Origin of the sequence: Furfurilactobacillus milii, from assembly GCF_009864005.1 — a bacterium.
Taxonomy (GTDB): Bacteria; Bacillota; Bacilli; order Lactobacillales; family Lactobacillaceae; genus Furfurilactobacillus; species Furfurilactobacillus rossiae_B.
Window position 1 is genome coordinate 355,093 of the sequence record NZ_WEZQ01000005.1, and the last position, 57,671, is coordinate 412,763.

General features: G+C 43.5%; 59 protein-coding genes, 1 tRNA gene and 1 other annotated feature (2 of these 61 only partly in view). Of the genes, 7 read left to right on the forward strand and 53 right to left on the reverse strand.

Translation table 11 applies throughout. The features are described 5' to 3' along the window. The 4 genes from plsX to GB993_RS04485 form a co-directional block, all read right to left on the reverse strand. Positions 1-42: the 5' portion of a phosphate acyltransferase PlsX gene (gene plsX / locus GB993_RS04470; RefSeq protein WP_161003255.1), read on the reverse strand. The gene continues 987 nt to the left of window position 1, outside the view; 42 of the gene's 1,029 nt are visible here — the first part of the coding sequence; it begins with the start codon at positions 40-42; its stop codon lies off the left edge, out of view. Positions 43-144: 102 nt separating this feature from the next. Continuing rightward, positions 145-2,190 carry an ATP-dependent DNA helicase RecG gene (gene recG / locus GB993_RS04475; RefSeq protein WP_161003256.1) on the reverse strand — a complete coding sequence of 682 codons (2,046 nt, stop codon included), beginning with the start codon at positions 2,188-2,190 and terminating at the stop codon, positions 145-147. Between the two features lie 239 nt (positions 2,191-2,429). Then, positions 2,430-4,112: a DAK2 domain-containing protein gene (locus tag GB993_RS04480; RefSeq protein ID WP_161003391.1), complete on the reverse strand. Its 1,683-nt coding sequence runs from the start codon at positions 4,110-4,112 to the stop codon at positions 2,430-2,432. Positions 4,113-4,166: 54 nt separating this feature from the next. Next, positions 4,167-4,529 (reverse strand): Asp23/Gls24 family envelope stress response protein, encoded by a 363-nt coding sequence (locus GB993_RS04485; protein WP_161003257.1) that lies wholly within the window; start codon positions 4,527-4,529, stop codon positions 4,167-4,169. Between the two features lie 246 nt (positions 4,530-4,775). Between GB993_RS04485 and rpmB the strand changes: the two genes are divergently transcribed. Then, positions 4,776-4,961: a 50S ribosomal protein L28 gene (rpmB, locus tag GB993_RS04490; protein WP_017261785.1), complete on the forward strand. Its 186-nt coding sequence runs from the start codon at positions 4,776-4,778 to the stop codon at positions 4,959-4,961. A 231-nt stretch (positions 4,962-5,192) separates the two neighbouring features. Here rpmB and GB993_RS04495 read toward each other — a convergent pair whose 3' ends face one another. From GB993_RS04495 to priA, 8 genes are read right to left on the reverse strand one after another with little or no spacing between them, the layout of a single operon-like run. Next, complete coding sequence (locus tag GB993_RS04495) at positions 5,193-5,909, reverse strand: thiamine diphosphokinase (RefSeq protein ID WP_161003258.1); 717 nt, start codon at positions 5,907-5,909, stop codon at positions 5,193-5,195. Positions 5,910-5,929: 20 nt separating this feature from the next. Further along, positions 5,930-6,583, reverse strand: coding sequence for a ribulose-phosphate 3-epimerase (gene rpe / locus GB993_RS04500; protein WP_017261783.1), 654 nt, complete (start codon positions 6,581-6,583; stop codon positions 5,930-5,932). Between the two features lie 19 nt (positions 6,584-6,602). After that, positions 6,603-7,502 (reverse strand): ribosome small subunit-dependent GTPase A, encoded by a 900-nt coding sequence (gene rsgA / locus GB993_RS04505; protein WP_161003259.1) that lies wholly within the window; start codon positions 7,500-7,502, stop codon positions 6,603-6,605. 9 nt (positions 7,503-7,511) lie between these two features. After that, complete coding sequence (gene pknB, locus GB993_RS04510) at positions 7,512-9,479, reverse strand: Stk1 family PASTA domain-containing Ser/Thr kinase (RefSeq protein ID WP_161003260.1); 1,968 nt, start codon at positions 9,477-9,479, stop codon at positions 7,512-7,514. Beyond that, complete coding sequence (locus GB993_RS04515; protein ID WP_017261780.1) at positions 9,476-10,222, reverse strand: Stp1/IreP family PP2C-type Ser/Thr phosphatase; 747 nt, start codon at positions 10,220-10,222, stop codon at positions 9,476-9,478. The genes pknB and GB993_RS04515 overlap by 4 nt, the downstream gene beginning before the upstream one ends. A gap of 11 nt (positions 10,223-10,233) precedes the next feature. Beyond that, positions 10,234-11,631, reverse strand: a complete 1,398-nt coding sequence (rsmB, locus tag GB993_RS04520; RefSeq protein ID WP_161003261.1) for a 16S rRNA (cytosine(967)-C(5))-methyltransferase RsmB — start codon at positions 11,629-11,631, stop codon at positions 10,234-10,236. Next, the gene (fmt, locus tag GB993_RS04525; RefSeq protein ID WP_161003262.1) at positions 11,631-12,596 is read right to left on the reverse strand and encodes a methionyl-tRNA formyltransferase; all 966 of its coding nucleotides are present in this window, start codon (positions 12,594-12,596) and stop codon (positions 11,631-11,633) included. Before fmt ends, rsmB begins: the two co-directional genes overlap by 1 nt. A gap of 60 nt (positions 12,597-12,656) precedes the next feature. Next, positions 12,657-15,083: a primosomal protein N' gene (priA, locus tag GB993_RS04530; protein ID WP_161003263.1), complete on the reverse strand. Its 2,427-nt coding sequence runs from the start codon at positions 15,081-15,083 to the stop codon at positions 12,657-12,659. A 403-nt stretch (positions 15,084-15,486) separates the two neighbouring features. Here priA and GB993_RS04535 point away from each other — a divergent pair, with 403 nt between their 5' ends. After that, on the forward strand, positions 15,487-18,198 hold the full coding sequence (locus GB993_RS04535; protein WP_161003264.1) for a glycoside hydrolase family 65 protein: 2,712 nt from the start codon (positions 15,487-15,489) through the stop codon (positions 18,196-18,198). A gap of 56 nt (positions 18,199-18,254) precedes the next feature. Further along, positions 18,255-18,929 carry a beta-phosphoglucomutase gene (gene pgmB / locus GB993_RS04540; protein ID WP_017261775.1) on the forward strand — a complete coding sequence of 225 codons (675 nt, stop codon included), beginning with the start codon at positions 18,255-18,257 and terminating at the stop codon, positions 18,927-18,929. 108 nt (positions 18,930-19,037) lie between these two features. On the opposite strand, the gene GB993_RS04545 is transcribed toward pgmB, so the two are convergent. The 4 genes from GB993_RS04545 to gmk form a co-directional block, all read right to left on the reverse strand. After that, complete coding sequence (locus GB993_RS04545) at positions 19,038-19,547, reverse strand: YbhB/YbcL family Raf kinase inhibitor-like protein (protein WP_161003265.1); 510 nt, start codon at positions 19,545-19,547, stop codon at positions 19,038-19,040. Between the two features lie 38 nt (positions 19,548-19,585). Next, positions 19,586-20,371 (reverse strand): Cof-type HAD-IIB family hydrolase, encoded by a 786-nt coding sequence (locus tag GB993_RS04550; protein ID WP_161003266.1) that lies wholly within the window; start codon positions 20,369-20,371, stop codon positions 19,586-19,588. Positions 20,372-20,704: 333 nt separating this feature from the next. Beyond that, on the reverse strand, positions 20,705-20,947 hold the full coding sequence (gene rpoZ / locus GB993_RS04555) for a DNA-directed RNA polymerase subunit omega (RefSeq protein ID WP_017261772.1): 243 nt from the start codon (positions 20,945-20,947) through the stop codon (positions 20,705-20,707). Positions 20,948-20,950: 3 nt separating this feature from the next. Beyond that, positions 20,951-21,598 carry a guanylate kinase gene (gmk, locus tag GB993_RS04560; protein ID WP_017261771.1) on the reverse strand — a complete coding sequence of 216 codons (648 nt, stop codon included), beginning with the start codon at positions 21,596-21,598 and terminating at the stop codon, positions 20,951-20,953. Between the two features lie 326 nt (positions 21,599-21,924). Between gmk and GB993_RS04565 the strand changes: the two genes are divergently transcribed. After that, positions 21,925-22,329 (forward strand): hypothetical protein, encoded by a 405-nt coding sequence (locus GB993_RS04565; RefSeq protein WP_161001423.1) that lies wholly within the window; start codon positions 21,925-21,927, stop codon positions 22,327-22,329. A gap of 163 nt (positions 22,330-22,492) precedes the next feature. Here GB993_RS04565 and recN read toward each other — a convergent pair whose 3' ends face one another. From recN to GB993_RS04645, 17 genes are all read right to left on the reverse strand, one after another. After that, positions 22,493-24,199 carry a DNA repair protein RecN gene (recN, locus tag GB993_RS04570; RefSeq protein ID WP_161003267.1) on the reverse strand — a complete coding sequence of 569 codons (1,707 nt, stop codon included), beginning with the start codon at positions 24,197-24,199 and terminating at the stop codon, positions 22,493-22,495. 57 nt (positions 24,200-24,256) lie between these two features. Then, a complete protein-coding gene (locus GB993_RS04575; RefSeq protein WP_161003268.1) occupies positions 24,257-24,712 on the reverse strand; it encodes an arginine repressor in 456 nt (151 codons plus the stop codon). 14 nt (positions 24,713-24,726) lie between these two features. Then, a complete protein-coding gene (locus GB993_RS04580) occupies positions 24,727-25,545 on the reverse strand; it encodes a TlyA family RNA methyltransferase (RefSeq protein ID WP_161003269.1) in 819 nt (272 codons plus the stop codon). Between the two features lie 14 nt (positions 25,546-25,559). Then, a complete protein-coding gene (locus GB993_RS04585) occupies positions 25,560-26,444 on the reverse strand; it encodes a polyprenyl synthetase family protein (protein ID WP_161003270.1) in 885 nt (294 codons plus the stop codon). Next, entirely contained in the window at positions 26,437-26,691 is a 255-nt protein-coding gene (locus GB993_RS04590; protein WP_161003271.1) for an exodeoxyribonuclease VII small subunit, read from the reverse strand. Before GB993_RS04590 ends, GB993_RS04585 begins: the two co-directional genes overlap by 8 nt. A 1-nt stretch (position 26,692) precedes the next feature. Beyond that, positions 26,693-28,039, reverse strand: coding sequence for an exodeoxyribonuclease VII large subunit (gene xseA / locus GB993_RS04595; protein ID WP_161001429.1), 1,347 nt, complete (start codon positions 28,037-28,039; stop codon positions 26,693-26,695). After that, positions 28,040-28,906, reverse strand: a complete 867-nt coding sequence (gene folD / locus GB993_RS04600) for a bifunctional methylenetetrahydrofolate dehydrogenase/methenyltetrahydrofolate cyclohydrolase FolD (RefSeq protein ID WP_161003272.1) — start codon at positions 28,904-28,906, stop codon at positions 28,040-28,042. A gap of 186 nt (positions 28,907-29,092) precedes the next feature. After that, positions 29,093-29,524, reverse strand: coding sequence for a transcription antitermination factor NusB (nusB, locus tag GB993_RS04605; RefSeq protein ID WP_017261762.1), 432 nt, complete (start codon positions 29,522-29,524; stop codon positions 29,093-29,095). Further along, positions 29,524-29,991, reverse strand: coding sequence for an Asp23/Gls24 family envelope stress response protein (locus tag GB993_RS04610; RefSeq protein WP_017261761.1), 468 nt, complete (start codon positions 29,989-29,991; stop codon positions 29,524-29,526). Before GB993_RS04610 ends, nusB begins: the two co-directional genes overlap by 1 nt. Before the next feature lie 18 nt (positions 29,992-30,009). Next, positions 30,010-30,570, reverse strand: a complete 561-nt coding sequence (gene efp, locus GB993_RS04615; protein ID WP_017261760.1) for an elongation factor P — start codon at positions 30,568-30,570, stop codon at positions 30,010-30,012. A gap of 124 nt (positions 30,571-30,694) precedes the next feature. Continuing rightward, positions 30,695-31,768 carry a M24 family metallopeptidase gene (locus tag GB993_RS04620; protein WP_161003273.1) on the reverse strand — a complete coding sequence of 358 codons (1,074 nt, stop codon included), beginning with the start codon at positions 31,766-31,768 and terminating at the stop codon, positions 30,695-30,697. An 81-nt stretch (positions 31,769-31,849) separates the two neighbouring features. Beyond that, entirely contained in the window at positions 31,850-32,146 is a 297-nt protein-coding gene (gene rpmA / locus GB993_RS04625) for a 50S ribosomal protein L27 (RefSeq protein ID WP_017261758.1), read from the reverse strand. Between the two features lie 15 nt (positions 32,147-32,161). After that, positions 32,162-32,491, reverse strand: a complete 330-nt coding sequence (locus GB993_RS04630) for a ribosomal-processing cysteine protease Prp (RefSeq protein WP_161003274.1) — start codon at positions 32,489-32,491, stop codon at positions 32,162-32,164. A 27-nt stretch (positions 32,492-32,518) separates the two neighbouring features. Next, entirely contained in the window at positions 32,519-32,860 is a 342-nt protein-coding gene (gene rplU, locus GB993_RS04635) for a 50S ribosomal protein L21 (protein WP_017261756.1), read from the reverse strand. A 16-nt stretch (positions 32,861-32,876) separates the two neighbouring features. After that, positions 32,877-32,962: a sequence feature (ribosomal protein L21 leader region), on the reverse strand. Positions 32,963-33,135: 173 nt separating this feature from the next. Beyond that, a complete protein-coding gene (locus GB993_RS13130) occupies positions 33,136-33,264 on the reverse strand; it encodes a hypothetical protein (protein ID WP_017261755.1) in 129 nt (42 codons plus the stop codon). Positions 33,265-33,388: 124 nt separating this feature from the next. Beyond that, on the reverse strand, positions 33,389-33,898 hold the full coding sequence (locus tag GB993_RS04640) for an LptM family lipoprotein (RefSeq protein ID WP_161003275.1): 510 nt from the start codon (positions 33,896-33,898) through the stop codon (positions 33,389-33,391). Positions 33,899-34,210: 312 nt separating this feature from the next. Further along, positions 34,211-34,284 (reverse strand) — tRNA-Arg (locus tag GB993_RS04645). 464 nt (positions 34,285-34,748) lie between these two features. On the opposite strand from GB993_RS04645, the gene GB993_RS04650 reads away from it, so the two are divergent. Then, on the forward strand, positions 34,749-35,426 hold the full coding sequence (locus GB993_RS04650) for a TetR/AcrR family transcriptional regulator (RefSeq protein WP_404825467.1): 678 nt from the start codon (positions 34,749-34,751) through the stop codon (positions 35,424-35,426). A 95-nt stretch (positions 35,427-35,521) separates the two neighbouring features. Here GB993_RS04650 and GB993_RS04655 read toward each other — a convergent pair whose 3' ends face one another. From GB993_RS04655 to GB993_RS04685, 7 genes are all read right to left on the reverse strand, one after another. Further along, positions 35,522-36,061 carry a dUTPase gene (locus tag GB993_RS04655; protein WP_161001359.1) on the reverse strand — a complete coding sequence of 180 codons (540 nt, stop codon included), beginning with the start codon at positions 36,059-36,061 and terminating at the stop codon, positions 35,522-35,524. Between the two features lie 22 nt (positions 36,062-36,083). Then, positions 36,084-37,211, reverse strand: a complete 1,128-nt coding sequence (locus GB993_RS04660; RefSeq protein WP_161003276.1) for a hypothetical protein — start codon at positions 37,209-37,211, stop codon at positions 36,084-36,086. Beyond that, positions 37,201-38,193: an exonuclease SbcC gene (locus GB993_RS04665; RefSeq protein ID WP_161003277.1), complete on the reverse strand. Its 993-nt coding sequence runs from the start codon at positions 38,191-38,193 to the stop codon at positions 37,201-37,203. Before GB993_RS04665 ends, GB993_RS04660 begins: the two co-directional genes overlap by 11 nt. A 480-nt stretch (positions 38,194-38,673) precedes the next feature. Beyond that, on the reverse strand, positions 38,674-40,014 hold the full coding sequence (gene glnA / locus GB993_RS04670) for a type I glutamate--ammonia ligase (protein ID WP_161001362.1): 1,341 nt from the start codon (positions 40,012-40,014) through the stop codon (positions 38,674-38,676). Positions 40,015-40,074: 60 nt separating this feature from the next. Further along, on the reverse strand, positions 40,075-40,449 hold the full coding sequence (locus GB993_RS04675; RefSeq protein ID WP_161003278.1) for a MerR family transcriptional regulator: 375 nt from the start codon (positions 40,447-40,449) through the stop codon (positions 40,075-40,077). Positions 40,450-40,600: 151 nt separating this feature from the next. Further along, the gene (gene miaA, locus GB993_RS04680) at positions 40,601-41,524 is read right to left on the reverse strand and encodes a tRNA (adenosine(37)-N6)-dimethylallyltransferase MiaA (RefSeq protein WP_161001364.1); all 924 of its coding nucleotides are present in this window, start codon (positions 41,522-41,524) and stop codon (positions 40,601-40,603) included. Next, positions 41,521-42,297: a glycerophosphodiester phosphodiesterase family protein gene (locus GB993_RS04685; protein ID WP_161003279.1), complete on the reverse strand. Its 777-nt coding sequence runs from the start codon at positions 42,295-42,297 to the stop codon at positions 41,521-41,523. Before GB993_RS04685 ends, miaA begins: the two co-directional genes overlap by 4 nt. Positions 42,298-42,402: 105 nt before the next feature. Here GB993_RS04685 and GB993_RS04690 point away from each other — a divergent pair, with 105 nt between their 5' ends. Next, a complete protein-coding gene (locus tag GB993_RS04690; RefSeq protein WP_017261745.1) occupies positions 42,403-42,579 on the forward strand; it encodes a DUF3042 family protein in 177 nt (58 codons plus the stop codon). A 107-nt stretch (positions 42,580-42,686) separates the two neighbouring features. Here the strand turns inward: GB993_RS04690 and GB993_RS04695 are convergent, their stop codons facing one another. The 6 genes from GB993_RS04695 to GB993_RS04720 form a co-directional block, all read right to left on the reverse strand. Continuing rightward, positions 42,687-43,100: a rhodanese-like domain-containing protein gene (locus GB993_RS04695; protein WP_225439093.1), complete on the reverse strand. Its 414-nt coding sequence runs from the start codon at positions 43,098-43,100 to the stop codon at positions 42,687-42,689. A gap of 61 nt (positions 43,101-43,161) precedes the next feature. Further along, positions 43,162-43,404 (reverse strand): YqgQ family protein, encoded by a 243-nt coding sequence (locus GB993_RS04700; protein WP_161003280.1) that lies wholly within the window; start codon positions 43,402-43,404, stop codon positions 43,162-43,164. Positions 43,405-43,443: 39 nt separating this feature from the next. Further along, positions 43,444-44,139, reverse strand: a complete 696-nt coding sequence (locus GB993_RS04705; RefSeq protein WP_161003281.1) for a rhomboid family intramembrane serine protease — start codon at positions 44,137-44,139, stop codon at positions 43,444-43,446. Next, positions 44,139-44,693, reverse strand: coding sequence for a 5-formyltetrahydrofolate cyclo-ligase (locus tag GB993_RS04710; RefSeq protein ID WP_161003282.1), 555 nt, complete (start codon positions 44,691-44,693; stop codon positions 44,139-44,141). The genes GB993_RS04705 and GB993_RS04710 overlap by 1 nt, the downstream gene beginning before the upstream one ends. Positions 44,694-44,782: 89 nt before the next feature. Next, positions 44,783-44,932 carry a 50S ribosomal protein L33 gene (rpmG, locus tag GB993_RS04715; RefSeq protein WP_081495844.1) on the reverse strand — a complete coding sequence of 50 codons (150 nt, stop codon included), beginning with the start codon at positions 44,930-44,932 and terminating at the stop codon, positions 44,783-44,785. Positions 44,933-45,030: 98 nt separating this feature from the next. Beyond that, the gene (locus tag GB993_RS04720) at positions 45,031-47,106 is read right to left on the reverse strand and encodes a peptidoglycan D,D-transpeptidase FtsI family protein (protein ID WP_162854040.1); all 2,076 of its coding nucleotides are present in this window, start codon (positions 47,104-47,106) and stop codon (positions 45,031-45,033) included. Positions 47,107-47,276: 170 nt separating this feature from the next. On the opposite strand from GB993_RS04720, the gene GB993_RS04725 reads away from it, so the two are divergent. Continuing rightward, complete coding sequence (locus tag GB993_RS04725) at positions 47,277-49,916, forward strand: YfhO family protein (protein WP_161003283.1); 2,640 nt, start codon at positions 47,277-47,279, stop codon at positions 49,914-49,916. A gap of 150 nt (positions 49,917-50,066) precedes the next feature. Here GB993_RS04725 and GB993_RS04730 read toward each other — a convergent pair whose 3' ends face one another. The 7 genes from GB993_RS04730 to pheS form a co-directional block, all read right to left on the reverse strand. Beyond that, a complete protein-coding gene (locus tag GB993_RS04730; RefSeq protein ID WP_161001370.1) occupies positions 50,067-50,384 on the reverse strand; it encodes a HesB/YadR/YfhF family protein in 318 nt (105 codons plus the stop codon). Between the two features lie 114 nt (positions 50,385-50,498). Next, entirely contained in the window at positions 50,499-51,500 is a 1,002-nt protein-coding gene (locus tag GB993_RS04735; protein WP_161003284.1) for a lipid II:glycine glycyltransferase FemX, read from the reverse strand. 227 nt (positions 51,501-51,727) lie between these two features. Beyond that, entirely contained in the window at positions 51,728-52,213 is a 486-nt protein-coding gene (greA, locus tag GB993_RS04740; protein ID WP_017261736.1) for a transcription elongation factor GreA, read from the reverse strand. A gap of 185 nt (positions 52,214-52,398) precedes the next feature. After that, the gene (gene udk, locus GB993_RS04745; RefSeq protein ID WP_161001372.1) at positions 52,399-53,076 is read right to left on the reverse strand and encodes a uridine kinase; all 678 of its coding nucleotides are present in this window, start codon (positions 53,074-53,076) and stop codon (positions 52,399-52,401) included. A 20-nt stretch (positions 53,077-53,096) separates the two neighbouring features. Continuing rightward, a complete protein-coding gene (mltG, locus tag GB993_RS04750) occupies positions 53,097-54,215 on the reverse strand; it encodes an endolytic transglycosylase MltG (protein ID WP_161001373.1) in 1,119 nt (372 codons plus the stop codon). Positions 54,216-54,459: 244 nt separating this feature from the next. Then, the gene (pheT, locus tag GB993_RS04755) at positions 54,460-56,871 is read right to left on the reverse strand and encodes a phenylalanine--tRNA ligase subunit beta (RefSeq protein ID WP_161003285.1); all 2,412 of its coding nucleotides are present in this window, start codon (positions 56,869-56,871) and stop codon (positions 54,460-54,462) included. Positions 56,872-56,880: 9 nt separating this feature from the next. Next, a protein-coding gene (gene pheS / locus GB993_RS04760; RefSeq protein WP_017261732.1) for a phenylalanine--tRNA ligase subunit alpha crosses the window boundary here: on the reverse strand, positions 56,881-57,671 show its 3' portion. Its footprint extends 256 nt past the window's final position; only the last 791 of its 1,047 coding nucleotides appear in the window; its start codon lies off the right edge, out of view — the gene reads right to left on this strand; the stop codon is at positions 56,881-56,883.

The following is a 57,671-nucleotide window of genomic DNA, read 5'->3' on the forward strand; positions in this document are numbered from 1 at the left end:
TGGGGCATTATCGCCGCCCATTGCATCTACAGCAACTTTCACAGTTCTACCTTCGCTTTCTAAACCCGTTTTTATAAAAAGAAATTACTCACATCATTCAAGTCATGCGATTAAGCACTCAACCGCAACTTTTTAGGCATAACGCTAATCAAGCGTTGAATGTCGTTTTAATTCGCTTTGTTCGTAACCGGCCAATTCACGATTATCTGGTTGAGTCTGCCAATTAGGCTGATCCACCAAAGCAATCGCTTCCTGTTGAGCAATCTGCAAAATTTTAATCTGCGCAACGGGATCGCCGACTCGGAAATCTGGTACCCCAGACTGTTTCGTACCCAACAAATCTCCAGAACCACGTAATTCTAAATCTTTTTGAGCCAAAAGAAAACCGTCGTTTGTATCCGTCATGACTTGCATTCGAGCAATGCCGTCCTGGGTCTTAGGGTCTGCAACAAGAATACACGTTGACGCAACTGACCCCCGACCGACTCGACCACGTAATTGATGTAGTTGTGCCAAGCCGAAGCGATCCGCATCAAAAATGAGCATTACCGTAGCATTCGGCACGTCCACGCCGACTTCAATTACAGTTGTTGATACCAGCACGTCGTAATCATCAGCCTTAAAGGCATTCATGACAGCTTCTTTGTCCTCGTTTTTCAACCGGCCATGTAACAAACCAACTCGATAATCCGGCGCAAAGTTTTCACTTAAATGGTCATAAATCGCCTCAGCATTCTTGACGTCCAGTGCTTCCGACTCTTCAATTAGCGGTGTGACGACATACGCCTGTTGACCAGCGGCTAATTGGGTGCGGATAAAATCCATCGCAGCTTCAACCTGATTGCTGTGAATCCAACGGGTAGTAATCGGTTTTCTGCCTGCCGGTAGTTCGTCAATAATGGAAACATCCATTTCGCCATAAGCGGTAATTTGCAAGGTTCGGGGGATCGGTGTCGCCGTCATTGCCAATATATCTGGATGTTGCCCTTTTTGACGCAGGGCCTGTCGTTGGTTAACACCAAACCGGTGTTGCTCGTCAATAATTGCCAAACCAAGTTGGTGATAAACCACATCGTCTGAAATTAAGGCGTGCGTGCCAATAATTAAGTTTACTTCACCACTAGCAATATGTTTCAATGCCTCGCGACGAGCCTTTGCCTTTGTTGATCCCGTCAGCAAAACGATATTGATCGGCAAATCCTTAAAAATATTGGCCAAATTACGTGCATGTTGCTCAGCCAATATTTCAGTTGGCGCCATGAGCGCGGCCTGATATCCCGCAGTAATGGCTGCGTACATAACAATGGCCGCCACGATTGTTTTACCGGAACCAACATCTCCCTGGAGTAATCGGTTCATGTGAAGTGGTCGTTTTAGATCCGCACAGATTTCGTTAACCACTTTCTTTTGCGCATTGGTGAGTTCAAACGGCAACGTCTTGATAAAATCTTTTAACGCTTCATTATCGTATTCAATACTGATACCAGATGCCTGGTGATCTTTTACCCGCATCATTTGCAAACGTAATTCAAACAAGAAAAACTCTTCAAACACGGCCGTTCGCCGTGCCGCTTTGGCCGCCTCTGGATCCTTCGGAAAATGAAGGTCATGAATCATTGTTCGACGATCTAAAAGGCGATATTTTTCAATCAATTTTGCGGGTAAAACCGTATAGATTACGTCCTGATAGGCCTCATACGCCTGTTTCACCAGTTGAGCAATCGTACTCTGACGAATATGCTTGTTTGTCGAATAAATGGCGCCAAACGCTGCCTTATCGCTACTGGTGATTAATTTCATCCCGGACAGGCTCTTTCGAGTAGCATCCCACGTACCGTAAACGGCCGTTTCTTGACCGATTGCCAGTTGTTTGTCCAACCACGGTTGGTTGAAAAAAGTAACACCGACGACGTCATGACCGATAAGTAAGCGAAAGTTTAAGCGACTCTTTTTTCTGCCAAATCTGACGACTGTCGGTTCGTTTGCTACAGTGCCTTTCAGAGTGATTTTTTCACCCTCAGTCACTTTGGACAAATCCTTAGCAGCCATATCATCATAACGAAATGGGAAGTATTCCAATAAGTCAGCAATCGTTTGAATACCTAACGTTTTTAGCGCAGCGGCACGTTGTTCACCGACGCCGCTTAATTGTGTCACTGGATCTTCGATTGACTTTAACGGCGCAGACATTTTGAAACCTCCCTTCCAATTAGGCAGTGTGATTTAATCTGAAGTAAATGCATTACTCTTATCGTATCAAAGACGGGCAAAAAACGACAGATAAGCAATAGAAAAAGAACAATTTACGACCTAACACGAGTAAAAACGTCATCCAAAACAATAGGCAAAACTAAGTTAAAAAGCTATTACTAAATCAAAAAATTCCTAAACCTAGAGTACAGGAATAGGAATTTTACAATTGTTTTTAATTATTCAACGGAAACCAAGAACGGATAAACCGGTTGGTCACCTTCGTGGATTTCGACTTCAAGCTCATCGTCCAACGCCATAATCGCGTCTTCTAGCGATGAAGCGTCAGCTTCCGTTGCATCGGCACCGTAAATCACCGTGACAATTTCACTGTCGTCATCAATCATAGCTTGCACCATCTTGGTGGCAGCACCAAGCAACGATGCATCTGTCACTTTGATGGAACCATCAATGATGCCCATAAACTCACCATTCTTGATTTCAATCCCATCAAGGGTTGTATCACGAATGGCATGAGTTACTTGACCGCTCTTCACAGTGTCCAAATTATCTTCCATTGCCTGCTTGTTAGCATCCAATTCTGAATCAGGATTATAGGCTAGCAGAGCTGTCATCCCTTGCGAAATGGATTTACTGTGAACAATCACAGTTGGCACATCAGCAACTTTAGCAGCTTGGTCAGCGGCCATAAAGATGTTGCCATTGTTTGGTAACACAATCGCCTTTTTGGCACCACTGGCATTAATCGCCTTGACGATGTCTTCAGTGCTTGGATTCATGGTCTGACCACCGTTGATCACGTGCGTGACACCCAGGCTCTTAAATAGCTCGGCAACACCATCACCAGCAGAAATGGAAATCACCGCAGTGTCTGGTGCGGCGACAGGTTGGGCAACACCGGTAGCAGTCTTAGTGGTTACCTCGTCCTGATCCTTTTCCATAATTTCTTCTTGTTGATGGCGCATATTGTCAACTTTAACTTTGATTAAATCACCAAAGTGTTGACCCCATGTCATGACATCTCCGGGGTGCTCGGTGTGCACATGTACTTTAACGATTTCATCATCATTAATCACTAACAATGAATCGCCTAAACCAGCTAAATACTGATAGAATTCATCATAATCAAACTTGCGGTCAACTTGCTGTCCGCCACCAATACGCACCATAATTTCAGTACAGTAACCGTACTTGATATCATTGGGATCTAATTCACCCTGCACACTGCGATGATGAGTCGCGTTGATCATTTCATCCATTTGAGCATCGTCTGGTGTATCAATATCAGAGTCAGTAGACTTTCCGTTCAAGACTTCATCAAAAGATTGGAAAATGAATACCAACCCTTGACCGCCAGAGTCCACCACGCCAACTTGCTTTAAGACGGGTAGTAAATCTGGTGTTGAAGCTAAAGCCTTCTGAGACGCTGCGTATACGGCATCCATCACAACGGCAATATCATCAGTTTCGTTTGCCTTATCGCGACCAGCCTTGGCAGCCTCACGGATAACCGTTAAGATAGTACCTTCCGTTGGCTTCATAACCGCTTTATAAGCTGTTTGAGCACTGGCTGCTAAAGCCTCAGCAAAGTCTTTAGCGCTAAGTGTTTGCTTACCGTCAACACTCTTTGAAAAGCCGCGAAAAATCTGTGATGTGATAACACCGGAGTTACCACGTGCACCCATCAACAATCCCTTGGCTAAAGCAGCCGCCTGATCACTAACAGAAGTTGACGTAACTTCGCGTTCATATTTTGCACCGCTAGCAAACGCCAGTGAAATATTGGTGCCTGTGTCACCATCGGGCACCGGAAAAACGTTGAGCGAATTAATAAATTCTGCCTGGCTCGTCAAACGTTTCGAGGCAGCCTGGACCATCTTTCCGAATTCAAGGTTGGTCATGGTAGTTAATGTTGCTTCCAATTCAGTTTCCCCCACTTCGTTACAAAAAATCGTCTAGTCTGCAAGTACTCGAACACCTTGAACCGTGACATTCACGGAGTTAGCTGCAATTCCAAGCATACTATCCAAGTTGTAACGAACCTTTTGTTGTACATTTTTAGATACTTCAGAAATCTTGGTGCCATAGCCAACCACGATGTACACATCAATGGCCACACCATTATCTTCTTGGCGAACAACGACGCCACGTGAATAATTATCACGTCGTAAAATTTCGTTTACGTTATCACGCAGTTGGTTTTTAGATGCCATTCCGACAACACCATAGTTGTCGGTTGCGGCGCCACCAACGACCGTGGCAATGACATCGTTATTAATATCGATAGTGCCAAATTGCGTTTTGATCTTAACAGCCATGAATAGGCCTCCTCAACTATTTAACTCACTCTTAGATAAAGAGTTCATCATGCAATCTTCAATCATGCTATCATAAAACGGTCCTTGAAAAAAGTCTAGAGTGTTGTTTAAGCGTCTGGACGGCAATTTAAGGTGTCAAGTATTTTTCCTTGGCATTTTATATTGCATTCGCTAACAGCATATGGTAAATTACTTAGGTGAGAAAAAAGAGGTTCCCTTTGGAAATCCGATAAGGAGGGATGAACAATGGCTAAAGATTTTATTACTGGCAAACGGACACATTTTGGTAACAACCGTTCCCACGCCTTAAACAGCAGCCGTCGTAGCTGGAAGGCTAACCTGCAAAAGGTTCGCATCTTAGTTGATGGCAAGCCGAAGCGTGTTTGGGTTTCTGCCCGGACATTAAAATCAGGAAAAGTGACTCGTGTTTAATTAAACACGATAGCGTCAGTCAATTGACTGGCGTTTTTTCTTTGGTTTCAATAAGATGCCCCGCTTCTCTTTGAAAATGTACCTTATAAAAACCAAGTCAGAACAAAGCATCTCACAATCACTTTAATCAATGTTCAAAAAAATTCACATTACTAAAAAAGTTGATTACCAAATCTGGCAATCAACTTTTTTTATGAATTTAAATGACAACTAACCAGCACCATCTGTGATTTAAGCATTTAAATCATATCGTTCCGCACGATTATCTTTTAAATCGCGACTTTGAATAACGCCAACGATACCGCTGGTAAATGAAAATGACGCTGTGTCGCCCACAAATTCATTGCTGGCAAATGAAACCGGTCGCGTGATATCGGCATGATCCAGATGATAACGTTCATCTGGAAGCGTTAATTGTCGAACAGGGCCAAACGTGACAAACGCCAAATAGCGCTTATCTAATTCCCGTTGTAATTGATAAGTTCCTGGTACATAAAAACGCATCGTATTCTGGCGATCAACGTACGTGAGCCGATTGACGACTGCTCGGTACCGTGGTTCTAATGGCAAAAATACATTAGCTAACAAGTGATCAAGGCGGCCACCGGTAGCACCGTACACAACAATTTCATGAGCGTCAAACTCGGTCATAGCTACTGAAACACCCATTTGCGTATCTGTTTCATCTTTTGCAGAACCGACTTGACGAAGATCACTAACTGCCTTGCGTACACGTCCAAACTCCTCGTCAGTTGAGGAATCAAAATCGCCAAGCGCAATTAACGGGGTTATCCCAAGTTGTAATAGCCTTATTGCACCACGGTCAACACCAATCCATGGGCCACTAACCGCTCCTCTGACCAAGTCATCTGGCCACTCAGATTGGGGACCGCCAACTAAAATATTGAGTCGTTCAAGGCTTTGAGGTGTCCCACTTGTCTTTACCATGTTTGAATTGCCCTCATCAATTAGCGCGTTGCATTATGAATAGATGCAATTGCAGCTGCAGGATCATCAGCACCGTATACAAACGAACCAGCAACAGCAACTGTCGCACCTGCTTTGTAGCAGTCAACAACTGTCTTGTCGTTAACACCACCATCGATTTCGATGTCAAAGTCGTAACCCTTGTCCTTCTTCAAATCATCCAAAAGTTGAATCTTTTCGATCATTTGTGGCAAGAACTTTTGACCACCAAAACCAGGATTAACCGTCATTACCAATACTTGATCGACAAATGGCAATAATGGTTCAATTTGGCTAACAGGCGTGCCTGGGTTGATCACAACTTCAGCCTTAACGCCATCGTTATGGATCATTTGAAGTGCACGGTGAATATGAGAAGTTGCTTCAACGTGAACACCAATTAAATCAGCACCTGCTTTAGCAAACTGGTCAACGTACCGTTCAGGATTTTGAACCATCATGTGAACATCCAAGAACAAGTTAGTAATTGGACGAATGGCTGCAACTGTTGTCCAGCCAAATGACATGTTAGGTACGAACATACCATCCATAATGTCGACGTGTAACAAGTCAGCACCGTTTTTTTCAACCATCTTAATGTCACGTTCAAAATTAACAAAATCTGCACTTAAAATCGATGGGGCTACCTTAATCATAAAATCTTCCTCCAAATTTTTATTTCCGACCCTTATCATACCGTGGTTTCTGGTCGGCAATCAACTGGTGAAACTGTAAATAATTCTCATATCGGCTTTTCATGACCTCGCCTGCGTCCACGGCAGCCTTAACTGCACAACCTGGTTCATTAATGTGCTGACAGCCGCGAAAACGACAGGATGGTGAGAGTGCCTGCAACTCAGGAAAGTACTGCCCTAATTCACGAGCATCCATATTGAAGTCTTCATACGATGAAAAACCAGGTGTATCCGCGACTAAGCCATCACCGACACTTAACAAGCCAACTTTACGAGTTGTGTGTTTCCCACGATTCAGAACCTGTGAAATTTCACCCGTTGCCAAGTCTAGCTCTGGTGACAAATGGTTGAGTAAAGTCGATTTTCCTGCACCTGTTTGGCCCATAAAAACAGTTAACTTGTCCTTAAAACAATCGCGTAACCCGTTTAAATCGGTATCTGAAAACGCCTGCTGGCTAAAGAAAACATCGTAACCAATCGCTTTATAACCAGCAATGAGTGGTGCAAAATGCTCTCGCTGATCACCAGTTAATAAATCTGTTTTTGTGAAATAAATAATGGAATGAATATGCTGACTCTCGAGTGCGACCAACTGACGATCCAGTAAGTTACTCGAAAAGGTTGGCTCCGTGGCCGCAGTCACGACGACAGCCTGATCAATGTTGCTAACTGGGGGCCGGACTATAGCATTTCGTCGATCATCAATACTTAAAATGTAACCGTCTGAACCGGCCTCTGCGCTAAATTCAACAAAATCGCCAACCATGGGACTCACTTTCCGTTTGCGAAAATTACCACGAGCTCGCGTTCTGTATAACTGGCCATCAGCTGTCTGAACGTCATAAAAACCGGCCAACAACTGATGAATTTGTCCCTTCATAGACTTCTCCTAATTTCCTGAGGTTACGCTATGATCCGCCATAATTGTATGACCATCACGCTTAATGACGTATTCGCCTTCACCATTGGTCGTTGTTGTAAATGGCAGCGAAACATCTGTATCTGATGAAATTTGTAACTGCTGATACACATCCGTTAATTTCTTGTCGTGATCCTTGATATAAATTTTAATATCATTCGTTCCGGTTGGATCATTACTTGGTGCTTTGTACGGAATTGTGAGATTGACATGGAAATTATGCAACGCTGGTCCAGATGACACTACGGCTGCGAACGTTTGACCGGCTGAAATCATGCTGCCAGACGTCGGTGCCTGGCGAATAATTTTACCCTGAGCGACCGTTGTCGATGTTTCATCACTAAACGTGACAGTCACACTATGGTCTTCTGCCCACTGCTGCACCTCAGTCTGCTTATCACCAGCAAAGTTTGGCATTTTATAGCGTTTAACCGTTGAGCCATGAGAAGACCCACTGCTAACAGTAAACGTTATGGTGCTGTGACGATAAACCGTGTCGCCTGGCACGACATCTTGATCAACAATGACCCCGTTAGCCGCGTCAGCCGTATATTCATCAACACGTGCTGCTGTTAAACCCAGCTTCTTTAATTGGCGCACAGCTGTCGTATACCGTTCACCGGTATAATCGTCGACACTAATCTTTGGCCGTCCTGAACTGACGATCACGTTGACCTTTGCCTGCTGCTTTGCCTGTGAACCAATTGCCGGCGTAGCCTTGATAATTTCACCCTTGGCACGCCGTTCACTAGTTGCCTTAGTTTGCTTGCCCAAACGCAACTGGTTGTGTTTCAACACCTTGGCTGCTTTAACTGGCGTCATCCCTGCGACGTTGGGCACCGTTACCTGACCAGGGATCAACCAGATCCACGCTAAAACACCCAATATTAAGACGACAGCAACGCCAAACAACCACCCGAATAGCTTGCGGGCTCGTGCAGGCGATTTTCGACTTGGTGTATCCGCCACTTCGGCAGCTGCGGAAGACGGTTCCTGACGCGAAATTTGACTATCAGCACGTTGTTGATTGCTCGCTGCCAATATTTGATCAACTGGAATCACCTTAGTGGCACCGTCGTCGACAATTCGCGGTTCAAATCGTTTTTCGTCACGCCGTTCTGGTGACAACGCCGTTGCTAAATCGTTGGCCATGGCCTGAACAGATACGTAACGATCTGAGGGATTTTTTGCCGTGGCGTGAAGAATAACATTTTCTAACGGTTGCGGAATTCTGGAGTCATAATCGCGGACCGATGGCATGTTGCTCTGCGAGTGCTTCAACGCAATCGACACAGCCGTTTCGCCTTCAAATGGTACACTGCCGGTTAACATCTCATAGAGAATAATCCCCAATGAATAAATGTCACTCTTTTTGCTAGCCATGCCACCACGCGCCTGCTCAGGGGACAAATAATGAACCGATCCTAACACGGTATTAGTCTGTGTCATCGAAGACTCGCTGCTAATTACCGCAATCCCGAAATCCGAGATTTTTAACTGGCCAGACTGATCCACCAACACGTTTTGCGGTTTTAAATCACGGTGAATAATACCATGCTCATGAGCAATGCGAACGCCATCCAAAATTTGTTGCATGAGATTGACAACGGTCGGATAAGGAATCGGAAAATGATTGCGAATATACATTTTCAAGTCAGTTCCGGACACATATTCCATGACCAGATACTGCATTCCGTTATCTTCACCAACGTCGTACACGCTCACAATATGTGGTGACACGAGTTCACTTGCGGCCATCGCTTCGCGTTGGAAGCGCCGTTCCGTAGAAGGATCATCGCGTAAGTCCAAACGTAATAACTTAACGGATACATCCCGATCCAAAATCAGGTCATGTGCCAGATAGACATCGGCCATCCCGCCTTCACCTAGCGGACGAATGATTCGGTAACGACCCGCTAATGTGTAGTTCGGCCTCATGAGGCAGTCACCTCACCCTCGGCTGAAATCAGTAATACCGTGATGTTGTCTTTGCCACCAGCCTCGTTTGCCAAATCAATCAACTGTTGACACTTCTCCTGCAACGTCAGATTTCTCTGCAAGACCGCCTGTATTTGGGCATCTGTCACCATATTGGTCAGCCCATCAGAACAAAGCATAACCACATCGTGCGGTTGAGCGTGATACAAATTAATATCAATATCTGCTTCGTCATTGATGCCCAGTGTCCGCGTAATAATATTTTTCTCGGGATGAGTGCGCGCATCTTCTTCACTGATCTGTCCCAACTTGACCAGCTCATTAACTAATGAATGGTCTTCAGTTAATTGAGCAAGCTGTGCATTACGCAGTAAATAACCACGTGAATCCCCAATGTTGGCTAACAAAAATTGTCGTTGAAAAATGATCGCAACAACGATGGTGGTTCCCATGCCGTTTAAATCTTGATATTGATGTGCTTTTTCAATAATGGTGTCATTTTCTTGTTGGGCCTCGCTAGACAGCCACTTGGCCGCAGTTCCGGGGTCAGTGAAAGAGGTGTCCTCAAACCGACTGCCCATGTGTGAAACGGCCATTGTTGAGGCCACATCACCACCCTGATGACCACCAATGCCGTCCGCCACAATGGCAAATTCAAGTCCCGATTGATTCCGAAACATGCCGACATAGTCTTGGTTGCTTTCTCGTTGCCGCCCAATATCTGACAGATATGCTACTTCCATAAGCCAATCACCTAATCGTTGTCGTGACGTTTTCTAAATGCACAAACAAAGAACCCATCGGAGCCAAAATCATCGGGATAAATGGTCAACCAAGGTGTTGACCGATTTTCTTTCAGATGATGAACTGTCTCCACTGGTACAAGTTCAAAGTCTGAATGTGCTTTGACAAACGCAGTTGCCACGTCATCGTTTTCTTGTTTCAAAATGGTACAAGTACTGTAAACTAGTATACCGTTTTTCTTCAGCGTCGGTGCTACTGCATCAAGAATTGCTAACTGAATCTGCTGAAGTTGTTTGCTATCCGCAAGTGTCTTTGCATAACGAATTTCTGGTTTTCGACGCAACAGTCCCAATCCCGAACATGGTGCATCGACCAAGATTCGGTCAAATGCTTCATCGCCAAACTGTTGAGCCGACTTTCTAGCGTCCAACTGTTCCGCCGTTACTCTGTCTGCAACCTGCATCCGACGCGCATTTGCTTCAATCAGTGCCACTTTATGCGCATGTAAATCCAGTGCCGTGACATGCCCACCCTTCGATGGATTCAGCTGAGCGGCAATTTGTGTTGTCTTTCCGCCTGGGGCAGCGCATGCGTCCAAGACAGCATCGCCAGGTTGCGGAGCCAAAGCCTCAACAGGTAGCATCGCGCTTTCGTCTTGAATCGTAATAAGCCCCTCATTAAAGGGTGGTGTACCTGCGGGATGACCAGCGTTGATTCTTAACCCTTCTCCGCTGACTTCACTGTCCGTCCATTTTAAATCCGCCGCAGTAAGCTGTGGCAAAAGTGCCTGTCGCTCTCCAAGCGCTGGATTTAATCTAACGGACTGAAACGCTGGCTGATTAATACTGGCTAAAATCTGCCTTGTCTTATCATCACCAACTGTTTTGCGCATCTGCTGGACCCATGGCATTGGCACGCTATAAGTCGTACTCAAGCGCGTCAACGGGTCCTTAATTGTTGCTAAATCTGCAAAGCCATGTCGATCAGCCGCGTGCAAAACACCTGTCACAAACCGACGAATACCTTCATGCCCACGTTGTTTGGCAATCTGAATGGTTTCATCAAAAACAGCACGAGTTGGCACCTTGTCCAAATATTGCATTTGAAACAAGGCTGTTCTAAGTAGTATAAGAACCCACGGTTTAACCTTGGCTGGTTGTTTAATAAACGGCTTTAGCCAAAAATCCAGTGTCATTTGGTGCTGTAAAACGCCATAGACAATTTCTGTACATAAACCTGCGTCCACTGCCGATAACTGAGCATCGTCCAATGACGCATTTAAACTTAGATTTGAGTAACCGCCCTTAGCTACGTTTTCGAGCACTGAGACGGCGACAAAACGTGGATTTGTTTCTGCATTCACCTGTTTGCTAACGTGATCAGACTGACTTTTAAGCTTTGTTGCCATTAATTTGTCGCTCCAAACTTCATTTTCATGATTTGTTTACCAACCTCAAACTGCGTGTCCGCACCGTTCAGAAAATCAGTAATCGCCATTTGCGGATGGCCCGCTGGTTGCAAGCGATTGATTCTTAGAACCGTCCCCTGACCAGCAGCAACGTCTAATTCGTGCTTGGTTCGGCTCACGACCGTTCCTGGCATCTGAGTCGTCTGTTGATCAGCTAATACTGTGACATCCAAGATCTTTGTTCGAACATTATCCATGACTACATAGGCAGTCGGAAACGGCCGCAAGCCACGTACTTGCCAATCAATTTCACTGGCCGTATGCGTCCAGTCAATTTCTTCTTGAGCTCGTGAAATGTTAGGTGAAAATGTGACTGCTCGTTCGTCTTGTTTAATCCCCTCAACTGGACCATCGATTAAAGTCGGCAACGTTTTTAATAACAAATCCCGGCCCGCCAGACTCAGTTTGTCAAACATCGACCCTGTATCATCCGCTTGAGTAATTGGACACTTAACTTGTGAAATGACGTTACCAGCATCCATCTGACGAATCATGTACATAATGGACACACCCGTTTCTTCATCACCGTTCATGATGGCATAGTGGACTGGGGCGCCGCCACGATAAAGCGGCAGCAATGAAGCATGGACGTTGACAGCCGCTATCTTAGCCGCCTTCAATAGTTTTGTCGGCAGGAACTGACCGAATGCGGCCGTGACGATAAAATCAGGCGCAATGTCAATCACCCGTTGCATTTCCGGTGACTTACTTACTTTCTCCGGCTGAAGAACTTCAATATTGTGGGCCAAGGCCACTTTTTTAACCGGTGATGGTGTTAAAACATGTTTCCGGCCAACTGGCCGATCTGGCTGTGTCATCACTGCAGCAACATCATATTTTTCAATCAATGATTCCAAAATTGGTGTAGAAAACGCCGGTGTTCCCATAAATACAATTTTTGTCATGAATTTGCTCCTTATACCTCATCTTTATTATTCGAAATTACCCAATCCTGGGCCCGCCATTTAAATAAAGCTCTGCGGTTCCATATCGATAGCAACCTGCAGACCATTACGTTGCTCACGCTGCGCATCGTCCAAAATGCCATCCAAAACCGACTGCAGTTTAGGCTCTCGCTTATATTTTAAAACAATTTGATAGTAATAACGATTTTTGATGCGGGCAATTGGTCGTGGAGTTGGTCCTAAGATAATTGTATCCGGTGACAAAGTCTGTTTAAGCTGATCGCTCAATTCAAACATTTTCTTAGCGGCAACACCCTCGTCTTTGTCACTGGCGGTTATCAAGGCCGTGAAAAAGTATGGTGGATAATTACCCATATGACGAATCCCCATTTCCACCCGGAAGAATCGTTCGTAATCCTGTGTTTTAGCCAATTGAATGGCGTAATGATCCGGATTAAACGTTTGAATCAAGACTTCACCCGGCTTGTCAGCCCGGCCGGCACGACCGCTGACCTGTGTCAACAATTGAAAGGTCCGTTCGCTTGAACGGAAATCTGGCAGTCCCAACGCAGTATCCGCATTGAGTACGCCCACCAGTGTCACATCCGGGTAGTCTAGTCCCTTGGCAATCATTTGCGTACCCAGCAAGATATCTGCTTTGTGTTGCCCAAATGAATTGAGAAGCTTTTCATGCATCCCCTTGCGACGCGTCGTATCAACGTCCATCCGAATAATCCGTGCATCTGGTAGCAAACTATTTAACTCCGCAGCAACTTTTTCGGTACCAGAGCCATAATAGCTGATGCGTTTGCTGTGACAATTTGGACAAATTCGCGGAATTGGCTCCTCATGACCACAGTAATGACATTTCATTGTGTGACTATCCATGTGCAATACTAGCGAGATATCACAGTTTGGACATTTTAAAACAAAGCCACAATCGCGACACATCACAAAGGAAGAAAAGCCGCGTCGATTTAGCATTAACACACTTTGTTCATGTCGTTCCAGCCGAACTTTTAACGCTTCTAGCAAAGGCGTAGAAAAGTTACTTTCCGTATGCGCTTTAAGTTGCTCACGCATGTCAATGATTTTTACTGGTGGCAATGGCTGCTGGTTGATCCGGTGTGGCAATGCCAATCGGGTATATACGTGACGTTCGGCACGCGCGCGACTTTCTAGCGATGGCGTCGCTGATCCCAAAACCACCGGGGCATGATGACGCTGAGCGCGCCATAACAACACATCGCGGGCGTGATAGCGGGGATTATCTTCTTGTTTATAACTGGTTTCATGTTCTTCATCCATCACAATCAGACCAATATTTGTCAATGGTGCAAACGCCGCCGAACGGGCGCCAACCACGACGGCTGCTTCATGTCGTTCAATACGGCGCCATTCATCATACTTTTCGCCAGCGCTTAAACCACTATGGAGCACTGCTACCTGATGTCCAAAACGACCTTTCACCCGGTTTACCATTTGTGGCGTTAGCGCAATTTCGGGAACTAACATCAGTGCGGTCTTGTGTTGAGCCAATGCGGCGGCGATGCTTTGCAGATAAACTTCGGTTTTTCCAGAACCAGTGACACCTTGTAACAAGAACGTTTTAGGATCATGGGCATCAATCGCGTCAGTTATGGCATTAACGGCACTCTGTTGGTCAGGTTGCAAGGTTAGTGGCGCCGTCTTAGCAATTTGATGATCAGCGTATGGATCGCGATAAACCTCGCGTTCACTTAATTCAACCCACCCTTTCTTTGCGGCGGCCGTAAAATCAGCACGTGTTAATCGTTCATCTGCGAGTACATCCTGTAAGGGACGTGCTTCTTGCAAATCCATTAACCTAGTCAACACCCGCAATTGCTTAATTGCATTCGGACGGACATCCTTTCGCGCTGTTTCAATCTCGGTTGTTGATAATGATGATTTCACCCATGTGGCTGTTTTGACACGAGCACGGTCAGCAACCTGATACTCAGCATGAATAATCTGCCGCTGTTGTAACTTTGCCAATGCGTCTGTTTGTTCATCAGTTAACGAAGCTGCCGTAAAATCCAACCGCCGTTGATCATCAAATAATGAGGCTAACTGAGGATCATCAATTGATGCATCAGCAACGAGAAACTTATGACTCTTAGTCTTTAAGGCTGCCGGGAGCATCGTTTGAATAGTTGAGATACGAAATGCAAACGTATGTTGAGCCATCCAGTCACTTAACGATAGTAACTCTTCATTTAATACGGGTGCTAAATCTAATAAAGCGCCCAGTGGTTTAAGTTTGCCACTGAAAGTCTCATCTAGAGTGCCTGTGTCGCTCACGGCAACAACCATGCCACCGACTTCGCGGTGACCTTGTCCAAACGGAACGGCAACGCGCATTCCGGGCTGAACCGCATCCGTCAACGAATCTGGAATTAAATAAGAATAAGGTCGGTTCGTTTGCATTGTTGGCACATCCACAATTACCTGTGCAATTTTTGTCATCACGCGTTCCTTTCTGATCATTGCTAGTAATTGCTAGTCTTAATCCCAATTTTTGAGTTTCAATGTGTTTTTGTCTTTTCCAATTGTACCAGACATGACAAGTACTATGCCGTTTCAAGATGCCGATTTAATGCATCATAATATGAGGTGCAGTCCTGGATGATCATTTCACTAACAAAAAACCGTACAACCAGCGATTTTACGGTCAAATGCCGCGTAATAGTTTGTGTTGCACATTTAACACAGACAACTTTGATCAACATTTCACCCGTCAAACAAACTTGATCATAATAAACGCACTTTTTTCAATGAAATAAGACATTAAGGTTGAGAAGTCGCAAAATTAAATTTACGATAATAGTAGATGTATTTACATCACATACTTTTTAGGGGGTAAGGCAATATGCGTACGTTTTCAGTCCGCGTCCTCGATGACGCCTTTGAGCTCTCCTACGTACCAAACGGAAAAACAAATGCGACAAAAACAATTACCATTGTGTGCGATCCTGATGTGCCCATTGGTGAAAATCTTGAAAAGATTCGTGAAAAACTGGCCGGCATCGATTTCGATGCCGCACTGATTGAAAATCCGTTGGAATATGATTTTTCAGATACCATTATTGGGGTCAATCACCAGCGAATCGACATGGGTCTAGCATTGTCCAACATGCTGAACATCCCCGTTGTCAGTCAAGAAACGGCTAATCGTAATGGCTTAGCCGAAGCCATTGAAAACAAGCGTCAATACAATCAATGGCACCTTGACTACTACGGCGAATATGCAGCCAAACGTAATTACGGTCAAGAAGCAATGCTCACCATCGGTAATGGCTATTATGGTTTACGGGGCGCATATTTGGCAGCTAATGCAGATGTTGACAATTACCCTGGCATGTATGTTGCCGGTTTATACAATCAGCTAACCACCAAAATCAATGGTCGTGACGTGGTAAACGAAGATTTAGTTAACTTGCCAAACGCCCAGTACCTATCCTTTAGCATCGATCATCAAGAACCGTTTACCGTCAAAAAAGAAAACATTTCTGACATTTACCGTTCATTAGATTTACATACAGGTGTGCTCACCACAACAATGTTGGTATCCTTACCAACTGGCCACTTGCTCAAAATCTGTGCACAACGGGTCGCCGATATGAATCAGTGGCACCGTTTTGCCATCCGTTATGAAATCACACCCATGAACTTTGAAGGTACTGTCACCGTTTTCTCAAGAATCGATGGTAGCGTTACTAACGCCAATGTAGACCGTTACAAATCGTTCGATGGTCGTCATTTCGACGTCACCGAAACCACCATTAATGGCTCAGATGCTATGCTCAGCGGTCAAACCAAAACTTCCAAGGTTGCTTTTTCAATTGGCAGTCGCCTTTCAAGTCAAGAAATAACGCCATCAACAAAGATAAATGAAAGCGTTACCGATGACGTCCTCGAACAAAACTTCTCGTTCCAAGCACAAACTGGCACGACTTATGTTATTGAAAAAGCGGTTGCTATCAACACATCCTTGGAAACCAAGGATGATTTAAATAACGCCGTTACATCAGAATTAGACGGTGCCACCTTTAGCGGTATCGTGCAACAAAACGCCAGCTTCTGGAACGAAGTTTGGCAAGACAGTGATATTCAGATTGACGGGGATTTGACTGCCCAAAAGTTAACACGAGTTAACATTTATCACTTATTCGTATCTGCTTCCCCAATCAGTAATCCGCATTTAGACGCCTCTGTCGGGGCTCGTGGGCTCCATGGGGAAGCTTACCGGGGTCACGTATTCTGGGACGAATTATTCATCCTGCCTTACTACACCTTGCACACGCCATCCCTCACCCGCCAATTGCTCATGTACCGCTACAAACGTTTGGACGCTGCTAAGCAAAATGCGGCTGCTGAACATTATGACGGCGCTATGTATCCTTGGCAGTCGGCGCAATTCGGGGATGAACAGTCGCAACTGCTTCACTTTAATCCCGACAGTGGCAAATTCGATCCCGACAACAGTCGTTTGCAACGCCATGTTTCATTAGCTATTGCCTACAACGTTTGGCTTTATTACCACTCAACTAATGACACCGAGTTCATGACCAAATATGGTCTGGAAATGTTGCTTGAAATTGCCCACTTCTGGTCCAGTAAGGCCGTTAAAAATGACAACGGTCGTTATGATATTAAAAATGTCATGGGCCCAGACGAGTTCCACGAAAACTATCCTAATGCCGATGAGCCTGGCCTAACAGACAATGCCTACACCAATATCATGGTAAGTTGGCTGTTTACAACTTTAGCCAACATTCATAAGGCAATGCCAGCAAAGGACTGGTCAACGGTCACAACCAAAGTCGGACTTAACGATGATGATTTCAATCATTTTGATGACATCGCTCATCATTTAGCATTGGACATCAATAAAGATGGGATTATCGGTCAGTTTGCTGGCTACTTTAAATTGCCAACGCTCGATTTTGAAAAATACCGTAAAAAGTATGGTAACATTTCGCGAGTTGACCGGTTGTTAAAAGCGGAAGGCAAATCACCCGATTCTTATCAGGTTGCCAAACAAGCGGATGCCTTAATGGCTTACTATAACCTAAGCTTTAACACGATTGATAATGTTCTGAAAACCTTGGGTTATAAAATGCCAGGTGAATATCTCACTAAGAACATCGAATACTACTTGGCAAGAACCACTCACGGATCAACCTTATCAAGGATCGTCTATTCAGAATTAAGTCTGATCGACGGCAACATGGATCAGTCATTTGCTTTCTTCAACACCGCTTTGCGTTCTGACTACTATGACATTCAGGGTGGAACAACTGCTGAAGGTATTCACCTCGGCGTTATGGGTGCCGTTTTAATGCTAGAATTGCGTAACTATGGTGGTGTCAATGAATTCGAATCTGAATTAGCTGTTGATCCACACTTACCAGAAGATTGGCACCGTCTCGCATTTAGTGAACGCTTTAAGGGTGTACTATACAAGTTTGATCTCACCCACAGTAACATTCATGTGACTGTAGATAAGCCAGCTAAACTCACGGTTCGCGGGCAAGAGTTCTCAGTTACACCGGACAAACCCTTGCAATTAAAAAATTAATTGCAGGTGTTCAAACGAATCATCAAAATTAAAAATTATTTGCGGAGGTTTTATTAATGACAAAGTTTGCGGATTTAAAGGGATTTATTTTTGATTTGGATGGCGTAATTACTGGTACAGCAAAGTACCACGGACAAGCGTGGCATCAACTAGCTGACGAACTTGGTGTGACCTGGACCGAAGAACTAGCTAATGGCTTAAAAGGCGTTTCCCGAATGGATTCCTTGGAAATGATTTTAAAAGCCGGCGGTAAAGAAAATGACTATACCCCTGAAGAAAAAGTTGCCTATGCAACAAAGAAAAACGACAATTATCTGTCACTCATCAAAAACATGACACCTAATGACGTCTTCCCTGGTATTAAGGAGTTTTTAGATGATTTGATTGCCAACGGTTACCAGATTTCCTTGGCTTCTGCTTCAAAAAATGCACCAACAATTTTAGGTCATATCGGTTTGTCCGACTACTTTACCAAAATTGTTGACCCTGCTACCTTGAGTAAGGGCAAGCCTGATCCAGAAATCTACACCCGGGGCGCAGAAATTCTTGGCTTAGATCCATCTGTTTGTGCTGGTGTGGAAGATGCTGCGGCCGGAGTAGCCAGTATCAATGCCGCTAACGAAACCTCGATTGGAATTGGCGATAAGCAAGAACTAAGTGCTGCTAATGTTATTTTTGCTGACACTAGTGCATTAACTCTTGATAATATCAAAGCACAAATGGACAATTAATCGACTCAAATTAATACAGGATAATAAGTTTCAAAAACGACTTACCGATTTCATAATCGATAAGTCGTTTTTTGATTATCTTAGAACATAAAACAAAAACTGCACCTATTAAGAACGCCCAAGAAACGTTGTCTTGGTAGTCTCTAAAACATGCCCCTTAATTGCCCGATAAAACTCATTTAACCAATAACCATTTTGCAGTGGCAATGTGGTATCTAAAGCGTACCCCGTGACCGTATAGACATGATCACCATTTGGCGGCGTTGGACCAACGTAATGCCGTGTAATTGCCGGATCCGTTTGGTGGATCAGGCCACCTGCCGTACTATTATTGCCTTGAACAAAGGCTTCACCTTCACGGCGACTGGCATCCTCTTTAAGTTCAGCGTGCTCAGCAGACAGATTAGCCCCAATCCAATGAATGTACGTAAATCCTGAAACGGGAATCGCGTCATCATCTAACAGTGTCCAAGCAACGGTTTTTGTACCTGCTGGTAAATCAGTGAACGTCATCGGAAATGAAATCACTGGTTGGCCTGCGTACATTTCATCCGGTTGGGCATGACGACTATAACGGTCACCAATGTACCCATTTTCAGTTGGAATTTTAATCTTCATGAATCTGCTGCTCCCTTTCTGAATGTTTTTTATCGGCATCATTTACTCGCGATGAGTTGATAGTGCCTTAAGCCGTTAACAATTCCATCCGTTGTGTTCGTCGTAGTAATGTAATCGGCGACCTTTTTATCACGGGGATTACCGTTTCCCATAACAATGGCTGTATCAACGCTAGCAAACATCTCAAGATCGTTTAGTTCATCCCCAAAAGCATAAGTATGAATACCTTCCAAATGAGCCTGTTGAAGCAATTTTTCTAATCCGCTTCGTTTGGTAACGCCACTCTTCATGGTATCCAAACAGACCGGATTATTTCGTACCAAGGTTAATTGACCGGCAAAATGCTCGTTATAGAGATCTTCTTTGTCACGGTTAAAAACATTTAAAAAGTTAATGGGATGCTTAAGGTAGAATTCCGGATCCACCGTAATCGACAAGCGTAGTGCCTTATAGTTGTTAACGATATCATCCGTTGTCTTGGTCAATGCAAAGCCTTCATTGTTGTAATAAGCAACCGCGTCACCCTGTTCATTTGCAAACGCTGTGAATGATTCGATAAGCGATTGATCAATTGCTTCGCGGAATAACTCTTTACCACGATACTGAACGTACGACCCATTGGCGCTGACCACCGTGTCAATGCCCGTTTCGTCCAATACGTCCTGAATCTCAAAGATGTTACGGCCAGTTGCAATCACTGGCAAAATATCGTGTTGCTGCATTTCCTTTATCGCAGCAATGCTTTCAGGCAGGACATTTTTTTGATCATCAAACAGTGTTCCATCTAAATCAAAAAAAACAACTGCTTTAATTTCCGTGTTCATGAGAACAACCCCCTCGTTTTCACTACCCTTTAAGCATAGCGCATTCTGGAAAAAATGACATTGTTTGACTCCCTCCAGTCAAGATTTTTTGAAGTCTCTTATTTGTGAATTGTCGGTGAGCGAAAGCCGAAGTCTTAGCCTTAGATTATTATTTATCAGGTTTCAAATGGCAGTAGCGCCAATTTTCAAGGACCAGACAGTACTAACAATCATTTAATAGAAGCCGAAACTAAAATGACCCTATTCCTACAATTTAGGAATAGAATCATCGTGTAATAAAGATTAATTTTTTAAACTGGATTTGTTGCTTAACTCTCTTTTTAAAGAACACTATTATTGAACAGTTGGTTTAGGTGTTGAAGTACCCAAGTCTTCTTCGTGGTCAGGATCAATTGTGACTTCACCAGCCTCAACCTCTTCAAGCGCCTTGCCGACAGACTTAACTGATTGATAATGTGGCAATAATTCCTGTGCGCCAGCGTCTAACTCATGTGCACGTTTGGAAGCCAACATAATCAGTGAATAACGTGAGTCAACCTTCTTTAAAAGCTTATCTACTGATGGATATAAAATCATAATTTAAGCGTCCTTCCCATTTTCCGTCTCGGTAACCTGCTTTGATTCTAACATTTGTGCATAGTCTGGGTAAACCCTAGGCACCCGCAAACGCTCCGCTCTGATAATTTCGCGGATTCGATCAACAGCAAGATCCACTTTATCATTAACGACCGCGTAATCATAGTTCCGCATCATTTTAATTTCTGTAACAGCCTGGTGAATGCGTTCGTTAATAACTGTCATGGTTTCTGTACCACGACCAACCAGCCGTTGCTTCAATGCCATTAAATCAGGTGGGGTTAAGAATATAAAAACACCGTCAGGCATCTTTTCACGAACTTGCATGGCACCGTTGACCTCGATTTCAAGAAAAACATCTTTTCCAGAAGCTAAGGTATCCTTAACATATTGCATTGGTGTTCCGTAATAATTATCGACATACTGAGCATATTCAAGCATTTCACCGGTTTCAATGTTGTGCTCAAATGTCTCTTTGCTCACAAAAAAGTAGTCTTTCCCGTTTACCTCGCCTTCCCGTGGCTGACGGGTAGTCATTGAAATGGAGTACTGAAAATCAGTTCCTCCCTGGTCAAACATTGCTTTCCGAACTGTTCCTTTACCAACCCCTGATGGACCAGATAGAACAATTAACATTCCACGTTTCGGCATCGACTGCTTCGTTCCTTTCATCTATAACCTAAAAAAGAATTTAACAATTATTTTGCACTTTTTTGGCGTCAATTTCAAGCGTTCAACTACGACATTTGCCGCTAAATACGCCGTTTTAGAAACTTTTGCGTGAAAAGTGTCCCTTTACAAAAGCTTGTTAACAGAATTGAAATTTATGTTTGCATTTTTGAACGCGTGTTCGTATAATATAAATAGTCAAACAGACGTTCTCTATCACGAACAGATTGTCGAACGTTAGAAAAAAATTCAACTGTTTTCGTCGTTTTCTTAATGACGAGCGATACGAAATTTCGGAGGCCACGACTATGGAACAATTAATGCCAAATACTTATATCAACCCTGTGATGACAAAATCAACACTTCATCATAGTATTCGCCATTCATCGGTTCTTTCACACCATAGTCGTCTTTCTTTTGGTCAGCGTATTAGAAGCTTTTTCACGGCGGAACGTGGCGATACACTACGTCATCCACAGTTTTCGTCTGACGTGATTATTGCCCATCTTGATCGTGCGCTTAAACAGCATGCAGTTGTCTCAATCATGTTAAACCAACCATCAAACCCGTTTGCCAAGAAACTCACGACAGTTACTGGTACTCTTAGGCAGGACCAAGACATTCTGACGATTACCAATCACGCAACTGGCAAAACTTATTTAGTTTTACCAGAACAAATTCGTCAAATCTGTTTCGGCTTGATGGTCGCTTAAACCTTAGCGACCATTGATTACAGATTTGAAGAATGACATTACACCAGTTGTATAAAATAAAACACTTGCGTTAATAGTTCCTGAGTATCTGATCAGGAACTGTTAACGCAAGTGCTTTTTATTTTCGTTTAATTTTAAATATCGTCAGCCCAACTACTGTACCTTATGATTCAGCTAACTGCTTTTTTTCTGCATCTGCCATTTTCAACAACTCTGAGGCGTGTTCAGTTGTCAATTTTGTCACAGTCGTGCCGGCCAGCATCCGTGCTAGTTCAGTTACCCGTTTAGCAGTTGTCAACTTATCAACACTGGTCTTAGTGCGTCCCTTGTTGATCTGCTTCTGAATATAAAATTGATGATCCGCAATCGCGGCAACTTGTGGTAAGTGAGTGATGCACAAAACTTGAGAGTGGCGACCAATTACCATAATTTTCTCAGCAATGGCCTGAGCAACCCGCCCCGAAACACCAGTATCCACTTCATCAAAAATAATACTTGTCACACCTTGATTTTCAGAAAAAATCGTCTTCAACGCCAGCATCATCCGCGAAAGTTCTCCGCCAGAGGCAGTTTTGGCCAATGGCTTGGGATCTTCACCAGGGTTTGTTTGAATATAGAATTCAACGTTATCAATCCCAGTCGTAAAAAATGGCGTTTCTTCATGTTTCAAAAACCGTACACTAAAAACGGCCTTCTCCATATAGAGAGCTTTCAATTGTTCGTGAACATCTTCCTCTAATTGCTTAGCCAATTTTTGTCGCATTTCACTAAGCTCATTGCCTGCTTTTTGCACCGCAGTCTTAGCCTTGTTCAACTGGGTCATCAGTGTCTGATCATCATCCTGATCACCCTGCATACGATCCAATTCAACTTTGATTTTATCGAAATAGGCCAACACCTTGGGTACAGAATCGCCATACTTACGCTTTAATTGGTGAATAACCTCCAGACGTGCTTCGATTTCGTCTAAACGTCCTTCATCAAACTCCTGATTATCAAGTTGTGAAGAAAGACCATTAGTTGCATCCTGAAGCCCATAGTAGGCACTCGCAATTGTGTCAGACAATGCCTGATATTCAGGATCTAATGTGGCGATTTCTTGCATAGCTGCCATTGCGACACCAATACGATCCAAGGCTGAACCATCTTCACCACCATCAATGGCTTCATGACTGCTTTCTAAGGCTGTCACAATTTTTTGATAATTGGCCAAACGGTCTCTTTCTGTAATCAACGTGTCCTCTTCATCGGGCGACAGATTGGCATCTTCAATTTCTTGCACCTGAAATGTCAACATATCGACTCGCTGCGCCCATTCTTGGGCGTGGTCACGTTTGTCAATTGCCAGCTTACGCAATCGCCGGTATTCATCATATTTATCTGTATACGTTTGCTTCAACTTAGCTAAAGCGCTAGGTCTATACTCATCTAACAACTGCAAGTGCTTTTCTGGCTGCATCAATTCTTGATGTTCGTTCTGACCATGAATATCGACCATTGTCTCCCCAATGCGTTTGAGGGTGGTGGTATTAACTAATGTGCCATTAACACGACTAGTATTATGCCCGTTTTTATTCAGTTCTCGATCGATAACCACTTGTTGATCAGCATGATCAATACCAAGGTCTGACAACACTTCAAAAGTGACAGAAGACTTTGGTAGCACGAATAATCCCTGTATCGACGCTTTGGTTGCCCCTTTACGAATAAAGTCAACGGAAGCGCGGCCACCGGCCAGTAAACCAACAGCGTCAATAATGATGGATTTACCTGCACCTGTTTCACCAGTCAGAACACTCATTCCATCATCAAAGGCAATATTCAATTTTTCAATAATTGCAAAGTTCTTAATGGATAGTTCCTGTAGCATTCCTTGCTCCTTAAGCCCTCGTTTAGGGACCCTATCGTGGCATTTCTAAAACTTAACTTATTCCGCACCCAACTCGGCGAGTCTTGAACGAACTTGCACAGCATGATCAATCGTTGAGGCAATAATCAAAACGGTACTGTCATCGCTTAACACACCAAAAACCTCATCATAATTCATCTGTTTGATTAAACTAGCAATAACCGGGCCGTTTCCTGGCAGCACATTAAGCAAACAAAATTGATTATTAATGGTCATATCAATAACATTGCCATTTAAGTTTCGTCGCAACTTACTCTCACCATCGATTGGTCGGTCGCTAGAAAATGTGTAATACGTGCGCCCATTTTCGTCAGGCACTTTAATCAATTGCATCTCAGTGATATCTCGCGAGATTGTCGCTTGTGTAACATCAAGTCCCTCTCGGTCTAACAAAAGCACCAGTTCTGTCTGTGTATGAACAGCATTATTAACGATAACGCGCCGAATGATTGCCTGCCGTTCCCGTTTTTTCATGAACGATCCACCCTCTACTTTTGATTCAGTTGGGCATAAGCTGACGTCAACGTTTCCTTCACGGACACATTTGGCGACAGTTGTCCCTCTCCGTCTGTGTTCACAAGATGGATTAAGAACTCGATGTTTCCTTCGCCACCCTTAATTGGTGAAAAATCCAGTCCTGTAACAGAATAACCTGTTGCCAATGAAAAGGAGACAATATCATTCAGAACAGATTCATGCACATTTGGGTCTTTAACAATGCCGTGCTTACCAACGTTATTTTTACCTGCCTCGAATTGTGGTTTAATCAACGCAACCACTTCGCCTTGAGGCTGCAAAATTGTTTTCAAGTTAGGCAAGATGAGATGTAGTGAAATAAAGGATACGTCAATACTAGCAAATGTTGGCCGACCAAAGGTAAAGTCCGCAGGTTTCGAATAACGGAAATTCGTATGTTCCATAACAACGACACGCGGATCTTCGCGTAACTTCCACACCAACTGATTGCTGCCAACATCTAGCGCATATGAGCGGACAGCACCATTCTGTAACATAACGTCGGTGAAACCACCCGTGGAAGAACCAATGTCTAGCACTGTTTGGCCAGTTACATCAATGTTAAACACTTTAAGTGCTTTAGCTAGTTTAAAACCGCCTCGGCTCACGTACGGCATCGGATCGCCTTTAATATGCAATTCCGTATCTGTTGGAATTCGCTCACCCGGTTTATCTAATCGTTCTTCATTTTTTCCTAGCACCTCACCGGCCATTACTGCCCGTTTGGCCTGCTCACGAGACGTGAATACTCCCTGCTCAACAAGCAGGATGTCGACACGTTGTTTTTCCATGTGTTTTTCCCTTTCTAACCCTCAAAATAGCTCAAGAACGCGCTCAGAATGTTTCCATCAGCACCACTGTCTGACAGCGCATCACAAGCCTGCCGAGCATCCTCAATACTGGCGTTTAACGCTTGCCGTGCAGCAGGTAACCCAATCAACCGTGGATAGGTGTTTTTGCCCTCAACCTCATCCTTATTGGGCGTCTTGCCCAGCTGCTCAGCCGTTGCAGTTTCATCTAAAATATCATCATAAATTTGAAATGCCAAACCAAACGCTGCGCCGAAACGAGCAAAATGTTGACATTGTTCCGCCGTTGCGTGACCCATGATGGCCCCCGCCATAACCGCGTACTCCAAGAGTGCACCCGTTTTACGTTTGTGCAACGCTTGTAATTGATCCAACGGGATCCGCTTGCCAGTAGTTGAAACATCTTCTACTTGACCTGCAACCATTCCTTTAGGCCCTGCTGCGACAGCTAACTTTTGCACCAAACGAATTGTGATTGAAGCATCTAACGGTGCTGTCGCTAGCCAGTCAAAGGCCAACGCTTGAAGTCCGTCACCGGCCAAGATAGCAATATCCTCGCCAAACACTTTATGATTTGTTGCTTGACCACGACGTAAATCATCATTATCCATCGCGGGCAAATCGTCGTGAATTAACGAATACGTGTGTAACAATTCGACAGCCACCGCTGCTTGCATTTCAGCTGCCGTAATTTCTTTATTCAAACTCACTATTGTTGCCAGCGTCAGTAATGGTCGTAACCGTTTGCCACCGGCCTTAACGGAATAAGCCATTGCTTGACCTAGCAACGACTGATTAGCACTGGTTGCTAATTTTTCATCCAACAACCGATTGATTTTTGGCACATATTCTTGTTCGAAACTACGTAATTGTTTATTCATGATTTGTTGCCGAATCGGGAGCAGCCTCAAAATCAACCTCTTGACCATTATCATTCATCATCTTGGTCAACGTTTTTTCTGCATTGTCCAAAGTATCTTGTAACTGCTTACTCAACGTAACCCCTTGTTGAAATTGAGTTAACGCTGTTTCTAGCGGTACGTCACCTTGCTCCAATTTTGTTACGATTGCTTGAAGCGCTGTAAGGTTTTCTTCAAACGTTGGTTGTGCCTTTTTTTCCTCTGCCATGTTAGTCTTTCTCCTTATCCACGCTATTTATTGTAGCCGCCGCTTGACCATCTGCTAAGTGCAACGTAACGGCCTGCTTTTCAGACAGCTGATCAACTGTTTTAACAACTTGACCTTCAGCCGTCACATAACTATACCCGCGCGTCATAATTTTTAGTGGACTCAATAAATCCAGTTGATTAATCAGAGCATGTAACTGCGTTTTTTTCGTTTTGATCATATTAACACTCACACTAAGAAGCTCATGACTTAATGCATCGGTCTGTTGACGACCATTTTTCACACGAGCCGTTAACAAATGCGTACTCAAGCGGGCCCGAACAGTTGCTACCTGCTGTTGCTTGCCATTCAACAGCTGACGTTGATCATTAACTAACTGATCGGTAAGCTGTGCAACACGCTGCGTATAACCTTCGTACAAACGCTGTGGCTGCGTGAATACGTAAGATTGGCGAACTTGTTTTAACCGCTGACGATCTAACTGAATTTGGCTAGTCATCGCTTGAAATAACCGACCCTGTAATTGCGAAATGGCCAACAATGTTTCTGACAACACAGGTGTAGCTAACTCGGCAGCCGCAGTGGGCGTAGCTGCTCGCACATCCGCTACTAAATCGGCAATTGTCGTATCCGTTTCATGGCCCACTGACGAGATGACAGGGATTTCGCTAGCTGCAATTGCGCGCGCTACGCGTTCCTCGTTGAATGGCCACAAATCTTCTATAGAACCACCACCACGACCAATAATCAGGGTGTCAAATGTGCCAAGTTCATTCACCTGTTGAATGCGGCGGACAATATCATCTGCCGCTGCATCACCCTGAACTAGCGCTGGAAACAACACAAGCTGGGCAATGGGATAACGTCTGCGAGTAGTTGTAATGATATCACGAATGACAGCCCCAGATGGACTAGTAATAACCGCAATACGCTTTGGGTACTTAACCAACGGCCGTTGACGACGCTCGAACAAACCTTCACTGGCTAGCTTACGCTTTAATTGTTCATAAGCTTGGTACAAGGCACCGACACCATCTGGTTCCATCCGCTCTACATAAATTTGATAACTACCGGATGGCTCGTACAGCGAAATCCGCCCGGTCACAAGAACTTTCATGCCTTCTTCAGGTTGAAACTTCACTTTTGCAAAAGCGGATTTAAACATAATTGCATTAATTTTGGCATGGTCATCTTTCAAACTGAAATATTGATGGGCATTCGGTCGCGGTCGAAAATTGGAAATTTCTCCTGTTAGATACACACGACCAAGGTACGGATCAGCATCAAATTTTCGTTTAAGGTAACGTGTCAACGTTGTAACTGATAGATAATCTTCACGGTCTGCCATTTAATCCACCACTTGTCCAGTTTGCCATACCGCTAACTGAATCGTTTGTTGCATTAACGTCGCAATCGTCATCGGACCAACGCCACCAGGCACAGGTGTCAAATAACCAGCAACGTCCGCAACATCCTTTGCAACATCACCCGTGAGTTGACCACTTTCGTCACGATTCATGCCCACATCAATGACGACAGCACCCGGCTTAATCATTTCACGAGTAATTAAATCAGCCTGTCCAACCGCCACAATGACAATATCTGCAGAACGGGTTAGCTCCGCTAAATCTGTCGTATGCCGATGAGCCAATGTTACCGTCGCATTAGCGTTATTAAGCAACGCTAATAATGGTTTGCCAACTAATCGGCTACGCCCGACCATCACGACGCGTTTACCTGGTAGTGAAATCTGATATTGAGAAAGTAGCGTCATGATGCCCTTCGGCGTGCACGCAACAGGAAAGTTCTCACCAACTTGAGCAAACAATTGACCCAAGTTTTCGGGGTGCAGACCGTCAACATCTTTGCGTGGATCGATCGCCATCACCACCGCCTCCTCATCAAGATGGCTAGGCAATGGTGATTGTACCAAGATCGCATGAATTTGCGGATCCTCATTGTAGCGCTGGACTAGGGCAATGACCTCGGCTTGTGAAGCATCGGCCGGCAAATGCTTCACAACAGAATTAAACTGCAACTTGGCAGCTTTACGTTCCTTATTTCGAACGTAAATGGCACTGGCAGGATCATCCCCCACCATAATGACAGCTAATCCCGGAATGACACCTTTTTGCGTCAACTTCCGTGTTTGCTCAGCAGACTGCGCATTTATTTTTTTAGCGGTCGCACGACCATCAATTTTTATTGCTGTCATAAAACTGCCCCTAACTTTTTAAATTCACACTTTTATTCGTTCATACTGAATAATTTTAACACATTCACTGTGTGTTTTAGATACTCATTACATACGCATTTTCATTGAGAAATTAACGAAGAAGCACAAAAAAGATGCCATTAATTCAGACCACATGGTCCCAATTAATGACATCGTTATTCAACTTTATTCCGCAGAAGAAGCATCTGCTTTATCAAAAAGCTTTGATAAAACCCCGTTAATGAATCGTCGTGAATTGTCATCAGAAAATTCTTTTGCCAACTCCAAGGCTTCATTAAGAGCGACACGTGTGGGAACTTCAGCAGAGTACTCCATCTCATACAGACCCAATCTTAAAATAATTAAATCAGGATTGGCCAATCGAGAAATGGACCACTTGTTTGCTAACAATGGACTAATCTGTTCATCAAGTTCAGCTTCCTTTTCAGTCACACCATTTACCAATGTGACTAAATACTCAGGCACCACAGTGGGTTGATCTGATTGACTAGGAATTAATTGACGATACAGATCTTCCACATTCGCATCTGCATTCATATGTTTTGCAAACAACACTTGAAATGCAATTTTTCTAATCTGATGTCTATTTAAGCTCACTACAAGTCACCATCTTTGCTGGTCGTTTGTTCGTCGTCGCCAGCGGCAGCGGCGCGGTCACCAAAAATGTCATCTGGATCAATATCAGAATCATTTTTTTCTGGAACGATACCAACAATGTGAACATTAACCTCACCCATTGGCAATTCCGTCATCAAAGTAACTTGTTGCTTGACCTTATCCTGCATTTCCAAGGCTACCTTAGGCACATTAACACCATAGTCCAGGTAGACAAAGACGTCAGCAGAAATCTCGCCATCGTTAACGCTCAGCTTGACACCCTTGCTGTGTTCAGTACGGCCAAACAACTCCGAAACATTATTCGCAATCGTACCACGCATCCGGTTAACACCGTCTACTTGGCTAGCCGCAACACCAACGATAATCTCCAGAACATCCGATGCAATTTCAATGCTACCTAGTGCATCAGCTGGTTGATTTAAGGTAATGTTATTGACTTCAGGCATAATGGCCTCCAATCCAAACTAAGCTCTTGAAACGTAAGAACCGTCCTGTGTGTTGATGATCAATTTATCATCTGCATTCACGAAGAATGGTACTTGAACAACTAAACCAGTTTCCATTGTTGCTGGCTTTGAGCCACCAGTAGCAGTATCGCCACGAATGCCGGGTTCAGTTTCTTTAACCGTTAAAGTAACCGTGTTTGGTACTTCAACACCCAAAATTTCGTTACCAAAAGAGGTTACGCTAACTTCCATGTTTTCCAACAGGTACTTAGCAGCATTTTTCATCTGTTCGTTTGGAATTGAAACTTGGTCATAAGTTTCAGTGTTCATGAAGACGTAGTTCGAACCATCGTTGTACAAATATTGCATGGTAGCTTGGCTGATTTCAGCCAATTCCATTTTTGCACCGGCACGGAAAGTCTTTTCTTGAACGGCACCTGTCCGCAAGTTCTTTAACTTTGAACGCACAAAGGCGCCACCCTTACCGGGCTTAACATGCTGAAATTCAACGATCCGCCAAATAGCGTGATCAACTTCAATCGTCAGACCATTTTTAAAGTCTGCAGTAGAGATTGACATAATTGTTCCTCCTAAAGGCATATTGGGCACACAAAACGCCCAAATATGACACTTGTTAAAATTCATTCTTGTTCAGTATACAGTAACGCATCCCGTCGTTGCAATAGTTGGCAATTTTAAACGACTACAAAATCTTTAAGTCCTTAGAAGAGGTTGTTAACACCTCAGCACCGTTTTCCGTCACCAAAACATCATCTTCCAACCTAACGCCACCAAGGTTTGGCAGATAAATCCCTGGTTCAACAGTGATTACCTGGTTAGCTTGAATGGCATAAGGAATTCTTGGTCCGTAAACTTGAGGTTCTTCATGAATATTCAAACCAATGCCATGTCCCATGCCGTGATTAAACTCGGCGCCATATCCGGCCGCCTTAATCAAATCACGACCTGCAGCATCCAATTGAGCGCCGGTTGCGCCAGGCTTGATTGCATCAATAACTGCCTGGTTAGCCGTCTTAGTTAGATTATAAATATCCACTAACTCGGGATCTGGTTGCCCCAACGCAAACGTGCGAGTGATGTCAGACGTATAGTCGTCGAAGTAGAAGCCAAAATCAACAGTAACTAATTCGCCCTTAGCGAGCTTCTTTGTTGTGGCTGACCCATGTGGTTCTGCAGAACGATAGCCGCTGGCCACAATTGTATCAAACGAAGGCCCGGTCGAACCATGCGCGCGCATCCAAGCATCCAACTTATTGGCCACTTCAATTTCCGTCATGCCAACGTGAACATTCGGCAACAGCGCATCATAACCTTCACATGACAAACGAATCGCACGACGTAACTTAGCAATCTCTTCGGCATCTTTAATTTCTCGTAAATGATCAACCACTGCATGTAGTCCAACAAAATCAGCGGCAAGTTGCTCATCTAACATAGACCAAATAACGTATGGTAATGTGTCTTCAAACCCGATCACACTATGATTTTGGTCTGCAGCTAGCTTAACAACTGTTCCATAATAGTCACGCGTAATCATTAATGTGATTTGTGGATCTAATTCAGCCTTCATTTCGGTTTCATACCGAGCATCGGTAATCATAAAAGACTGATTGCCAGTAATTAATAAACATCCGTCACCACCAACATTAGCAAAACCTGTTAAATAGTGTAGATTAAACTCATCCGTGACCAAAAAAGCATCTAAATGTAATTGATCCAAAACACCTTGAACCTTAGCAATCCGTTTTTGTCCCATGCTATCGCTCCTCATCACTAATTAAATCAAACAAAAAACGGCCACAATGCCTTAACATTATGCCCGTTTATTGATCGATTGTTATTCTGCTGCTTCAGCGGCAGGGTAAACGGACACCTGACGGCGATCCTTACCTTTACGTTCAAACTTAACAACACCATCTGTCAAAGCAAACAGTGTGTCATCACCACCACGACCAACATTCATACCTGGCAGAATGTGCGTTCCGCGTTGACGGTAGATGATGGAACCAGCGTTGATCTTTTGACCGTCGGCACGTTTAGTACCTAAACGACGACCAGCAGAGTCACGACCGTTGGCAGTAGATCCGCCCCCTTTATGGTGAGCGAAAAATTGTAAGTTCATATCCAATAACATGTGGTTACACCTCCATTAGTTAATGTGACCATCACTAATCGTAACGAATTGAGTGTATTTCTGTGCAACTTGCGTCATGCCTAAAATAAATGTGGCTAAAATTGTTTCAACTGCTTGATTGCGATCATTGATAACCACTTCCAAGAAGCCACCATTGTCATCATCTGATGAAACTGTCGGGTGAACCCCAGCAATTTCATCCAATGCGTTAACAGTGGTAATCGCCAGCACGGAGGCTGCCGCACAAACAATATCTTCACCATAATCACCAGCACCTGCATGGCCAGTCATAACAAACCGAACCGGTTGGCGCTTAGCATTTCTCGAAATATCAACTTTAATCATAATAGCTTAGCGTGGTTTCGTAGTTGTTTACTTGTCTGCGTCAGCGCTCTTTGATGAAGTTGCGCCGGCAATTTCATCAATCATGACACGCGTATAAGGTTGACGGTGACCTGTCTTAGTGTGTTGGTTCTTCTTAGGCTTGTACTTGAAAGTAACAACTTTCTTTTCCTTGCCTTGCTTTTCAACAGTTCCAGTAACTGAAGCACCATCAACATATGGTGTTCCGATCTTAATGGAACGGCTAGCAACTAACACAACTTCGTCAAAGGTAACTTTGTCGCCTTCCTTTGCATCAAGCTTTTCAACAAAGATAGGTGAACCCTTTTCAACCTTGTATTGCTTACCACCAGTTTTAATAATTGCGTACACGTTGTGCACCTCCTTAAAAGTTTCTTAGACTCGCCAAAGATAAGCGTTTCACTGCCTAAACAGAGAAAACTTAAAACTTATTTTGCGCGGTTGCAGTGTGGGAAGTCCACAAATACAACAATAAGAGTTTACCAGAGAAGACCCGGTGCGTCAAATGCTTCAAGTCCTTTTTCTGGCAAAACATCTCAGTCGTTTCTAATTGTAACAAAAAACGCAGTGGAAACACACTGGTTTCACACTACGTTAAGGAGCTAATAGTCGATTTTTCAAACAAACTAATGCTGACGATGATCTGGTTGAGCGGTTGTACGGTTAGTTGACAGATGCGATGCTGACGAACGACCCATCAATTCCCACACGCCACTTCCGATCAAAACAATGGATAAAATCAATACGGCAACCATCTAAAAACCTCCCTTAACTTGATTAAGTAACTGTTTCCAGTTTATCAATCACAGATACTCATATTCAATTTTTAAGCCTTCTTAAGAGATTTATGTCATCTTTTACCAAATCGTTAATAAACGGTTACTCCTGTGTACCGATTTTATAGAGTTCTGTGTCCGCGTTGGTGTCTTTTCGCATCTGTGTTTCAATCTTGCTACGTTGTTGAACTGAGTTACCGATTGAAAATGAGGCTAAGTCGAACACAATACGGAAATTAGCATGAAATTGAGATGCAACCTCATCGTCAAAATTGTATTGCTTGCTAACCGCTGCTTTGACAATGCCCTTCACACCTGTTGCACCATCCCCTAGGGCAGCCCCTAATTGGTTTTTCTGTGCTTCACTAAGTCCAGGACGCAACTCCTGATTCAGCTTGTCAGCAGCCTTATACACAGTATTAGCGCTTTTGTCATCATCATACCGAAATTTTTGTAGCGCCGTTACCAATGTTTTGATATCGTCATTTTCCGATTGAACCCGTTCGTACTTTTTCTCCGAAACCTGAACGCCTGCATAACTTTTCTGACCACAAGCCGCTAGTGTAATCAATAACCCCAAAACGGCAAATGTTGCCACAATCTTCTTCCACATGTGAACACTCCTCAATAAGCGAACTTCAAACTAGACTCATTGTACCAAAAAAGACGCCTTGACCGGAACTCAGCAACTTATTTTTAAAGTTCCTTTAGGGCTCAAAATAGAAATTAAGAAAAATGCTGACCTATGTCCCAGAAATTAAAAACAATTGTTTTCTTGAATACGAGGCCAAAATAAAAAAGAATTGCTGTTGAGAGCAATCCCTGTTTGTACTATAGCCAAATTTAGTAGCTTATTTTAAAACGAAAAAGCATACTTATACCATTCGCCGCTTATCAGTTGGTAATAAAACCGATGATACAAAAATGCAACAGGTGGGGTTCGAACCCACGACCCTCGGTTTAGAAGACCGATGCTCTATCCAACTGAGCTACTGTTGCGAAACTTAACCTTATTAGTATAAAAAACGGAATCGACAGTGTCAATTTAAGTTTAAAAGATTATTCAATATAATTGCCAAGCAACAAGTTGGTATTGAACAAATTGTCTAAGCAATTAAAACCAAATTTAGTCATGTATAGTGCTGATACAAAAATAAAGACGATCACCGAAGTGACCGCCTGGAATGATCCCAAACGGATAAGTTCGGGACTAGAACAGTGTATCACAGTTAAAACCGCAAAGAAAAGGACAAAATTCTTTTTTATATCTAGATTTCTTGAACTACACGTGCCGGCCACGAAATATAAGCTAAAAGATTACTATACTGCACAAATGTATTCGCTTGCAAGAATGTGTAATATAGTCCCTTTATCTGTTGACGAAGCGCTTTCATTTCTTATATAATAGGCTTTGTAAACATTTATCAGAGTGCTGTCTAATAAATTGAGCAACTTGGGGGTGCATCATGGTTAAACATTTGGACCCTCGGGTGATTAAAACGCGGTCAAGTTTAAAAACTGCCCTAATCAGTCTGATGCAACAATACAAAATTGAAAATATCAGTGTTCAAAAGATCACTGAAACTGCGCACATTACTCGAGGAACATTTTATTTACATTATAAAGACAAGCGAGATTTCATTTCACGTGCCATGACTGAAATTTTGGATGACTTTTTTGATGCCGTCATTGATGACGGCACTGACAGTTTACCAGAGCATTACGCCTTTCTGAACGGTCATGCAGTAAATGTCTTTTACTTAAACAACGCTTTTAACTACATTGAAAAAGACGCTCAGATGTTCAACGTTTTGTTGAATACACAGGAAAATGGGTTATTTGAACATGAATTATATGCCCGAATGACTGGCTATCTAAATCGTTTCTATGATCAGATGAAACCGGCGTTTGCTGACATCGGCGTACCAATCAACATTCAAATTGCCTTTACTGTTTCTGCTTATGTTGGTTTAATCAAAAATTGGCTCATTGAAGGCATGATTTATACACCACATTATATGACAGGATCAGTTCATAAAATGATTTCGCTCGTGAGCGCCGGTTCTCCAAAAACAGTTACGTTTACCAACTTTTTCTATTCAGATCCGCAATTATTGGCTCGTCAAACTAATAACTGGTAGGCGTAAGCGTGCTAATGAACACAAAATAAGGCCTGACGTTGGGCTATAAACCCAACGTCAGGCCTTATTTTGATTGCTATATTATCACGAAAAGACTAATAGTCATTAGCCTGACGTTTTAAATTTTTTTCGCGCTTTGCTTGATAAGCTTCCTGAATTTCATTTTGTGTGAAGCCAAAGCCACGCAAACCCATTGTTAAGAATAAGTGCCACGCATGGCCAAAATCGCCCTGACGATGTTCTTTTAGACTGGATAAAATCATACTGTTAATGGCCAAATAGGTCTTGGTTAGATTAAGATCCGGTCCCTTTGTCAACTTAGTCAATTCGTCAGGCGTTAAGACTGTTAAATGCGTCCATTGCTGTTTATGGAAAATCAACAAAAAGAAATCCAATGCATCGACATATTCTTCTAACAGCGTCTGATGGGATGTTTGACCAGGATTACTTTTACCGCGGTGCGTTTTCCACACCTTAAACCATTCACTCGTATTCGCAATCTCGGCCAACTCGACGTCTAAGGCTAAATATGCGTTCTGTAGACTATCCTCACGCGACCAATGTAATTGCTTTGCATCATGTACTTGTTGATCAAACTCAATGCATTCGCGCAAAAGCATCGCTAAATCTAACATTGTAATTCCCCTAACCTGTCTATTAAGCAAAAATTAACGGATCGGACTGAATTTCTAAATCATCACGATTAGCTAAGTACCATTGACGAATGAAATCATAGTTCAACAACACTGCCATCAAAGAAATTTGGTTCTTAGGATCCGTCGTGGTGATGACCCACTTAGGTGCTGTCTGCGTGCCAGCGTCCGCAATACCAAAGACAAGATCATCTTCTAAGTCAATGATAGCGCCATTGCCTGCGGGGGCATTTTGTAGCATATAATGACTGTCAGCCGAGGCCACAAAGAGCTTGTCCACTGTTCCTGCTGGCAATGCTGGATGTTTCGTTTGATACTCCGCATTATTGTCAGTTTCTAACAAATTATAGTCAGCCGTAAAGTGATAGTCACGCTGTAAATCTTTGGCAAACGTAATGAGTGTATCAATAGCAGACATCTTCTTGTCCGCTGGTTGATCAGCTAACGCCACCGCAAATAGGTCAGTAAATGCTTTGCTGTTGAACCGAATTTGCTGACGTTCCAGGTTCATATAGAACAAGTGGAGACCGGAAGCCTTATCTGTGAAGAAGGCGCCCCCATTGCGACCACCAACCAAGACAAACTTAAAGTCAGGTTGTGTGCCTAACGCGTCAAACGTAACGCTTAATTCTTCATGATCAGCTGCACTGGTGAGAATTAATCCTTTTTCTTCGTGAATCTCCAGCAAACGACTCATAAAGAGCAAATAATAGTCAGAAGCCGTGTATTGGTGGGGAAAAGTTACAAACGCGGTATCCATTTTAAAATCAAATAAATGCGTAGCCGAATCTAACAATTCATCAGTGTCTTGCGTCTCAGTCAGTTGATCCAAATACTTAGTGAACTGAATGCCGTTTTGCAAACCATCTTTTATGTTGTTGTTGTAGATTCTAAAACGTTGACTTGGCGTTAACGTATCTACTTTTTTCTCTTTACTGGTGCCAGACTCAGCGTCATTTTTCGTTGCACTGACAGCTGCAGAATCTGTGGCTACTGCCGAATCAGTCTTGGAAGATTGTTGCTGCTTAGTTGCCGTTGATGCAGTCTGATCAGAATGGACATCGTTGGCCGTGCTTGCTTCAGTAGATTCAGCACTAGCTGACGTCAAATCTCTTTTATCATCACTTGTCATCTGAAGTCACCTCACTAGTTGCTGAATTGCTTGCGCTCTCTGCGTCAGCAGCAAGTGCACTATCCTGAGAACGAATTTCACTGGATGGCATTTTTTCATCCGGGTCAGCTTGTCCTGCTTCAATTGCCCGACCAATTAGATGACTGATATAGTCAACATATAAGCTAGCATTACGATCTTTAAACGTGGCAAAGTCACCAAACACTTTGCGAATCGCTTGCTTTTCGTAGCTTAGAATCGTGTCTTCCTTAGACAAAACTAACGACTCATCTTCGTTGGCTTTCATCCCTTTATAAGCGTTGTTTGCCTGATCATCCTCGTCAGCAAGCTTGGTCAACTGATCCAAAATATCTTGACGTTCAGCCTTCGAATGACCGCCGTTAAACAACGTGCGCGATTCCCCAACTTCTTTAAGTTGAGACCGTAATTTTTCTTTTTGCAAATCTCGTTGTTCTTGGTTCTTGACCAGTTCCTGCAATTCTTGACTTTGCCGAGCAATGTCTTTGATGCGATCCGAATTGTAGTTTTTGCCTTCTGATTCAAGTGCAAACGACTGTGTCAGTTTTTCATATTCTTCGCTGTCAAAAATGAATTGGGCGTTTAAAACGTCTAATTCACCAAACTGGCGACGATCCCACCAGTTCCCAAAGAATACATTGAATTTGCCATTTTCTGGTTCTTCAAAATAAAAGAATGGGTATGTGTGCTTTAAATAAGCAATAAGCTCCGCACTCAAATAATGGCTGAGTTCAGGGTGTATATCATCGACCAAACGTGCTAATTGGTTGCCTTCCGTTTGTTTATTGCCCCTAATCAACGTGTTGTAACGTTGTGGGTCAACTAATTCGTAGACCCGACGATCATTAAAATCATTAATGGCGCCGGTTAATTCATCTAAATAACGTGACTTTTGTCCGAGTTTACCAGACAACTCAGGACGTACATTACGTGATCCGACTTTTTTCGTTTGTGGATTATCCATGCCGTCTTACCCCTTGTTCACTAAATTCATACACTTATATCGTACACTACTGCCATCATGTCGACAATCGCCCCGGCAGTGTTGCAAACGTTTTCTTAACATTTAAATTTAGAATTTTTTAGACAAAAAGCCGTGATGAATATCCGCAGTCGCATTTCAGCTAAAAAACGGTTCTCTGTCAACTGTTGTTGGTAACGACCATAATGCACCCAATCATTATTTGATGATTGGGTGTTTTGTTTTTGTCCTTAACATAACAAGGACGCGCATATCCTTTTTTTCGTGTCAACATACATAGATTACAGAAAGAAAAATCTGTTGTCGATCATGTCTTGTGACATGACCAACAACAGATATGATAGAACCTAAAAAACGACGCTATTCATCACGGTTAAATGTTTATTTATTTTACTATAACTTGATGACTGATCAACCTAAATTGAAAAGCACATTGCTGCACCAAGAAACAGCCGTCAAATATTAATATTGTTCCAGATACTGATCACGTTCCCACTTAGTGACAGACTGACGATACGATGCCCATTCCAGCTTTTTGGCTTCAATAAAGCTTTGGAATAAATGATCGCCTAAAGCTGCCTTCATAACGGGGTCACTTTGCAAGGCTTTCGTGGCATTGTGTAAATTGTCTGGCAAATTGCTAATGTGGTTAGTTTCACGCTCTTTTTCGTCCATTGAATAGATGTTGCGATCCACAGAATCGTTCGGTGTCATCCCATTACGAATGCCATCCAAACCGGCTTCCAACATCGCAGCTATGGCAAGATATGGATTGGCAGCAGGATCAACTGAACGCAACTCTAAGCGTGTCGAATTGCCACGTGCACTAGGCACACGAACCAGTGGTGAACGGTTGGAACCTGACCAGGCTACGTAAACTGGGGCTTCGAAACCTGGTACCAGACGTTTGTAAGAGTTCACAATTGGATTTACAACAGCAGTTAAATTACGGGCATGAGCCAACAGACCACCAAGAAAATGATAAGCGGTTTCGCTGAGTTCCAATTCCCCATCAGCATCGTAAAACGCATTGCCCTTAGCGGTTGATAATGACATATTCATATGCATGCCTGACCCATTGATCCCTTCAAGTGGCTTGGGCATAAAGGTGGCAAATAGTCCGTACTTTCTCGCAATTGTTTTAACGACTAGTTTAAAGGTTTGAATATTGTCGGCCGCCTCCAGTGCATCAGCATACTTAAAGTCGATTTCATGCTGGCCAGGTGCAACTTCATGATGGGCAGCTTCGACTTCAAAGCCCATTTTTTCGAGTTCGAGGACAATGTCGCGACGGCAATTCTCACCAAGGTCCATTGGTGCCAAATCAAAATAGCTGCCTTTGTCATTCAGCTTCAATGTTGGTTCGCCATTTTCATCCATTTTAAACAGGAAGAATTCTGGTTCCGGACCAATGTTGAAAGACGTAAAACCGGCAGCCTTCATCTCATCAACGACACGAATCAGATTGTTACGAGGATCACCTTCGAATGGTTTTCCATCCGTTGTATAAACTTCACAAATCACTCGGGCTACCCGACCATGTTCACTGCCCCACGGAAAAATCATCCACGTCGACAGGTCTGGGTGAAGGTACATATCACTTTCTTCGATTCTAACGAAGCCATCGATGGATGAGCCATCAAACATTAACTTGTTATCTAATAACTTGCCCAATTGACTCGTCGGCACTTCAACGTTCTTAATTGAACCCATCAGATCAGTAAACATTAATCGTAAAAATTCCACGTGTTCCGTTTTGACCAATTCGCGAATTTCATCCTTCGTGTATGTCTTCTTTGCCATGTTCCTGCCTATCCTTTCGACTAACCTCAATTGCCAACTGTTGTTTCTAAAGAAAAGCGCTTATAAGTGTTGTTGAAGACCAGACTGTGGTGGCCGCATCCCTGCTAACTGTTGCATTTCAGCTTCAAGCAAATGACGTGCACGTTCGTCTGACAACCGTTTCGATTCCAGTTGTGTAGACTCAACCTGATGTGTCTTTGCATACAAACGGCGCATTGTCGCAAAGTCCATCCCACTTGCTAGACCATCCTTCACTTCCAGCAAACGATCCACATCATTCAATGAATAACGCCGACGATTTCCCTCATTCCGTGCTGGATGGACTAACGCCTGTGTCTCATAATACCGAATCTGTCGTGCTGAAAGGTCAGTCAGCGCCATTACCGTACTCATCGGTAAAATTGCCAATGACCGACGCAACTGTTTTTCCGCCATCAGTCAGCCTCCCAAAAACTCACAAACATTTGAACAACTGCATCATCCCACCGCAAAGTATTAAAGTCAATCTTTCGTGTCATAAGTTCTGACATGAAAGACTGACTTTAATTTAAAAATAACAAAATTGAGGCATATCATTTCTGTGCAATCAGTTATTTTGGTTTGCCAGCCACACTCGTGTCTGTCTTTCTATAGCCTCAAGTTTCTCAGGATGCTGGATCAAATCGTACCAGTTAACTGGTAATTGATGACGGAACCAAGTTAATTGCCGTTTGGCATAATGACGAGAGTTTTGTTTCAATATGCCCACCGCCTGATCTAACGATTCTGTTTTGCGGAAATAGGGAAACAGTTCTTTATAGCCGATACCGCGGCCAGCCTGCAGGTTTTCACCGCCCTGTTCAAAAAGCCACTGGGCCTCATCCAACAAGCCAGCTTGCAACATCAAATCAACCCGTTTATTAATCCGCTCGTACAATACCGCTCGATCCGTATTTAAACCAACGATGAACGCGTCATACCGATTCGGATGATCTGTTTGAACCTCAATGGATTTTCCGGTTGTCTCAAAGACTTCTAGTGCCCGGATCACGCGGCGAACGTTGCCAGCAGGGATCTTGCTAGCGGCAATTTCATCCCGCTGTTTGAGCTGATCCCAAACCCACTGATTGCCATGTTCAACAGCCAGTGTCTGCCAGTGGTCACGAAATTGCTGATTTGCCGGTGTTCCCAGTTGTAGCCCAGTTAGCAATGCTTGTAAATAAAAGCCGGTCCCGCCAACAATCATTGGCAGATGACCGCGCGCAGTGATTTCTGAGATAAGCGTGGCGGCACGTTCAGCAAACATTGCTACCGTGAAAGAATCCTGAACGTCACATTCATTAATCAAAAAGTGTGGTACCCCTTGGCGTTCTTCAGCAGTCACCTTAGCCGTGCCAATGTCAAGATGACGGTATACCTGCATTGAATCACCGGAAATAATCTCCCCGTTAAATTTTTTCGCCAGTCTGATGGATAAATCTGTTTTACCCACAGCCGTTGGACCAACAATCATTAATACCTTTGGTTTCATTTTCTATTTTCCTTTGATTCACGTTTTGGAAATTCATTTGTGGAATAAACTGATCGTAACATTTGGGCAAGCTCAAGTTCATCGGTAATAACGGAGGCCGCACCTAGCTGGAAACATTTTTTGAGCAATGATGATCGATTAACCGTCCAAACTCTAACGATGGCCCGATTATTGAAAATCCATCTCCTATCCATAAACAGCCACCACCACTTAAGGTGCACGCTGGTTACTGACTCACCACAATGAGCAAGTCTCACAACTGGCGTCGGCCAACGCGTTAGTAGCGCCGTTTCAACGATAGGTAAGGCATGATGAAAAACTGCCAGTAACTGGTGGCTAAAACTAGACACCACTATGGCCGACAGTAACGTCGGAAAGCTGGCTAACACGTCGGCTAAATGTTGTGCCACCAGTATACTGCTATTTTTTGGGACCTTAATTTCTAAATTGAGAACACCGTGAAAAGCTTGTTTTTCTAAATAATCCAAGAGTTGGACCAGTGTCGGTATTCTGATGTCAGATTTATGGCCATAAAACCGCCAGCCTGCGTCTAACCGTTGAATTGTCGTCAACCGTAGCCGACTAATTTCACCAGTGCCATTTGTTGTCCGATCAACACGGCCGTCATGACACAAAACCAGCTCGTGATCTGCCGTTTCCTGAACATCAGTTTCGAGGCCATCAGCACCACAGCTCAAGGCTGCTTTAAACGCAGCCATTGTATTTTCAGGACGTTGACGGGCAAGGCCGCGATGAGCGATAATCAGTGTCACCGAAATGTACCCCCTTTCACTGGACGTTACGGTTAAAAAAAGACATAATAAACGTGTAGTTTAAATCGCATCTTGATTATTATAAAAAATTGAGGAGGTCAAACCATGAAGAAATTTACACAAGGATTTTTATTAGGCACATTAGCAACTATTGGTGCCGTAGCCGCTGGTGTTTTTTCATTCCACAAAACCGTTGTTTCACCCATTGAGGACGAAGAACAACGCGTGGATGACAATCGTCGACGGGCTGTCCGTAAATCCCGTTCATCTCACCTCAACTAGTAGTTTCGCATATTCCAATTTATTTTACACAAAAAATCGGTATCCATCATGCATTCGTTTGAATTCATGATGGATACCGATTTTTTAATAACTTCAATGCACCAAATCTAATACTTGCTAGCTTTCGTTTTACCTTCCCAGTGGCCATAGCCATCCGTCAAGATAAAAATCTGTTTGTAACCATTGCGAGCTAAACGAAGGGCTGCCCGTGTGCTCAACGCCTTACCTTCATCGTAAAGATAAACTGGTAAGTCATCACGAATTTCTTTATAACGTTGACTAAAGGTGGAATATGGCACACTGCGGGCGCCAAGAATGTGTCCAGAATCAAAGTCCTTTTTTTCACGAACATCGATAATTTGTGCCTTACGCATTCCTGCCTGAAATTCTTCCTGTGTTAACAACGTTGAAACTTGCCGACGTTTAATGACTAAATAAACACGCCATCCAATCCAACCGAACACAATTAACAGGCCAACAACGTCAAAAATAATTTCTCCTACAGAAGCAGCAACTAACACGAACAATCCCTCCATCTTCTAAACTCAATACTCACATTGTACACATTTGTTCAAACAGTGCCTAGTGCTCATTAGTCTTTTTTGATTTTTGCTCTTCAATCCGGTGTTCATGTGTCAACACCACTTTCGCTTGTAGCCACGTTGGTTTGTCAATGGCGTTCATTCGGTACAAATTATCCAACTCCAGTGCCATGACCTCTATATCCCACATTCGTTTGCCCACATAGACATAAATCCCGAATGCTTTTAACACCTGCTGAACATCGTACAACGTGCGTAATGATTGCGGATTGTCCCGATACATAAATTTTGCCTCACTTTTGACGATTTCAACTCATCCAGATTAAAACAAACGAATGAGTCCAAAGTTTGCAACAACTACACCAATTAGGCCGACCACACGCAGCCAGCGTGAAACGGCTGGATTGTTATAACGCTTTGGGACACTCAGCAAGAAGGCCACGGCAATTCCGCCAATCAACCCACCAATGTGCCCCCAGATATCAATACCAACGGCAAAGATATCAAACACCAAGTTAACGACCACTAAGATTGAGAATTGCCGAGCAATTGCATGAATCGCGGGATTATTTTGTTCAATGACGTCTAATGCAATAAACGCACCAAAAAGACCAAAAATGGCTGTACTAGCACCTGCAGACAATCCTTCCGGATGAAAGAACATGCTCCAAACATTACCGGTAAAACCACTGACCAAGTAAATAACCAACGTCCGCCAATGACCAAACGTCATCTCCACATAACGACCCAAAAAATAAAGCGTAATCATGTTCAGCGCAATATGCTCAAACGTGACGTGAATAAACATTGGTGTAATTAACCGCCACCATTCGCCAGCTTGAACTGCGGTTCCAGACAATGCGCCTGATTGATCCAGCGATTGAACAGAAAATGGGCTCGCTAATGAAATGCCCTGAATGCCAAATTCAAACATCATCCACAAAAAAACGAGTACATTGATGATAATTAGTCCGACTGTTACTGGTGACCCTCGCCGTATGCGTTGCCAAACGTTCATTAATCTGCCTCCTTGAGTGAAATGATTTGTTTTATCTTTATATCAAAAGAATCGGCTGTCCACGTCCGTTTACGAAAACGTTGTGGTGACAGAGCTAAACTGACTGTTTCACCCTTAAACACAGCTAAATAACGATCATAATAGCCAGCCCCAAAACCGATGCGACTACCATCATCAGCAAAGGCAACGCCAGGCACAACGATTAAATCCATCTGATTAGGGTCAATGCTCTGACCCCCAACAGGCTCCTGAATGCCAAATGCAGATTTCTCAAAAGAAACACCCGCCCCTAACGTAATGAACGTCATCTGACGATGTGGAAGTGTTTTGGGCACACTAACTTGTTTGCCCGCTGCCAATGCCTGAGCAATTAACGGACGCGTATCTAACTCGACTGCTGCACTCATGGTTAAGCCGATCGATTTAGCATCTTGCCAAATTGAACTCCCAATCAGCCCATCGATGAGTTGTTGGCTTTCAGCCGCCTTATCCGCCGGCGCCATTCTGGCCAATGCATTAATTACGTTTTTCCTGATTACATCTTTTGTTTGCATCATGCACCTCCATCAGCGGGTAATGATTGCGATTATTTTCTATTGAAAACAAAAAAGCGCCCGAGGAATTCCCAGGCGCTAATTAGTCATTACTTAGTTTCACGGTGCAAAGTGACTTTGCGATCGTGAGGGCAGTACTTGTTTAATTCAATCCGGTCTGGATTGTTGCGCCGATTCTTTGATGACAAGTATGTTTGCCGACCACATTCGGTGCATTCTAAGGTAATGTGTACGCGCATCTTTAACCCTCCACTCTGCTTGAAATTGGCGAAGACGCCTCAACTCGAACAATTTTATCATTTTTATTCATTGTTGACCAGTATTTTCTGACAAATGACTATTTAAATCCGTCAGAACTTTGAATATCTTTCCAGTACAAATTATAAATGTCAGCCGCAATGTCCTGGTTGACAAGGTATGAAGCAGTTTCTTCCGGCAAGCCAGGAACCGCCACAGCGACTGCAACTTGTGGATTATCTGTTGGTGCATAACTAATGATACTGGAAGTAACAGTCTGCTTACCGTTAACAAATGTTTCGGCAGTCCCCGTTTTAGCAACAATCCCAGGCTTCAATTTAGTTAGCACTTCAGCACCAGTTTTATGCGCAGAGGAACCGTTGACCACTTGCCACATCCCCTGTTTAATAATCTTCTTGGCATCAGCACTTGCTGAAACGTAGTTCAAAGCTTTTGGATGAGCCTGATATTCAACATTTCCTAATCCACCATTCTTGTCAGTTCCACGAATTTGTGAGACTAAGTATGGCTGCATCCGGTAACCACCATTAGCCAGCGTTGACACGTACTGAGCTAATTGTAACGTTGTGTACGCATCATAGTTACCAAACGCCTCAACTAAGGCTGACCCAATGTTAGCACGGCCAGACAGCCCCTTTAAACCTGCCGACTCACCAGGTAAGTCAATCCCCGTCTTAACACCTAGTCCATACTGACTGAAATTATTTCTAAGTGTCTGGAACATTGTGCTTGGTAATCCGTTGATGGATTCACCCTGCGAGTATTTGAAACCAACCATCTTCATCGCGACCTGAACGGCATATGAGTTAGAAGATTCTTCTAGCGCCAGTGCCGCATCCATCGGGAAAGCCCCGTTTTGGTTCCAGTCAGTCGTAATTTTCGACGTCCCCGTCAGAATAATCGGTTGATCAACCAGTGTGTTGTTCGAAGGTGTAATGGCGCCACTCTCGAAACCACCGGTCAACATAGCGGGCTTAACAACAGACCCCATAACGATTGGTTGGTTAATTGCACCTAATGCATCAGTGGTCACTTTGCCAGTGTTTGGATCACGGGAATCACCGCCCATTGCTAGCACAGCCCCCGTTTGGGGATTCATGACCACTGCATAAGCACCCTGACAAGTGCCACTTGGCAAGCGTTTATCAATGACTTTTTGAACATCATCCTGAAATTTAGAATTAATCGTCAAGACCAAATTAGAACCCTTGGCACCAGCGTATTCTTTGGTTTCCTTGGTGATTTTGCTATTATTGCTAACTTCCACAGACGTTCTGGATTTAGTTCCGCGAAGAATTGGCTCATAGGCCTTCTCTAAGTAACTCGACCCAACGGAATCGTTACGTGAGTATCCCTGTGAGATCAACTCATTAACCTCATCAGCCGGCAACCCTTGTTTTTCAGTCGTGACAGTCCCTACGAAACTCTTAACGGAATTTCCTGCAGGGTACGACCGCGACCAACTGGTTGCCGTTTTTACGCCGGGCATATCAGACATGTGTTCACCGATTTGTGACACTTCTGTGGGCGTTACGTCCGTCTCTTTAATGTAAGTCGTGGACAAGGCATAGGCACCATTCATCTTGGTGAAAATCGTGGCAGCGTTTTTCTGACTGTCAGATAGTTCAGGCTTATGTTTGGCCACGTAATCCTGTTGAGCGACCTGCAGAGCAGTTGTACTCATGGAACTAGCCTTAGGAATTTTAGCAGTGACTGCTGCACTGTGTTTGCTATCCGCCAAATAATAAATCGCTGCCTGACGATCTGTTAGTGTATTCGTCGGCACCGTCAGATAATCGCCAAGCTTGTTCGCCACTTTGTACATATCTTCAGCGGTAACATTGATTCCCTTGGTATAACTAATGGCTTGATGGGCTTCATTGCCAACTAACACTTTACCCGTTGAATCGTAGATCATCCCACGTTGCACATTGTTGGTTTCAATCGTATTATCCGTGCGGTTAATTTCTGCCTTAAACATTGAACCTTTTTTCAACTGTAAATAAGCCATTTGAAAGGCCAAGGCTGCTAACAAAAGAAACACAATGACCAGCAGTAAATTTAACCGAAACGGAATCCGCGTCGTTTGATCATCGTGATTGGTTTGCGTTTTTCTGCGCTGAATAAACTTATTAAACACTGAATCCTCAACCATCCTTATCTAATTCATAATTGCACATCTTTTAACACGATATACGTAAAATTTCGGCAAAGCACTTTGCCAGTCGAAAAGTATCGTCTATCATTGTATAGGAAGTTATCAAAAAGCTAAAGTGGCCAAGCCAAACTTTACTTTTTTTTGAGAGAAAGGAATCCGCTAAAACAATGATCAAACACGTCATCAACAAAACATGGCCATTATTACTGAGCTTTCTTGTGCCCAGTCTTTTCATGTTAATTTATTTTGCCAGCCGCGGCATGGCACCGTTTGACCGTAGTTCTTTATTAACTGTTGACATGGGGCAACAATACATCGATTTTTTTGCGTTCTTTAGAAATACGTTGCTACATCACCCAGGTAGTTTCTTTTATAGTTTTAGCAAAGCCCTTGGTGGAGAAACAACCAGCTTATGGGCCTACTATTTAATGAGTCCGTTTAACTTATTGCTGCTCCCCTTTAGCAAAGGTGGCCTTTCAACCGGCGTGCTCATAATGACCGTTGCCAAATACGGTTGTGCGGGTCTCAGTCTGGGCTGGGTATTAAACCGGTTGCAGATTCAATCTGGTTGGCGGTTACCTATGTTTGGCACCATCTATGCTTTGTCTGGTTGGACCATTGCCAATCAACTTAACCTTATGTGGTTAGACGCACTGATTGTTTTGCCATTAGTTGTTTATGGTCTTGAGTGTCTCATTAAGCAACAGCGTTGGTTGCCATACGTAAGTTGGCTAGCAGTTGCCTTCATCGTGAACTATTACATGGCTTACATGATTAGTTTGTTCACCATTTTGTACTTCATCTTTAGTGTTGTTTGGCATTGGCAATCATGGCATCGCCTGCTCATTAATGGCTTACAGTACGTCGGCGCCTCCGTATTAGCCGGTGGCATCGCAGCATTTATCCTACTTCCCACATATTTCGCGTTACAGCTAAGTAAGGCAAGTTACACCCTCACTAAATTTAAATGGACGTGGGATTATGCGCCATTAAAAATGTTGGGCAAACTTTATCCAGGCGGTTTTAATTTTGCTCAAATGCCTAAGGGACAGCCTAATTTATTTGTCGGCGCTGCCGTCCTTATCCTAGTCGTTGCTTTTTTCATAGAAGACAAATTTCACTGGTCGGTTAAGCTAGTAGCCAGCCTCATCACAATTTTCTTTGTCCTCTCTGTTTCATTCACACCGTTAAATTTATTATGGCATGCGGGGCAATTCCCAATTTGGTATCCTTACCGTTTTTCATTTATCGTTAGTTTCTGGCTTATTTGGCTAGCAGCTATAACATGGCGTCCGGAAAAGCACCTCAATTGGTGGTCAATTGGCGTGACAACCTTACTTTTAGTCGCAACCGATACCTACGTCTTTACAAACAGTCATCACTTAAACTTCATCACTACAGGCCAAATCATCACCGGCACTGTCATGATGCTGATTGCACTCATTTGTTTGTCGCCATTGGCACACCGTTTCCGCTGGTTACTCTATCTAATTCCTCTACTGACGCTCGTTGACATGGGCACTAACGCGATTTTATCACTCAATAAAATTAGCTATGTACCGCAGGACCAGTTTGCAATCTATACCAACATTCTCGATCAGACTAGCCAAGCCACAAAGAAATTGAATTCTAGTTTGTACCGCGTTGGCACCACCTTTCAACGGACGAAAGATGATCCCATGCAAGGCGATTACTTCAGCGGTTCACATTTTGGATCAACGCTAGAGCGTAAAACAACGGGATTCTACGATCTGACAGGTAATCCTGATGGCGATGGTTTCGTCACATACGCTAATGGAACCGAATTTATGGACGCATTACTGAATATGAAATATTTCTGGAGCGTCAATGACATTCCTCTTGTTGGTCATCATTCAGAATATAAATACTTACCAACGTTAACTCGCAAGCCAGATCTTCACGACTACTCAGCTGCCAAGCAATTGCCACAGACAACCATTTATCAAAATCCTAATAGCTTAGGAATGGGCTTCATGGCGGCCAAACAAACGCTTGACGTCAAGCAAATTATTCATGATCCCATGACTAATCAAAATCAATTATGGAACGCTTTATTAGGCCAATCCTCCCAAACGAAGTTATTCACGGCCGCTAATTTCAATGGTGTAACGTTTACCAACACAAACCATCTGACCAATATCACCGGGTCTACCTTGACCAAAATCAAACCGCGGAAACCTGCGCAAATGACCTTGACCTTCACGCCACAAACTGACGACGCTTACTATTTATCGCTTGGTGCTAATTTGCAAAAGGACAATGTTAAAATGCTGTTGAATGGTCAACCGCTGGCACAGTATCAAACATTCCGAAATACCGTTTTAGTCAATATCGCAAATCAACAAAAAGATGAACCACAAAAAATCACGTTTGCCCTCAAAAAAAATGCCCTCTGGCTTCAAAATGTCACTTTGTACCAATTGCCTCAGCAAGCATTTCAAACGGGCATTAAGCAATTGCAACAACACCCCCTGAAGGTTACGGACTGGGGGCAAACGCACATTAGCGGACATGTCATTGCGACTCATAAACAACCGGTTCTAATGACAAGCATTCCTGCTCAAGACGGCTGGCAAGCGTTCGTTGATGGTCATCGTGTCAGCACCCATACAATCGCCGATGAGTTTATTGCATTGCGACTTGCACCTGGTCCTCATCACATTACCCTTCGCTATCGAACACCTTACCTCGGTGCCGGCATTTTCATCTCGTTAGTTAGTCTCGCTGTCTTAGGTGCTAGTGAATGGCTAAAGCGTCGCCACAATAACGATGAGTTCGTCAAATGAGTATCTCAGGTCAGCTACTAACTGTTTCGTTATTTTAGCCATCAACACTAAAAGCGTTCTGCCTTTTTCCGTTTGGAAAAGGCAGAACGCTTTTTAATCCCCATCATTTTAAGCTAAGCAACTGCATCATTACTCTTAATTTCAAGTAACTTACTGTAACCGTGAATCATGTTTTTGCGCAACATATTCATATTTAGGTTCATCATTTTTCTCGTCAAAATCAATGACAAAATCGTAACCAGCGAAAAACCACGCATCACCATAATTCACAAAATACTTAATCCCATCTTTTTCAGTCTCGCCAACTGGCCGATCAGGATCTTTATCCGGCACCATTGCCATTGAAAAACCATCATGAATCGGTGTTTTACCATAAACCTTACCGTAAAACTTCATCCCATCACCTGGTTTTAGACCAACTTCATCTTGAAACCATTTGCTGGCAGCGTCTGTAACTGTAATTTGCATACGTGGGCCTCCACTCTAATGAATTCGCTTTCATGCGTATACTTTAGCACAAATGAAGTGGAAAACCAATGAATACATTCCTGTGAAACGTTGATGTGACAGCTTTCACAAGTACTAACGGTTAACAAACTTTTGGTAAGCCTGTTCGTCATAAACTTTGTCAATTTCGCCAATATATTCAGTGGCTTCGCGCACATAACCGTGCTTAAACAGCCACAAACCGTCACTCTTGTCCAGTGCAAAGACGCCGCCTAGATCATAACGGTCCTTATGTGCATCAACAGCTTCGTTGATCATCGCCCACTGAATTCGGTACGGTGCAAGTAACTTCGGTTCTTCATTAATACTGCCACCGTACATATACCAGAGCTTATCACCATACTTGAAGGCTAATGAACCGGCTAGATCTTGTGTTTCAGAATGGGCGACGAAGATGCGTAAAATATCCGTGCCTTCGAAGGCCGTTACCATTCGATCAAAATAATCTCGCGGACGGTAGGTGATTCCTTGTCGGTGACTCATTGCCTCATAAAGTGCGTAGAACCGGTTCATTTCTGTCATGCTGCTACCAGAATCTACCGTTAATTCAGGCTTAATTGAGTGCCGCACATCGTGACGCGTATTCGGCCGAAATGTCATTAACACATCATCAATACTTTTATCTTTTAAATCCATCACCATGTTAAACCGCGGCTGAATTGTATCATGCATGCCGACATTACGATTTCTTACTTGGTAACCGTGTTGTTTAAACGTATCGTTTAGTGCATCGTCGTAAACAACTTCAGGGTCCATCCGTAAAACATACACCTTGTTTTCTCGTAAGGCAGGCTCTGCCTCTGCTACCAATGCATCGATAGTCGCAACATCCGTAGGATCACAAACCGGTCCTTTTGAACAATAGGCGAGCTTTTCACCGTCTTCATTTGCAATCATTAAGATGGACATCGCCGCTGTAATCTTGCCGTCCTTCTCAAGGGTGACATGTAACGGTTCCCAGTTGTTCTTAATTTCTCCCCAACCTGGATCCTGTGTAATTGAAGTAAAGGGTGCGCGTCGCACAAATTCTGTGTAGCGCGTCATTGCATCATGATCTTGTTCATTGATAATCGGCATGTTGTCGTTCCTTTCAAAATTAACTAATTGGTGTAAACCTGTTCATTATTTTACCGTACTTAAGGTATGACGACAAACAGCGGACGCTACCTTAAGGTAATCAAAAGAAGCTGCGAAATCACCAGACAATATCACCTGCAAAGACTAAACGGCGATACAATCTGATTTTTCACAGCCTCTGAGATAGGCTTTATTCACTATTAATGACGCTCAGTACTACTAAAAGCTTATTCAGCGTTCTTAACGGATAAAATTGAAACTTTCATTGACCCAGCAGGAATTTTAATTTCTACTTCATCCCCAACTTTGTGACCAATCAAACTGCGAGCGATTGGCGAATCGTTTGAAATCTTGCCACTCATCGGGTCAGCTTCGGCAGCACCGACAATGGTGTAACTTTCTGGTTCTTCATCAGGCAGTTCCTTAAAACTGACCAATTTACCAATTGAAACTTCATCAGCAGCCACTGCATTACTGTCAATAATTTCAGCATTGTGTAACATTGTTTCGACCAATGAAATTCGGCTTTCAATGTTAGATTGTTCATCCTTGGCAGATTCATATTCAGAGTTTTCTGACAAATCACCAAAACCACGCGCAATCTTAATGCGTTCAATAATCTGCGGACGGGTCACTGTTTTTAAATTTTCTAATTCTTTTTCTAGTTTAGCTTTACCCTCTTCAGTCATTGGGTATGTTTTTTCTTCAGCCATAGTTAGAGGCTCCTTTGTAACTAATTTCGACAGTCACAAGGTTACCATGTGATCTACACCTTGTAAACGGCTTCCTGGAAAAAAACACACATTCTCTGGTTGAATTACGTAAATCACAATCTCAAAAGACAAAAAAACAGCAAATCCAGATAGAGTTTCTGTTTTTGCCGTTTAAGGTGAACTATTTATGCTTCTTTATGATTGGCCTGTTTAAACAGGTTATCCTTACCGTCTCGTGCCAAAATGTCACGAATCTTCGTTGACAGAAGATCAATGGCGACTGTGTTTTCGCCGCCTTCTGGAACGATGATATCAGCATAACGCTTAGTTGGTTCCACAAATTCGTGATACATCGGTTTAACCGTCGCTAAATACTGTTTAATAACAGTATCCAATGTTCGCCCTCGCTCATTTATATCACGTTGAATCCGTCGAATGATCCGAATGTCATCGTCCGTATCCACGTATACCTTAATATCCATTAAGTCACGCAGACGAGGATCATCAAGAATCAAAATACCTTCTAAAATAATTACATCGCGTGGTTCCTGCCGAATCGTTTCGGCACTGCGCGTTGATTCTTTATAATCATAAACTGGCTTATCAATGGCTTGATAGTGAATCAACTGATCAAGCTGTTCAATTAAAAGATCATTGTCATACGCTAACGGATGATCATAATTAACCGCTTTTCTTTCAGCCATCGTCATTTCAGCTTGATCATTGTAGTAAGAATCTTGTTGCATAATCAGAATTGAATGGCCGGCAAGCTGGTTATAGATTGCCCGGCTAACTGTCGTTTTACCACTACCAGACCCGCCGGTAACGCCAATTACAATTGGCCGTTTTGTCTGCTCTGTCATCACTGATGCCCTCTTACTCATTATTTTTGTTTATTATTATCGTTTTGATACTTTTGCGTGTATGCATTTTGTTCATCCAACGTCTTGGAGAAATGAATCTTACCTGTCTTCATATTAGCTACAAAGTACAAGTAATCTTGATCTTCATCAGTTGGCTGAGCAATAGCTTTAATAGCATATATCCCAGGGTTATTAAATGGCCCTGGTCCGTAACCGGTATTGGCATACAAATTATAAGGCGAATCAACCTTTAAATCTGCCAGTGATAAGTTAGGTTTATGCGTCTGCAAAGCGTATTGAACGGATACATCTGATTGTAACGGCATCTTAGCCTTAATCCGGTTGAAGAATACGCCAGCTACTTTCTGCATATCACTTGGCGTATTAGCTTCCTTTTGAGCCAATGAAGCCAGCGTCATGGCTTGTTGTACGGTCAAGTTTTCCTGCTGGAATTCAGACAAGTATGGTTGAATACGTTGATTAGTAGCGGCAACCATTTGTTCAACTAATCCCTTTAAATTCTTTGGTTTCTTAGTATCATATACGGCTGGGAACAAATAGCCTTCCAAATGGTAACGAACATCTGAAGCCGACATCGTCGACGACAACAGATCTGGATAAAGCTTTTGAAGACCATTCAAGAAATCTTGGTCCTTCATCAAGTTTAGGAAATCCTGCTTTGTATATTTGGAATGCTTTGGCAAAGATGCTGCAATCTGATCAACAGATTCGCCTTCAGTAATAAGAAGTGAATTTTTCGACGTTGTAATAAGCGGCGTATCTGACCCGACACCGTTCAATTGCTTAGCCACTTGTTTGACATCCATGTTCTTTGTCACAACGAAATATCCGGCCTTAAAGTCTGCCAGATTATGATCAGCAATATACTTGTTAAAAGTTGACGCACTTTTGATAGCACCAGCTTTTTGCAATTCAGAAGCAACTTGATCTGAAGTCGCTCCTTGCTGAACTTCGATTTGAACTTTCTTGTGACTCTTCGGATCAACGGCCTTCAAGTTATTGGTGTAAGTCATATTGCGGCCAACGACCACGCCAACAATAATGAGCACAATCGCAATGAAGATACCAATTAACCAGTAACGGCCGGCATGTGACCGGCGGCGCCTGCGACGTTGCATAATATTAAGTTCCCCCTCTTAAAAAATCATCTTTTACATTGTAGCGAAAAATAGACTGCAACACCACATTTCACATAGCAATGACATCTTTTTGACACATTTGCTAATCACAAATTGCTTTTTTGCGGTCATGCTTCCCTTACGACGACAAAAAGTGCCATGGTGACTTCTCAAATTGAGAGTACCATGGCACTTAATTTATGGAACAAGTAACGAATCCATTCGAAATTAATCAGAATTTTTATTAACGAATTTCAGCATCAAATTCCTTCTCTAAAGCAGCGGTTACTTTGTCAAACGCCTTAGTCACATCGGCCTCAACTAATGTCGACTGACGGTCACGGTAGGTCAACGTATATGCCAGTGACTTCTTGCCAGCTGGTAAATGGACGCCTTCGTAGACGTCAAACAGCTGAACATCTGCCAAATGTGCGCCACCACGCTTGTTGATTAAAGCAACAACATCCGCATTAGTCACGGACTGATCCACAAGAATGGCGATATCACGTGTAACATCCGGGAACTTCGAAATCGGTTCATACTGTTGTTGATCATGTGGTGCGTCAATAAGTGCCTGCAGATTCAACTCGAATACGTAAGTGTCAGGAATCTTATAATCGCTGGCTACTTCAGGGTGAACTTGACCGACAAAACCAACGACCTGGTCACCAACATAAATGTCGGCTGTCCGACCCGGATGCATCTGCGCATGAGCCTGAGTTGCTTCATAGTGAACTGGTTCTGACAGACCCATGTCGTGCAAGAATAAGTCAACGATTCCTTTGATACCGTAAAAATCAATCGTATCGGCTTCTGCATGCCATGTTTTGGTTGTCAGTGTACCGGTGACTGCCCCAGCAATGTGTTCAACTTCCAATGGTCGAATTGCATCACCTTCGCGATAGAATACGCGACCTTGTTCATAAAGGGCGACATTCTTCTGTTTACGGGCAACATTATAGGCAATATCATCCAGTAATCCACTAATTAAATTCATCCGGGCGGTTGTATGGTCAGTACTCATTGGGAAAGCCAACTCAGTAGGTTCACTATCTCGCATCATGAACTGCTCAGCCTTAGCGGTCGTTGTCAAAGCATAACTAATTGCCTGATTTAACCCAGCGCCCTCTAATAGTCGTCGTGAGTCACGAATAATCCGTTGTTTGAATGTTAATGCACCTGGCGTCATCGTGCCATATGGCAACGTAGACGGAATATTATCATAACCATATAAACGAGCGACTTCTTCAAATAGATCGGCCTCAATATGAATATCCCAGCGACGAGCCGGCACTGTGACGTTGAATGTCTCACCGTCGTTGTCAGTCGGAAAGTTAAGATGATCAAAAATGGTCTGAACCTGGTCAGTTGTCAATTGAGTGCCCAACACATGATTAATCCGCGTTAACGTGACGCTAACCTTGGCAGGTTCAACAGGCGTGTCGCTGCCAACACCAGTCCCTTGTTCTGTCTGTCCCTGTCCAAGTTCAGCCATGAGGGCTGCAGCATGGTCTAAGGCATTTTGATTATCGTCCTTATTAACACCGCGTTCGAAGCGCATTGAAGCCTCTGAATGGAGATTAAAGAAACGCGCTGTTTTACGAATCTTAATTGGATCAAAAATGGCGCTTTCGATTGCAATCGTCGTCGTATTATCATCAATCTCCGTGTCCAAACCACCCATCGTGCCGGCAAGGGCAATTGCATGTTTGTCATCAGCAATAACCATATCGCTATCACGCAATTTGCGATCTTCACCATCGAGAGTCGTTAAGTGTTCGCCTTCATCTGCCAAACGAACGTGAATATGATGACTAGAAAGTTTGTCATAGTCAAACGCATGCAATGGTTGACCATATGTCAACATGATGTAGTTAGTCACATCAACGATGTTATTAATTGGCCGCATACCGGCTTCCCACAGCCGTTTTTGTAGCCACAGTGGACTATCCTGAATGGTGACGCCGCTGACGATACGCATTTTATATGTTGGTGCCAATGTCTCATCTACTGAAAATTGTAATAGGTCACTGACTTTGCGTGAGCCATCCTCATTTAGCGAGAACGTTGGCATTTTAGGTGTCTTGCCATAAATGGCGCCAACTTCCCAAGCAGTTCCGTTCATCGAGTTCATGTCACCACGGTTAGGCGTTAGGTCAGTCTCAACAATGTCGTCATCCATCCCCAAAATTGGAAAGACGGATGAACCGTTCTCACTGTCTGCTGGCAAAATATAAATGCCCTCATCATAAGCCTTCGGTGCAATCTTCTCGTCGAATCCAATTTCTTGAAGCGCACACAGCATGCCGTTTGAAGCAACGCCCCGCATCTTGCTCTTTTTAATTTTGTGATGACCGGCAATCCAGGCCCCTGGCAAAGCAACGATCACTTTTTGTCCCGTGGCAACATTTGGTGCACCACAAACAATTTGTAATGGCTCATCTTCGCCAACGTCAACCTGGCAGATGTGCAAATGATCTGAGTCTGGATGTGGCTCAACGCTGAGCGTTTCACCCACCACTAGCTTGCTCATACCATCGCTCATTTTATAAACTTGGTCGACCTCGACCGCTGTTCGTTCAATCTTCTCACCCAACGTCTGTGGGTCCACGTCCAGGGTGAGGTATTCATTTAACCAATCCATTGAAACTTTCATCGCTGTAGTCTACCCCCGTTTGTAAAATTGTGTTAAGAAGCGTGTGTCGTTTAAATAGAAATTACGAATGTCATCGACACCGTATTTCAACATAGCAAACCGATCAGGTCCTAGACCGAAGGCAAATCCACCATAAACGGAAGAATCGACCCCAGCCATCTTCAGCACATTAGGGTGCACCATACCGGCTCCTAACACTTCGATCCAACCGGTATTCTTGCAGACGGCACAGCCCTTGCCCATACAGTTGAAACACGTAATGTCTGCTTCAACAGAAGGTTCCGTGAACGGGAAGTAGCTTGGTCGCAAACGAACATCAAATTCATCCCCAAACAGATTAGCGGCAACCATTTCCAACGTTCCCTTCAAATCAGCCATGGTTACATGTTTGTCAATTACTAGCCCTTCCACTTGATGGAATTGATGGCTGTGGGTAGCATCGTCAGTATCGCGACGATAAACCCGACCAGGACTGATCATCTTCAACGGTCCCTTACTAAAGTCATGAGCTTCCATTGCCCGCGCCTGATTAGGACTGGTATGCGTTCTCATGAGAATTTCCGGTGTAATGTAAAACGTGTCCTGCATGTCACGGGCTGGATGATCTTTTGGCAAGTTCATCATTTCAAAGTTGTGGTGATCGTCTTCAACTTCTGGTCCATCGACAACTTGGTAGCCCATTCCTAAGAACATGTCTTCCAGTTGATCAATAATTCGCTGAATCACATGCGGTTGGCCCTGTGCAACCGGCGTGCCAGGCAATGTAACATCCAGCGTTTCGGATGCCAGCTTAGCATTAA

Coding starts and splice junctions, on each gene's coding strand:
- GB993_RS04575 (WP_161003268.1), bottom strand. CDS start 24,712: ATGAAAAAACGGGAACGGCAGGCAATCATTCGGCGCGTTATCGTTAAT.
- GB993_RS04705 (WP_161003281.1), bottom strand. CDS start 44,139: ATGAACGTTTGGCAACGCATACGGCGAGGGTCACCAGTAACAGTCGGA.
- GB993_RS04590 (WP_161003271.1), bottom strand. CDS start 26,691: ATGGCAGAGGAAAAAAAGGCACAACCAACGTTTGAAGAAAACCTTACA.
- GB993_RS04640 (WP_161003275.1), bottom strand. CDS start 33,898: ATGTGGAAGAAGATTGTGGCAACATTTGCCGTTTTGGGGTTATTGATT.
- GB993_RS04550 (WP_161003266.1), bottom strand. CDS start 20,371: ATGAACACGGAAATTAAAGCAGTTGTTTTTTTTGATTTAGATGGAACA.
- GB993_RS04735 (WP_161003284.1), bottom strand. CDS start 51,500: ATGCCGATTATCAATGAACAAGATCATGATGCAATGACGCGCTACACA.
- pheT (WP_161003285.1), bottom strand. CDS start 56,871: ATGAAAGTTTCAATGGATTGGTTAAATGAATACCTCACCCTGGACGTG.
- rpe (WP_017261783.1), bottom strand. CDS start 6,583: ATGATTAAGGTAGCCCCATCGATTTTAAGTGCAGATTTTGTTAATTTT.
- GB993_RS04675 (WP_161003278.1), bottom strand. CDS start 40,449: ATGGCGGAAAAACAGTTGCGTCGGTCATTGGCAATTTTACCGATGAGT.
- recG (WP_161003256.1), bottom strand. CDS start 2,190: ATGTCTGCGCCGTTAAAGTCAATCGAAGATCCAGTGACACAATTAAGC.
- folD (WP_161003272.1), bottom strand. CDS start 28,906: ATGACAGCAATAAAAATTGATGGTCGTGCGACCGCTAAAAAAATAAAT.
- GB993_RS04710 (WP_161003282.1), bottom strand. CDS start 44,693: ATGCAAACAAAAGATGTAATCAGGAAAAACGTAATTAATGCATTGGCC.
- GB993_RS04580 (WP_161003269.1), bottom strand. CDS start 25,545: ATGGAAAAACAACGTGTCGACATCCTGCTTGTTGAGCAGGGAGTATTC.
- GB993_RS04630 (WP_161003274.1), bottom strand. CDS start 32,491: ATGATTAAAGTTGATATTTCGAGAAATGCTAAGCGCCAACCGGTTCGG.
- GB993_RS04480 (WP_161003391.1), bottom strand. CDS start 4,112: ATGACCAACCTTGAATTCGGAAAGATGGTCCAGGCTGCCTCGAAACGT.
- GB993_RS04535 (WP_161003264.1), top strand. CDS start 15,487: ATGCGTACGTTTTCAGTCCGCGTCCTCGATGACGCCTTTGAGCTCTCC.
- GB993_RS04700 (WP_161003280.1), bottom strand. CDS start 43,404: ATGTATCGGGACAATCCGCAATCATTACGCACGTTGTACGATGTTCAG.
- GB993_RS04495 (WP_161003258.1), bottom strand. CDS start 5,909: ATGGTAAAGACAAGTGGGACACCTCAAAGCCTTGAACGACTCAATATT.
- GB993_RS04620 (WP_161003273.1), bottom strand. CDS start 31,768: ATGGGACAAAAACGGATTGCTAAGGTTCAAGGTGTTTTGGATCAATTA.
- rsgA (WP_161003259.1), bottom strand. CDS start 7,502: ATGAAGGGACAAATTCATCAGTTGTTGGCCGGTTTTTATGACGTTCAG.
- gmk (WP_017261771.1), bottom strand. CDS start 21,598: ATGCCGAAACGTGGAATGTTAATTGTTCTATCTGGTCCATCAGGGGTT.
- rsmB (WP_161003261.1), bottom strand. CDS start 11,631: ATGGCAACAAAGCTTAAAAGTCAGTCTGATCACGTTAGCAAACAGGTG.
- GB993_RS04515 (WP_017261780.1), bottom strand. CDS start 10,222: ATGGAAGTAGCATATCTGTCAGATATTGGGCGGCAACGAGAAAGCAAC.
- GB993_RS13130 (WP_017261755.1), bottom strand. CDS start 33,264: ATGGTTGCCGTATTGATTTTATCCATTGTTTTGATCGGAAGTGGCGTG.
- GB993_RS04725 (WP_161003283.1), top strand. CDS start 47,277: ATGATCAAACACGTCATCAACAAAACATGGCCATTATTACTGAGCTTT.
- GB993_RS04545 (WP_161003265.1), bottom strand. CDS start 19,547: ATGAAGATTAAAATTCCAACTGAAAATGGGTACATTGGTGACCGTTAT.
- greA (WP_017261736.1), bottom strand. CDS start 52,213: ATGGCTGAAGAAAAAACATACCCAATGACTGAAGAGGGTAAAGCTAAA.
- priA (WP_161003263.1), bottom strand. CDS start 15,083: ATGACAAAAATTGCACAGGTAATTGTGGATGTGCCAACAATGCAAACG.
- mltG (WP_161001373.1), bottom strand. CDS start 54,215: ATGCAACGTCGCAGGCGCCGCCGGTCACATGCCGGCCGTTACTGGTTA.
- GB993_RS04565 (WP_161001423.1), top strand. CDS start 21,925: ATGGAACAATTAATGCCAAATACTTATATCAACCCTGTGATGACAAAA.
- recN (WP_161003267.1), bottom strand. CDS start 24,199: ATGCTACAGGAACTATCCATTAAGAACTTTGCAATTATTGAAAAATTG.
- GB993_RS04730 (WP_161001370.1), bottom strand. CDS start 50,384: ATGCAAATTACAGTTACAGACGCTGCCAGCAAATGGTTTCAAGATGAA.
- efp (WP_017261760.1), bottom strand. CDS start 30,570: ATGTCAATCTCTACTGCAGACTTTAAAAATGGTCTGACGATTGAAGTT.
- GB993_RS04585 (WP_161003270.1), bottom strand. CDS start 26,444: ATGAATAAACAATTACGTAGTTTCGAACAAGAATATGTGCCAAAAATC.
- pgmB (WP_017261775.1), top strand. CDS start 18,255: ATGACAAAGTTTGCGGATTTAAAGGGATTTATTTTTGATTTGGATGGC.
- GB993_RS04655 (WP_161001359.1), bottom strand. CDS start 36,061: ATGTTAGATTTAGCGATGCTTTTGCGCGAATGCATTGAGTTTGATCAA.
- GB993_RS04660 (WP_161003276.1), bottom strand. CDS start 37,211: ATGACAAGTGATGATAAAAGAGATTTGACGTCAGCTAGTGCTGAATCT.
- GB993_RS04665 (WP_161003277.1), bottom strand. CDS start 38,193: ATGGATAATCCACAAACGAAAAAAGTCGGATCACGTAATGTACGTCCT.
- GB993_RS04485 (WP_161003257.1), bottom strand. CDS start 4,529: ATGGCTGTTAAGATCAAAACGCAATTTGGCACTATCGATATTAATAAC.
- fmt (WP_161003262.1), bottom strand. CDS start 12,596: ATGACAAAAATTGTATTTATGGGAACACCGGCGTTTTCTACACCAATT.
- udk (WP_161001372.1), bottom strand. CDS start 53,076: ATGACAGAGCAGACAAAACGGCCAATTGTAATTGGCGTTACCGGCGGG.
- glnA (WP_161001362.1), bottom strand. CDS start 40,014: ATGGCAAAGAAGACATACACGAAGGATGAAATTCGCGAATTGGTCAAA.
- GB993_RS04610 (WP_017261761.1), bottom strand. CDS start 29,991: ATGCCTGAAGTCAATAACATTACCTTAAATCAACCAGCTGATGCACTA.
- rpmA (WP_017261758.1), bottom strand. CDS start 32,146: ATGTTATTGGATATGAACTTACAATTTTTCGCTCACCATAAAGGGGGC.
- rpmB (WP_017261785.1), top strand. CDS start 4,776: ATGGCTAAAGATTTTATTACTGGCAAACGGACACATTTTGGTAACAAC.
- pknB (WP_161003260.1), bottom strand. CDS start 9,479: ATGAGGCCGAACTACACATTAGCGGGTCGTTACCGAATCATTCGTCCG.
- GB993_RS04690 (WP_017261745.1), top strand. CDS start 42,403: ATGAAGAAATTTACACAAGGATTTTTATTAGGCACATTAGCAACTATT.
- miaA (WP_161001364.1), bottom strand. CDS start 41,524: ATGAAACCAAAGGTATTAATGATTGTTGGTCCAACGGCTGTGGGTAAA.
- rpmG (WP_081495844.1), bottom strand. CDS start 44,932: ATGCGCGTACACATTACCTTAGAATGCACCGAATGTGGTCGGCAAACA.
- xseA (WP_161001429.1), bottom strand. CDS start 28,039: ATGGCAGACCGTGAAGATTATCTATCAGTTACAACGTTGACACGTTAC.
- GB993_RS04720 (WP_162854040.1), bottom strand. CDS start 47,106: ATGGTTGAGGATTCAGTGTTTAATAAGTTTATTCAGCGCAGAAAAACG.
- rpoZ (WP_017261772.1), bottom strand. CDS start 20,947: ATGATTTTATATCCATCAGTAGATAAGCTTTTAAAGAAGGTTGACTCA.